At 35.2% G+C, this 57,032-nt stretch carries 66 protein-coding genes and 2 pseudogenes (2 of these 68 cut by a window edge); 56 read left to right on the top strand and 12 right to left on the bottom strand.

Going from position 1 to position 57,032, the window contains the following annotated elements; translation table 11 throughout:
- From C7S20_RS12820 to C7S20_RS12790, 7 genes are all read right to left on the bottom strand, one after another.
- Positions 1–794, bottom strand: the 5' portion of a protein-coding gene (locus tag C7S20_RS12820) for a coniferyl aldehyde dehydrogenase (RefSeq protein ID WP_159039932.1). 607 nt of this gene lie to the left of the window's left edge; only the first 794 of its 1,401 coding nucleotides appear in the window; its start codon is at positions 792–794; its stop codon lies off the left edge, out of view.
- 25 nt (positions 795–819) lie between these two features.
- A complete protein-coding gene (locus C7S20_RS12815) occupies positions 820–1,434 on the bottom strand; it encodes a class I SAM-dependent methyltransferase (RefSeq protein WP_107012838.1) in 615 nt (204 codons plus the stop codon).
- Positions 1,435–1,536: 102 nt separating this feature from the next.
- A complete protein-coding gene (locus C7S20_RS12810; protein WP_107012837.1) occupies positions 1,537–2,571 on the bottom strand; it encodes an MBL fold metallo-hydrolase in 1,035 nt (344 codons plus the stop codon).
- A 3-nt stretch (positions 2,572–2,574) separates the two neighbouring features.
- A complete protein-coding gene (locus C7S20_RS12805; protein ID WP_107012836.1) occupies positions 2,575–3,606 on the bottom strand; it encodes a cytochrome d ubiquinol oxidase subunit II in 1,032 nt (343 codons plus the stop codon).
- A 2-nt stretch (positions 3,607–3,608) separates the two neighbouring features.
- Positions 3,609–4,910 (bottom strand): cytochrome ubiquinol oxidase subunit I, encoded by a 1,302-nt coding sequence (locus C7S20_RS12800; protein ID WP_107014232.1) that lies wholly within the window; start codon positions 4,908–4,910, stop codon positions 3,609–3,611.
- 436 nt (positions 4,911–5,346) lie between these two features.
- Complete coding sequence (locus C7S20_RS12795; protein ID WP_107012835.1) at positions 5,347–6,150, bottom strand: sulfite exporter TauE/SafE family protein; 804 nt, start codon at positions 6,148–6,150, stop codon at positions 5,347–5,349.
- Positions 6,151–6,219: 69 nt separating this feature from the next.
- Positions 6,220–6,852 (bottom strand): Crp/Fnr family transcriptional regulator, encoded by a 633-nt coding sequence (locus C7S20_RS12790; RefSeq protein ID WP_107012834.1) that lies wholly within the window; start codon positions 6,850–6,852, stop codon positions 6,220–6,222.
- A 225-nt stretch (positions 6,853–7,077) separates the two neighbouring features.
- Between C7S20_RS12790 and C7S20_RS12785 the strand changes: the two genes are divergently transcribed.
- The 19 genes from C7S20_RS12785 (at position 7,078) to C7S20_RS12695 (ending at position 23,825) form a co-directional block, all read left to right on the top strand.
- Positions 7,078–8,022 carry an NAD-dependent epimerase/dehydratase family protein gene (locus C7S20_RS12785; RefSeq protein WP_107012833.1) on the top strand — a complete coding sequence of 315 codons (945 nt, stop codon included), beginning with the start codon at positions 7,078–7,080 and terminating at the stop codon, positions 8,020–8,022.
- Between the two features lie 183 nt (positions 8,023–8,205).
- Positions 8,206–9,366: a tyrosine-type recombinase/integrase gene (locus tag C7S20_RS12780; protein WP_107012832.1), complete on the top strand. Its 1,161-nt coding sequence runs from the start codon at positions 8,206–8,208 to the stop codon at positions 9,364–9,366.
- A 53-nt stretch (positions 9,367–9,419) separates the two neighbouring features.
- Positions 9,420–10,487: a HEPN domain-containing protein gene (locus tag C7S20_RS12775; RefSeq protein WP_159039931.1), complete on the top strand. Its 1,068-nt coding sequence runs from the start codon at positions 9,420–9,422 to the stop codon at positions 10,485–10,487.
- Between the two features lie 161 nt (positions 10,488–10,648).
- On the top strand, positions 10,649–11,536 hold the full coding sequence (locus C7S20_RS12770) for a hypothetical protein (protein ID WP_107012830.1): 888 nt from the start codon (positions 10,649–10,651) through the stop codon (positions 11,534–11,536).
- 193 nt (positions 11,537–11,729) lie between these two features.
- Entirely contained in the window at positions 11,730–11,912 is a 183-nt protein-coding gene (locus C7S20_RS12765) for a hypothetical protein (protein ID WP_107012829.1), read from the top strand.
- Positions 11,900–12,196: a type II toxin-antitoxin system RelE/ParE family toxin gene (locus C7S20_RS12760; protein WP_107012828.1), complete on the top strand. Its 297-nt coding sequence runs from the start codon at positions 11,900–11,902 to the stop codon at positions 12,194–12,196. The genes C7S20_RS12765 and C7S20_RS12760 overlap by 13 nt, the downstream gene beginning before the upstream one ends.
- Before the next feature lie 202 nt (positions 12,197–12,398).
- Positions 12,399–12,650 carry a type II toxin-antitoxin system ParD family antitoxin gene (locus C7S20_RS12755; protein WP_107012827.1) on the top strand — a complete coding sequence of 84 codons (252 nt, stop codon included), beginning with the start codon at positions 12,399–12,401 and terminating at the stop codon, positions 12,648–12,650.
- The gene (locus tag C7S20_RS12750) at positions 12,643–12,942 is read left to right on the top strand and encodes a type II toxin-antitoxin system RelE/ParE family toxin (RefSeq protein WP_107012826.1); all 300 of its coding nucleotides are present in this window, start codon (positions 12,643–12,645) and stop codon (positions 12,940–12,942) included. The genes C7S20_RS12755 and C7S20_RS12750 overlap by 8 nt, the downstream gene beginning before the upstream one ends.
- A 410-nt stretch (positions 12,943–13,352) precedes the next feature.
- Entirely contained in the window at positions 13,353–13,628 is a 276-nt protein-coding gene (locus tag C7S20_RS12745) for a hypothetical protein (protein ID WP_107012825.1), read from the top strand.
- Between the two features lie 44 nt (positions 13,629–13,672).
- On the top strand, positions 13,673–14,074 hold the full coding sequence (locus C7S20_RS12740) for a hypothetical protein (RefSeq protein ID WP_107012824.1): 402 nt from the start codon (positions 13,673–13,675) through the stop codon (positions 14,072–14,074).
- 159 nt (positions 14,075–14,233) lie between these two features.
- Positions 14,234–15,343 (top strand): DUF262 domain-containing protein, encoded by a 1,110-nt coding sequence (locus C7S20_RS12735; protein WP_107014231.1) that lies wholly within the window; start codon positions 14,234–14,236, stop codon positions 15,341–15,343.
- A complete protein-coding gene (locus C7S20_RS12730) occupies positions 15,343–16,032 on the top strand; it encodes an MAE_28990/MAE_18760 family HEPN-like nuclease (RefSeq protein WP_107012823.1) in 690 nt (229 codons plus the stop codon). Before C7S20_RS12735 ends, C7S20_RS12730 begins: the two co-directional genes overlap by 1 nt.
- Positions 16,033–16,138: 106 nt before the next feature.
- The gene (locus C7S20_RS12725; RefSeq protein WP_107012822.1) at positions 16,139–16,888 is read left to right on the top strand and encodes a hypothetical protein; all 750 of its coding nucleotides are present in this window, start codon (positions 16,139–16,141) and stop codon (positions 16,886–16,888) included.
- A gap of 158 nt (positions 16,889–17,046) precedes the next feature.
- Positions 17,047–18,954 (top strand): AAA family ATPase, encoded by a 1,908-nt coding sequence (locus C7S20_RS12720; protein ID WP_107012821.1) that lies wholly within the window; start codon positions 17,047–17,049, stop codon positions 18,952–18,954.
- Between the two features lie 655 nt (positions 18,955–19,609).
- A complete protein-coding gene (locus C7S20_RS12715) occupies positions 19,610–20,176 on the top strand; it encodes an AbiU2 domain-containing protein (RefSeq protein WP_107012820.1) in 567 nt (188 codons plus the stop codon).
- A 161-nt stretch (positions 20,177–20,337) separates the two neighbouring features.
- Entirely contained in the window at positions 20,338–20,874 is a 537-nt protein-coding gene (locus tag C7S20_RS12710; protein WP_159039930.1) for a hypothetical protein, read from the top strand.
- A 147-nt stretch (positions 20,875–21,021) separates the two neighbouring features.
- Positions 21,022–21,624 carry a hypothetical protein gene (locus C7S20_RS12705; protein WP_107012818.1) on the top strand — a complete coding sequence of 201 codons (603 nt, stop codon included), beginning with the start codon at positions 21,022–21,024 and terminating at the stop codon, positions 21,622–21,624.
- 172 nt (positions 21,625–21,796) lie between these two features.
- A complete protein-coding gene (locus C7S20_RS12700) occupies positions 21,797–22,840 on the top strand; it encodes a hypothetical protein (RefSeq protein ID WP_159039929.1) in 1,044 nt (347 codons plus the stop codon).
- A gap of 178 nt (positions 22,841–23,018) precedes the next feature.
- Positions 23,019–23,825, top strand: a complete 807-nt coding sequence (locus tag C7S20_RS12695) for a hypothetical protein (protein WP_107012816.1) — start codon at positions 23,019–23,021, stop codon at positions 23,823–23,825.
- Positions 23,826–23,988: 163 nt separating this feature from the next.
- Here C7S20_RS12695 and C7S20_RS19560 read toward each other — a convergent pair whose 3' ends face one another.
- On the bottom strand, positions 23,989–24,153 hold the full coding sequence (locus C7S20_RS19560) for a hypothetical protein (protein ID WP_159039928.1): 165 nt from the start codon (positions 24,151–24,153) through the stop codon (positions 23,989–23,991).
- Positions 24,154–24,864: 711 nt separating this feature from the next.
- On the opposite strand from C7S20_RS19560, the gene C7S20_RS12685 reads away from it, so the two are divergent.
- From C7S20_RS12685 to C7S20_RS19885, 3 genes are all read left to right on the top strand, one after another.
- On the top strand, positions 24,865–25,386 hold the full coding sequence (locus tag C7S20_RS12685) for a hypothetical protein (protein WP_107012814.1): 522 nt from the start codon (positions 24,865–24,867) through the stop codon (positions 25,384–25,386).
- Between the two features lie 168 nt (positions 25,387–25,554).
- On the top strand, positions 25,555–26,508 hold the full coding sequence (locus C7S20_RS12680; RefSeq protein WP_107012813.1) for a hypothetical protein: 954 nt from the start codon (positions 25,555–25,557) through the stop codon (positions 26,506–26,508).
- Between the two features lie 162 nt (positions 26,509–26,670).
- The gene (locus C7S20_RS19885; protein ID WP_257791334.1) at positions 26,671–26,793 is read left to right on the top strand and encodes a hypothetical protein; all 123 of its coding nucleotides are present in this window, start codon (positions 26,671–26,673) and stop codon (positions 26,791–26,793) included.
- 7 nt (positions 26,794–26,800) lie between these two features.
- On the opposite strand, the pseudogene C7S20_RS12675 reads toward C7S20_RS19885, so the two are convergent.
- A pseudogene (locus C7S20_RS12675) lies at positions 26,801–27,007 on the bottom strand (integrase core domain-containing protein); the annotation flags it as partial.
- A gap of 187 nt (positions 27,008–27,194) precedes the next feature.
- Here C7S20_RS12675 and istA point away from each other — a divergent pair.
- Together istA and istB are read left to right on the top strand one after the other, a co-directional pair.
- Positions 27,195–28,748 carry an IS21 family transposase gene (istA, locus tag C7S20_RS12670; protein WP_107012811.1) on the top strand — a complete coding sequence of 518 codons (1,554 nt, stop codon included), beginning with the start codon at positions 27,195–27,197 and terminating at the stop codon, positions 28,746–28,748.
- A gap of 20 nt (positions 28,749–28,768) precedes the next feature.
- On the top strand, positions 28,769–29,506 hold the full coding sequence (gene istB / locus C7S20_RS12665; RefSeq protein WP_107012810.1) for an IS21-like element helper ATPase IstB: 738 nt from the start codon (positions 28,769–28,771) through the stop codon (positions 29,504–29,506).
- A gap of 83 nt (positions 29,507–29,589) precedes the next feature.
- Here istB and C7S20_RS12660 read toward each other — a convergent pair.
- Positions 29,590–30,521 (bottom strand): annotated as a pseudogene (locus C7S20_RS12660) (IS3 family transposase); the annotation flags it as partial.
- Between the two features lie 156 nt (positions 30,522–30,677).
- Between C7S20_RS12660 and C7S20_RS12655 the strand changes: the two are divergent.
- The 8 genes from C7S20_RS12655 to C7S20_RS12615 all read left to right on the top strand — a co-directional run bounded on the left by C7S20_RS12655 (position 30,678) and on the right by C7S20_RS12615 (position 36,835).
- Positions 30,678–31,217 (top strand): hypothetical protein, encoded by a 540-nt coding sequence (locus tag C7S20_RS12655; protein ID WP_159039927.1) that lies wholly within the window; start codon positions 30,678–30,680, stop codon positions 31,215–31,217.
- Between the two features lie 156 nt (positions 31,218–31,373).
- Complete coding sequence (locus C7S20_RS12650; RefSeq protein WP_107012808.1) at positions 31,374–31,988, top strand: hypothetical protein; 615 nt, start codon at positions 31,374–31,376, stop codon at positions 31,986–31,988.
- Positions 31,989–32,164: 176 nt separating this feature from the next.
- On the top strand, positions 32,165–33,010 hold the full coding sequence (locus C7S20_RS12645; RefSeq protein WP_107012807.1) for a hypothetical protein: 846 nt from the start codon (positions 32,165–32,167) through the stop codon (positions 33,008–33,010).
- 1,233 nt (positions 33,011–34,243) lie between these two features.
- Complete coding sequence (locus tag C7S20_RS12635) at positions 34,244–34,540, top strand: type II toxin-antitoxin system HigB family toxin (RefSeq protein ID WP_107012805.1); 297 nt, start codon at positions 34,244–34,246, stop codon at positions 34,538–34,540.
- An 11-nt stretch (positions 34,541–34,551) separates the two neighbouring features.
- Positions 34,552–34,920 carry a helix-turn-helix domain-containing protein gene (locus C7S20_RS12630; protein WP_107012804.1) on the top strand — a complete coding sequence of 123 codons (369 nt, stop codon included), beginning with the start codon at positions 34,552–34,554 and terminating at the stop codon, positions 34,918–34,920.
- 206 nt (positions 34,921–35,126) lie between these two features.
- Positions 35,127–35,462 carry a nucleotidyltransferase family protein gene (locus tag C7S20_RS12625; RefSeq protein WP_107012803.1) on the top strand — a complete coding sequence of 112 codons (336 nt, stop codon included), beginning with the start codon at positions 35,127–35,129 and terminating at the stop codon, positions 35,460–35,462.
- Positions 35,431–35,766: a HepT-like ribonuclease domain-containing protein gene (locus C7S20_RS12620; RefSeq protein ID WP_107012802.1), complete on the top strand. Its 336-nt coding sequence runs from the start codon at positions 35,431–35,433 to the stop codon at positions 35,764–35,766. Before C7S20_RS12625 ends, C7S20_RS12620 begins: the two co-directional genes overlap by 32 nt.
- Positions 35,759–36,835 (top strand): hypothetical protein, encoded by a 1,077-nt coding sequence (locus C7S20_RS12615; RefSeq protein WP_107012801.1) that lies wholly within the window; start codon positions 35,759–35,761, stop codon positions 36,833–36,835. The genes C7S20_RS12620 and C7S20_RS12615 overlap by 8 nt, the downstream gene beginning before the upstream one ends.
- 1,058 nt (positions 36,836–37,893) lie before the next feature.
- Here the strand turns inward: C7S20_RS12615 and C7S20_RS12610 are convergent.
- The gene (locus C7S20_RS12610; protein WP_107010720.1) at positions 37,894–39,159 is read right to left on the bottom strand and encodes an IS256 family transposase; all 1,266 of its coding nucleotides are present in this window, start codon (positions 39,157–39,159) and stop codon (positions 37,894–37,896) included.
- A gap of 279 nt (positions 39,160–39,438) precedes the next feature.
- On the opposite strand from C7S20_RS12610, the gene C7S20_RS12605 reads away from it, so the two are divergent.
- From C7S20_RS12605 to C7S20_RS12540, 15 genes are all read left to right on the top strand, one after another.
- Complete coding sequence (locus C7S20_RS12605) at positions 39,439–39,882, top strand: hypothetical protein (protein ID WP_107012800.1); 444 nt, start codon at positions 39,439–39,441, stop codon at positions 39,880–39,882.
- 22 nt (positions 39,883–39,904) lie between these two features.
- Positions 39,905–40,141, top strand: coding sequence for a hypothetical protein (locus tag C7S20_RS12600; RefSeq protein WP_107012799.1), 237 nt, complete (start codon positions 39,905–39,907; stop codon positions 40,139–40,141).
- 165 nt (positions 40,142–40,306) lie between these two features.
- Positions 40,307–41,017: a GNAT family N-acetyltransferase gene (locus C7S20_RS12595; RefSeq protein ID WP_159039926.1), complete on the top strand. Its 711-nt coding sequence runs from the start codon at positions 40,307–40,309 to the stop codon at positions 41,015–41,017.
- A 702-nt stretch (positions 41,018–41,719) separates the two neighbouring features.
- Complete coding sequence (locus C7S20_RS12590) at positions 41,720–42,583, top strand: GIY-YIG nuclease family protein (RefSeq protein ID WP_107012797.1); 864 nt, start codon at positions 41,720–41,722, stop codon at positions 42,581–42,583.
- Between the two features lie 677 nt (positions 42,584–43,260).
- Positions 43,261–43,704, top strand: coding sequence for a hypothetical protein (locus C7S20_RS12585; protein WP_107012796.1), 444 nt, complete (start codon positions 43,261–43,263; stop codon positions 43,702–43,704).
- 175 nt (positions 43,705–43,879) lie between these two features.
- Positions 43,880–44,320: a hypothetical protein gene (locus tag C7S20_RS12580; RefSeq protein ID WP_107012795.1), complete on the top strand. Its 441-nt coding sequence runs from the start codon at positions 43,880–43,882 to the stop codon at positions 44,318–44,320.
- 212 nt (positions 44,321–44,532) lie between these two features.
- Entirely contained in the window at positions 44,533–44,772 is a 240-nt protein-coding gene (locus C7S20_RS12575; RefSeq protein WP_107012794.1) for a ribbon-helix-helix domain-containing protein, read from the top strand.
- On the top strand, positions 44,765–45,049 hold the full coding sequence (locus C7S20_RS12570; RefSeq protein WP_107012793.1) for a type II toxin-antitoxin system RelE/ParE family toxin: 285 nt from the start codon (positions 44,765–44,767) through the stop codon (positions 45,047–45,049). The genes C7S20_RS12575 and C7S20_RS12570 overlap by 8 nt, the downstream gene beginning before the upstream one ends.
- Positions 45,050–45,301: 252 nt before the next feature.
- A complete protein-coding gene (locus C7S20_RS12565; RefSeq protein ID WP_159039925.1) occupies positions 45,302–45,865 on the top strand; it encodes a hypothetical protein in 564 nt (187 codons plus the stop codon).
- Positions 45,866–46,021: 156 nt separating this feature from the next.
- Positions 46,022–46,459: a hypothetical protein gene (locus tag C7S20_RS12560; protein ID WP_159039924.1), complete on the top strand. Its 438-nt coding sequence runs from the start codon at positions 46,022–46,024 to the stop codon at positions 46,457–46,459.
- 234 nt (positions 46,460–46,693) lie between these two features.
- Positions 46,694–47,077, top strand: coding sequence for a hypothetical protein (locus C7S20_RS12555; RefSeq protein ID WP_107012790.1), 384 nt, complete (start codon positions 46,694–46,696; stop codon positions 47,075–47,077).
- Positions 47,078–47,079: 2 nt separating this feature from the next.
- A complete protein-coding gene (locus C7S20_RS12550; protein WP_107012789.1) occupies positions 47,080–47,985 on the top strand; it encodes an abortive infection family protein in 906 nt (301 codons plus the stop codon).
- A 215-nt stretch (positions 47,986–48,200) separates the two neighbouring features.
- Entirely contained in the window at positions 48,201–48,500 is a 300-nt protein-coding gene (locus C7S20_RS12545) for a nucleotidyltransferase family protein (protein WP_107012788.1), read from the top strand.
- The gene (locus C7S20_RS19780) at positions 48,493–48,654 is read left to right on the top strand and encodes a hypothetical protein (RefSeq protein WP_227009007.1); all 162 of its coding nucleotides are present in this window, start codon (positions 48,493–48,495) and stop codon (positions 48,652–48,654) included. The genes C7S20_RS12545 and C7S20_RS19780 overlap by 8 nt, the downstream gene beginning before the upstream one ends.
- Complete coding sequence (locus C7S20_RS12540; RefSeq protein WP_236994917.1) at positions 48,630–48,830, top strand: HepT-like ribonuclease domain-containing protein; 201 nt, start codon at positions 48,630–48,632, stop codon at positions 48,828–48,830. Before C7S20_RS19780 ends, C7S20_RS12540 begins: the two co-directional genes overlap by 25 nt.
- A 509-nt stretch (positions 48,831–49,339) precedes the next feature.
- On the opposite strand, the gene C7S20_RS12535 is transcribed toward C7S20_RS12540, so the two are convergent.
- A protein-coding gene (locus tag C7S20_RS12535) for an IS3 family transposase (protein WP_107012787.1) occupies positions 49,340–50,472 on the bottom strand; the annotation gives its coding sequence in 2 pieces (ribosomal slippage) (positions 49,340–50,211 and positions 50,211–50,472; 1,134 coding nt in all).
- A gap of 442 nt (positions 50,473–50,914) precedes the next feature.
- Here C7S20_RS12535 and C7S20_RS12530 point away from each other — a divergent pair.
- From C7S20_RS12530 to C7S20_RS12490, 9 genes are all read left to right on the top strand, one after another.
- Entirely contained in the window at positions 50,915–51,166 is a 252-nt protein-coding gene (locus C7S20_RS12530) for a type II toxin-antitoxin system ParD family antitoxin (protein ID WP_107012786.1), read from the top strand.
- Between the two features lie 41 nt (positions 51,167–51,207).
- Positions 51,208–51,459 (top strand): type II toxin-antitoxin system RelE/ParE family toxin, encoded by a 252-nt coding sequence (locus C7S20_RS12525; RefSeq protein WP_341476525.1) that lies wholly within the window; start codon positions 51,208–51,210, stop codon positions 51,457–51,459.
- Between the two features lie 217 nt (positions 51,460–51,676).
- On the top strand, positions 51,677–51,910 hold the full coding sequence (locus C7S20_RS12520) for a hypothetical protein (protein ID WP_107012785.1): 234 nt from the start codon (positions 51,677–51,679) through the stop codon (positions 51,908–51,910).
- Entirely contained in the window at positions 51,910–52,227 is a 318-nt protein-coding gene (locus tag C7S20_RS12515) for a type II toxin-antitoxin system RelE/ParE family toxin (protein ID WP_107012784.1), read from the top strand. Before C7S20_RS12520 ends, C7S20_RS12515 begins: the two co-directional genes overlap by 1 nt.
- 220 nt (positions 52,228–52,447) lie before the next feature.
- Positions 52,448–52,690 (top strand): hypothetical protein, encoded by a 243-nt coding sequence (locus C7S20_RS12510; protein WP_107012783.1) that lies wholly within the window; start codon positions 52,448–52,450, stop codon positions 52,688–52,690.
- On the top strand, positions 52,681–52,998 hold the full coding sequence (locus C7S20_RS12505; RefSeq protein WP_107012782.1) for a type II toxin-antitoxin system RelE/ParE family toxin: 318 nt from the start codon (positions 52,681–52,683) through the stop codon (positions 52,996–52,998). Before C7S20_RS12510 ends, C7S20_RS12505 begins: the two co-directional genes overlap by 10 nt.
- A gap of 386 nt (positions 52,999–53,384) precedes the next feature.
- Positions 53,385–54,695: a TolC family protein gene (locus C7S20_RS12500; RefSeq protein ID WP_107012781.1), complete on the top strand. Its 1,311-nt coding sequence runs from the start codon at positions 53,385–53,387 to the stop codon at positions 54,693–54,695.
- 21 nt (positions 54,696–54,716) lie between these two features.
- Positions 54,717–55,793, top strand: coding sequence for an efflux RND transporter periplasmic adaptor subunit (locus tag C7S20_RS12495; protein ID WP_107014230.1), 1,077 nt, complete (start codon positions 54,717–54,719; stop codon positions 55,791–55,793).
- A gap of 118 nt (positions 55,794–55,911) precedes the next feature.
- Positions 55,912–57,032, top strand: the beginning of a protein-coding gene (locus C7S20_RS12490) for an efflux RND transporter permease subunit (protein WP_107012780.1). 2,104 nt of this gene lie beyond the right edge of the window; the window shows 1,121 of its 3,225 coding nt (coding positions 1–1,121); it begins with the start codon at positions 55,912–55,914; its stop codon lies beyond the right edge, outside the window.

Below are 57,032 nucleotides of genomic sequence, written 5' to 3'. Positions count from 1 at the left end.
GTATTTTCAATCTCATCATTCAAACTATCTGGAGCGATAATATAATCTGGAGCGACACAGGTTTGTCCGCCATTGAAGAGCTTGCCATTAATAATTCTCTGCAGGGCAACTTTTAGCGGATAGGAAGGATGGATCACAGCCGGTGATTTCCCTCCCAGTTCCAGGGTTACCGGGGTAAGGTTGGGCGCCGCGGCCGCCATTATCTTCTTTCCGATATTCGAGGAGCCTGTAAAGAAAAGATGATCAAAAGGCAGGGAAGAAAAACCTTTTGCCATTTCGGCATCACCCGTAACGCAGTGGATGTATTCTTCAGGAAATGCTGAATTGATCATTTTTCGAATCACCTCAGCCGAAGCCGGAGCCATTTCAGAAGGTTTTATGATCGCGTGGTTTCCTGCGGCGATGGCATCGATTAAAGGTCCCAGAGTGAGCAGAATCTGGTAATTCCAGGCGCCCATGATTCCTACCGATCCCAGCGGCTGGTATTGGTAAAAGGCTTTTGCCGGAATCAAAAACCATGAAGATTTGACGCTCCTGGGTTTCATCCAGTTCTTAAGGTGACGCATGCTGTGCCTTATCTGATCCTGAAGCGGAAGGATTTCCAGTAACCGGGTTTCCTCCTCTGCCCTGCCGCCAAAATCCTTATTGATAGCCCTTATCAGAAGCGATTTATTTTCCTTCACAATATCAGAAAGGTTTTTAAGGCTTTCCATACGCTTCTCAAAAGAAGGCGGATCCTTCCGAAAAGCCGCTTTCTGTTTATTAAGAAGTTGAAGGAGTTCGCTTCTGTCCATTTTTAAGCAATTTTTATTGAATAAATTATTTTTTTCTGAAAACCCCAAAACTGAAATTCTGTTCGGCACCCCAGGGAGTTGTATGGTTAAGCTTCTGAAAACTGATCTTATCAAAATCCTTTTCGAAAAGCGCGCTCATTTCAGCTTCGGAATATCGGTGAACATTGATCCCGCTGCACTTTTCTGGTCCTTCATCAGAGAAGGTCCCCAGAATCACAAATCCGCCGCTTTTCAGGGAAGCTTTTAAATTTTCGAAATACTTGTTGATCTTTTCAGGTTCATTCAGAAAATGGAAAGCCGCGCGGTCATGCCATAATTCAAATTTATCTTCCTGCTTAAAATCTGTGACATCACTTACGATCCAGCTAACTTCATCCGCTTTCTTCCCCAGTCTTTTCTTCGCCCTTTCAATGGCTTTTTTAGAAATATCCAGCACACTCAAATCAGAATAACCAAGCTTCAGCAAATGGTCGCAAAGATGGCTGTCTCCACCCCCAATATCGATTACGGGAGCGTCATGTGATAAATTCAGGGTTTCGATAAGATTGAGCGAGGTTTCCGGTTTTTCCTGATACCAGCTGGTTTCCTCAAAATTCTTTGAAGAATATATCTTTTCCCAATGTGTTTTTAAATCTTCCATTTCAAAATATTTGAAAGTTCAGCAGTCTTTAATTAAATGATTTTATAACTGCATAAGTGAATTCGTGAACCGGTAAAATTTAAGAATTATAATAAGAAAAAATTATTTAATTTCTTCCCACCAGGTATATTGTGTAAACTTTTCATTAAGGCGATACATCTCTCCAATTTTTGGAATAACATACTTTTGTCCCATTTTTGAGCATGCACTGGTCACTCTTCTTACCGGTTCATCCCAGGGATGCGCTGACAGCACGAATTTCCCCCAATGGACCGGCATTAGAATCTTTGCGTTAAGATCCCTTGCCACCTGGGCGGTCTGTTCCGGCATCATATGTATTTGAGGCCAGTATTCATTATACTGACCGCATTCCAGCAACGCAAGGTCAAAATTTTCAAATTTTTCACCAATTTCTTTAAATGCTCTTGAATAACCCGAATCCCCTCCAAGATAAATTTTGAAACCATCTACTTCCAGAACAAAAGAAGACCAGAGCGTTTTAAAACGAGTTAATCCCCTGCCCGAAAAATGTCTCGAAGGTGTGGCGGTAATCTTTACATCTGTTGCTATTTCAGCAGATTGCCACCAGACGATTTCAGTAATTATTTCCGGGCGGTAACCCCAAAATTCAAGATGTGAGCCTACACCTAAAGAAGTGACCACTTTCTTCACCTTCGGTTTGAGTTCAACGATCGTTTGATAATCGAGGTGATCGTAATGATCATGGGTAAGGATGAGCAGATCGATCTCCGGCATATCATCGGGATTATATTCATCGGCTCCGTCAAAAGCCTTTCCGAAGAAAGAAAAAGGAGAAGCAAATCCGCTGAAAACCGGATCTACGAGAATATTCAAGTTTTTCGTTTTGATAAAATAGGAAGAATGGCCAAACCATACCACCGCGGGCTTTCCCGATTCAATTGCCGAGAGATTTGTTTTTTGGTGCGGTAATTCTTCGGAAGGTCTAACGCTGGAAGGACGGTTTTTCATCATCCTCAGCATTTTTACCATACTTACGCCATCAGGATTTATACTTGTTTCCTCTAAATTTTTAAATTCCCCGTCACGGTAAAGGGTTGTTTTTTGAATTCTCGCCTGTCTTTCGCCGGAAGGCAGCTTTCCAAATCTCTTGAGCATAATTTAATTTTTTGATTCTTCTTTTATGGAAAATTTTATCATATTAAAAGACTTCATTAAATGGAAAAGGCCGGGTAAAATAATTGCACCGCCAACAATAAGCGTTATTCCAAGAATATTTATCGAAGCTTCGGGTGCTATGCCCTGAAGCATATTCACATCGCCTTCGGCACTGATGATAAGGCTTGGGAAATGCGTGTTTACCGCGGCGAAGATCACGAGAAGTATCTGCGAGCCTGCGAGAATCCTTGCCAGCACCCGGCGTTCTTTCCTGATAGCTCTCCATAAAGGAATGAGCAGAACAGCCGATAGCAGGATCGCGGCTACGGAAAATGGATTTTCTACAAAATCTTTTACGAAGGCCATATCGGTTAGAAAACCATAAAGAAGCACCAGTCCGCCGAGGATCACCAGAACGATGGTGGCGATGGCCGATTTTCGGCTATAAATTTTTCGTGCCTCGCCTTCGGTTTCTCCAATCAGCAAAGTAGCTGCAAGAAAAGCACAAAGCGCGGCATAGAAAAAACCGGTTAGCAAAGTGAAAATATTCAGCCAGGGTAGCATGAAGATCTCTGCAAATCCATGTTGCGGACCGGGAGAAACAATGATCCTTCCGCTTACCAGAGCCCCAAAAGACATTCCGAGGAAAACAGGAGTAATAAGACTGGAAATACGAAACATGCGATTATACCAGATTTGGGATTCATCTACCACCGCATCGTAATGCCTGAAAATAAAAGCGACTCCGCGCATGGTAATTCCGAGTAAAATGAGCGTAATGGGTATATGCAGATAGGTAATGATAATATTAAAATACATTGGAAAAGCTATCCACAGGATCACGATCAGGATGATCAGCCAGATATGATTGGCTTCCCAAATAGGCCCCATCACCTTGTAAATAGTCTCGCGGTTAAGCTTTCGGTTTTCGGGAGAAGAAAACAACTCGACGATTCCCGCGCCAAAGTCGGCTCCTCCCAATAAAACGTACAGGAACAGTGAGAAAAATGTAAAAAATAAGACTACATACAACATGATCAACCAATTGAATTATTGAGCACTTTAATTTGGCGTTTCATGAGCCAGGTGACGGTAATCGCCAGACTCAGGTAAACAAGCACGTAGAGGTAGAAACTGTATTGAAGTCCCGGCATAGGGGTAACGGCTTCAGAAGTTCGCATCACCTCGTAAATGATCCAGGGCTGGCGACCTACTTCAGTCACTGTCCAGCCTGCTTCCAGGGCTAGGAATCCCAGGGGACTCAATATGGCAAAGAGCCACCAAAACCAACGATCATCGCGCCAGCTCTTTTTCTTCAGACTGATAAGAAACAGAATTCCCGACAGCATTAAAAGCGTTCCGATTCCCACCATGGTCTGAAAAGCGTAGTGCACGATGCTCACCGGCGGCAGTTCATCTTCCGGAAAAGCATTCAGTCCCTTAACTTCAGCATCAAAATCGCCAAAAGCCAGGAAGGATAATGCTCCCGGAATTTCAATTTTATGAGAAACAGATTTTTCCTCTTCATCCACAATTCCACCGATATATAGAGGAGCGCCCTTTTCGGTTTCATAATGCGCTTCCATGGCCGCCAGTTTCACCGGCTGCCGCTCGGCAACATCTTTGGCAGAAAGGTCCCCGCTTAAAGGCTGAAGGATTGCAGCGACCGCGCCAAAGAAAATAGAAATACGAAAAGCCTCCTTATGAAGTTCCGGTTTCTTATTCCGCCGGATCTGAAAGGCGTGAATTCCGGCCACCGCAAAACCCGTAGCGACAAAAGCTGCGAGGGTCATGTGCAGGGCCTGCGTAAACCAGGCTGCATTAAAAAAGGCTGCCACCGGATCGATATTGGTAAATTCACCATTCACCACGTCGAAACCTGATGGCGCATTCATCCACGCATTTGCCGAGACCACCAGAATCCCGGAAAGCACTCCGGAAATACCAATGATCACGCCCGTAAACCAGTGAAATTTTTCGGGAAGTTTATTCCAGCCATAGAGATAAAATCCAAGTGCAATGGCTTCCACAAAGAAGGCGGCGCCCTCAAGGGAAAAAGGCATCCCGATCACCGGGCCGGCATGCTTCATAAATTCAGGCCAAAGCAATCCAAGTTCAAAAGAAAGCGCTGTTCCCGATACCGCCCCGGTGACGAAAAAAATGGCCACTCCTTTTTGCCAGGCTTTGGTAAGTTGTAGATGAACCGGCTTTCGGGTTTTCAGCCATTTGTAGTGAGAAACGATCATAAAAAAAGGCATGACCATGCCTATACAAGCGAAAATAATATGAAAGCCCAGGGTAAAAGCCATTTGGAGCCTTGCATAGTCTATGTTTTCCATTCCCATAGCATTTTTCAGTTCATCAAAAATTGATGATGAATTTTTCGGCTCATAAATTTACGGAAAATCGAATGGGTTGCCTTGCTAAACACTTCATATTTCCCCGTTTTACTGAATATTTAACGCTTGCCCCTTCTTTCCGAAGCAACTAAAAAAAAGAAAAATATGAAACAGCGTATTGGAATAAAAAAACCGGGCAGTGAGATTTTTAACCATTCTAAGAATCATTTAACCCTTTGAATTTAGGAGATGATAACTTAAAAAGGATCATTTCACCGCAAATGCTTTGTTTTCCCTTTCCAGATCATCATCAAAGTCTCACTAACCCGGCAATTTTTATAGATATATATTTAGAAATTAATCCGGCAGGGGGGGATATCGCCGGCATCTTCAATTTACTACAATTTTAGCAGAAGAAGCTTATTTTCACTGTTTTTTAACCTGATATTTCGGTCCATATAATATAAATACCCATCACCAGCACAAACCATCCGAAGGCCTTTTTCAGTTTTTGCCCGTTAAAGAACCTGTTCAGATAAACTCCTAAAAAGATCCCGGCTATGGCAAGGGCCGTAAAAATCAGTAGAAATACCCAGTTAATATCCATATGACCCAGGTCGCCTAAAAAGCCAAGCAGTGAATTTATGGCGATAATAAGCAAGGAAGTTCCAACCGCTTTTTTCATGGGAAGGCCGGCCAGTAGTACTAAAATGGGAATTATTATGAACCCGCCACCGGCACCTACAAGTCCGGTTACCAGACCAGTTAAAATGCCTAACGGGGCCAGTAACCAGTAATTTCTTTCAGAGGGTTTTTGCGCTTTTTCAGTGATCTTTTTCTTATCAAGTATCATTGAAAAAGAAGCCATTATCATAAGCACCGCGAAAAATAACATGATGCCTATGTCTTTGGTCAAGGTAAAACCTGAAATACGAATGATTTTTTCAGGAATAGCCGGAACGATAAATTTACGGGTGCTGAAAACAGCAATTACCGCCGGTATAGCGAAAGCAAGCGCAGTTTTGAGGCCCACCTGCCCTTTCTGAAGGTTTTTCCCCGCGCCTACCAGGGCCGACGAACCGACCACAAAAAGCGAATATGCCGTAGCAGTAACCGGATTAACAGCTAAAAGATATACCAGCACGGGTACGGTTAAAATAGAACCGCCGCCGCCAATCAATCCCAACACCAAACCGATCATAAGCGCACCAACATATCCTAAAATTTGCATTATATCCATCCACTAATTTTAAACGGCACAAAAATACTTTTTGAAAAAGGCCATTGCAGTAACATGGGTTACATAGTTTTAAAGATCTTTAACCAAGATCTGGTTTCGTTGCAGGGAGATCTTACCCTGCATCTCGAGTTTTTTCAGAAGCCTTGAGATCACTACCCTGCTCGTGTGGAGATCATAGGCAATTTGCTGGTGCGTACTCTGGATTGCGGGATCGCCATTGATCTTTGCACGATCCTGCAGGTACCTCATTAGCCTTTCATCCATATTCATAAAAGCGATCGTATCTATGGTATCCAGCATTTCGCTAAGCCGGGAATGGTAGGATTCAAAGACAAAATTTCGCCAGCTTTTATATTTAGCCACCCATTCTTCCATTTTTTCAATAGGAATCATGACAAAAACCGTATCGGTTTCGGCCACTGCCCTGATCTCACTTTTAGTATCGCCCAGGCAGCAGGCGAGGGTCATGGCACAGGTGTCGCCCCTTTCAATAAAATACAACAAGAGTTCATCGCCGTTCTTATCTTCGCGCAAAATTTTAATGGCGCCGCTAATAAGCAAGGGGATACTTTTTACATAACTGCCTATTTCTATGATCTTCTCTCCCGCACGGGCTCTGCGCAGGCTACCGCTACCGGCAATTTCCTGGAGCAATTCGTCTTCAAATAAAAATCCGTATGCTTCCTTAAGTTCCTTGTACATATAAATAATTTGATGAATTAAAATTAGAAAGAATTTTCAAGAATAACTCCCACGGGGCTGGTAGGAATATCTGAAAACTCTTTACAGCAGTTTCAGAAGATTTTTTCCGACAGAAAATGAATGAATTTGTAGTTGTTGTACAACAATGGCAGAAATTTGATATTTTTACTATAAGATATTAATGATCAGTTTTTCTGAAACCAACAGCCAACCAAAACCAGCGATATGCAAACCATTCTCGGCTCTGGAGGGGCCATAGGCACTGAGCTTGCCAAAGCACTCGTCAACTATACCACCAATATCAGGCTGGTGAGCAGGCATCCCGAAAAAGTCAATGAAACCGACGAACTTTTTGAAGCCGACCTGGAAGATCCACAAGCTACTGATAAAGCCATTAAAAATTCAGAAATCGTTTACCTGTGCGTTGGTTTGCCATATAGTCTCCAGACCTGGAAAAAAAGCTGGCCGCGCATTATGAGCAATGTGATCACTTCCTGCATCAAACATAACTGTAAGCTGGTCTTTTTCGATAATATGTATATGTATGATAAGGATCACCTTAACGGAATGACGGAAGAAACCCCGGTAAACCCCTGCAGCCAGAAGGGAAAAGTTCGGGCAGAAATCGAGCAAATGCTGAAAGACAAAGCTAATGATGGATTGATCACGGCGATGATCGTGAGATCAGCCGATTTTTACGGTCCGTCAATTAAAGGAAGCAGCATACTTACCGAAACCGTTTTTAAACCTCTTAGCGAAGGAAAAAAAGCCAACTGGATGGGATCTACAAAATACAGGCATTCTTTTACTTATACCCCCGATGCGGGGAAAGCCACTGCCCTACTCGGGAATACTCCCGATGCCTATAATGAAATCTGGCATTTGCCTACGGCTCCCAATCCTTTTACAGGAAAAGAGTGGATTGAAAAGATCGCCAGAGCTATGGATAAAAAGCCGAGGTATATGGTCGCACCCAAATTTGTGATCAGGGTGATGGGAATTTTTAATCCGCTTATGGAAGAAATGCTTGAAATGATGTACCAGTATGACAGGGATTATGTTTTCAGCAGTAAAAAATTCGAAGATCGTTTCCATATCAAGCCTACACCCTATGAACAGGGAATAAAAGAGATCGTGGAGAAAGATTATTCAATCGGCGCGATGGTTTAGGATTTTTTCATTTTCAAAATTCAAGGAAATCGAGATCAATCATAATGAGATCACGGCTTTTAAATGTTACCGTCATTTAAGTAAATATCTATATTCCAATATTTACGGAAATTTTATTCCAGGCAACATTTTTTTCGACCTAACGAACTGTTTTTCAGTTATATTTGACTGAATTATCGCTATATGAAAAAAGTAAGTTTATTCCTGTTTCGGCATAAAAACAGGGAACAGATCGGCATCGATTTCAAATTCGACCTTCAAATAAAAGAAACTCTTAAGCAATTAGAGGCGGTGCGATGGACTAAAACCCACGGGTGTTTTTATGTTCCCGCGAATAGGAAAATCCTTCATGAACTATCAGAACATCTCCGCAAAAACCATATTATTATGAACCAGTCCCTGCTGGATTTTTCAAAAATTCCCGAAGAAAAGACAGTTGAGGTCAATAATGAAAAAATTGTGGGCTACCACAGGTACCTGAAGGGATTGCGACATAGTGAAAGTACCATTTGCACTTATATGTCTTTTACCGAAAAGTTCCTGAGATTCCACAATTTCAAAGAGGAATATTCTGAAACCGATGTAGCCCGATTTGTCGAGGCCGAAATTGCTGAAAAAAACTACTCTATTAGTACTCATAGGCAATGCATCAGCGCTCTGAAACATTATTTTGATCTTAGCGAAAATGCGGCTTTTGACACGACTCAGCTGAAAAGGCCCAAAAAAAGCAGTTATCTGCCCAGTGTTTTGAGCAAGGAAGAAATCCTGGATATTTTGCGGGTTACACGAAATTTAAAGCATCGCAGTGTGTTGGCGCTCATTTATTCTTCGGGTCTAAGAATTGGCGAGCTGATAAAACTTGAGCTAAAAGATATAGATGTTGACCGGCGGCAAATACAAATAAAACAGTCAAAAGGCAGGAAGGACCGTTATGTGATGCTAGCCGAAAGTTTTTTGCCACTTTTCTTTAATTATGTTCAAACCTATGAACCTAAGCGTTTTTTTGTGGAAGGGTACCAGGGAAGTCAATACTCTTCTTCGTCAATTCGTAGTTTTTTAAAAGAATCTTCAGCACGGGCGAAGATCAGGAAAAGAGTTACCCCACATACCTTAAGGCACAGTTTCGCTACACATATGCTGGAAAACGGAACAGATTTACGTTACATCCAGGCTTTACTGGGGCACGCAAAACCGGAAACCACGATGATCTACACCCATGTAACGCGTCATGACCTTACGAAAATTGAAAGCCCGTTAGACAGGAGTTTAAAAGATCTACTTGATAAAGGGGCTACGGATAATGGAAACCCAAACCTGCGTTTATCCCGAAACATTCTCGGATAATAATGTATATTTACGTGGATATAACGAGTTGGCAACCATTAAAATCAAAAGTCGTGAATCCAAAAAATTTTCAAAACCCACATAGTAAAGAAGTGATTGAAAACCTGAAGATTCCTGAAGGTACATTTTCATTTACATTTAGTGCAGATAAACTTTTCGAAAAGGATTTAGGAGGAATTATTTACGAAATAGTAGCTGGTGAAATATATTATAGACTTGAGAAAGACAATAATGTAAATTTAAAATATTACCGCTCTTCACCTGGTACAGGAACTAAAGTAGCGACAGTAAATATTTCAGATTTATCTTATTCCGAAGGCATAAGAATCTTTATGACCTGGAAGCCAGAAAACATAAGCTTACACATTACAAATACAACTGGTGATAAGAAAGTTTTGACGGGTGAAGGTGAAAATTCAAATAAAAAATTTAGAGTTGCACCAGATGGTGGAGTAATTCAAATTGGTGATGATAACGTTCAAACGATGGGGTTTGAAATGTATGTCGGAGGAAAACCATTTATTCAGCCGACAGCAAGAGATAATTGGCAAAGTAAAGTTGATGCAATAAATCTTCTATTCGATAGTAAGTCTAAAAGTGAAGAAAAAAGATGGGAATCCGTAATTACCAATATGGCCTTAGTAATTATGGTAACGGGTTTTGAAAGTTATTGTAAAACCAGATTTTTAGAGATGGAAAAGGAAGGAAAAACTTTAAATTTTTCTGATTTATTGAATTCATTTTCTACAAAACTTGAAAAAGAAAATAATATTGAAGAATATATAATTGAAAAAGCAAGAGAAAATAATGTATCTCCTTTAAAATATATTGTAGATAAGAAAAGAATTGATTTTCAAAATTTCAAAAGGTGCAATACAGCTTTTAAAAAAGGATATAATATTTCCTTTTTTGAAAATTTAAATATTCCAACTGAAAAAATTGATTTAATAAAAGAGGTAATAAAATACAGACATAGAATTGTGCATTACTCAATGTACGAAGCTTCATTTAATATGGAAGATCATAGTGCAGATCCAATTTTTGTACAAGTTCAATTTGGAAGAAAATGTCTTTCCGCATTTGAAGATTTTGTTATTGAACTTCACAACAAAACCTTTTAGAATTAACGGTTGCCAACAACGGTTCATCGCCAATAAGCGGTACCGTTAGAAAGAAAATAATTAACTTGACCAACAAACCAATAATAAGCCGACAAATCCGCGTTCCCTACTCCGCCAACTGGCGATAACCGAGACCGTTATATGCAATTTTTAAGAAAAATATGACAAATATTTACTGGCCTGTATACAAGAACATAGAGTCAGAATTGGCTAAATTAACCTATGATATACATATTGATGATAATCAAATAAATGTTTATTCCTCTAAAATTTCAGATCTGATTTTAAGGTCTGCAGCAGAAATAGAATCCATTGCCAAAGAACTTTATAAAAAGAATGGAGGAGTCAAAGAGAATAACATATTATTTGACAAAGACTGTATCAAGCATTTAAATCAAATATGGAAATTAGAAGATAAAGTTATTATTATAAGTTCTTCTTCTTGTTTCCAATCTCAAAAGATCATCAAACCATTTATAAAAAAAGAGAAAAATTTTAGAAATAAGTTAACCTATAGTTGGAATAATGCATATCAAAATTTAAAACATAATAGATATGAATCTTTACATTTTGGATCATTAAAATACTTATTTGATATTCTAGCAGCTCTATTCATTTTAAACTTATACTTTAAAGAAGAAGTTTTCGAAATAACACAAAATTCAAATGTTCCTGAAAATATGGGTTCAGAAATTTTTTCCATTAAAGTTCATAAATGGCGTAGTTATGATGCTCAAGGAGTGTATGGTAAAAATGAAGATTTTGATGAATGCATTTATTTAACAAAGAGAACGGACGAATCTCTCAAGAAAATGATTGAAGCCACTCAAGCAATGTTCAAAGAACAACAAGAAATGTTTTTAAAACATCCAAAAACTTTGGAATTTGTGAGAAGTGGTAAATTAAAAGATTATGAGGGTAATAATTTAATGTGGGACATTCTAGATGAGAATGAATATTGGAATATCATTAATATAACTTCAAAAAAACATATTCTAGATTCAAAAGATAGAGAAATGGAAGGTGTGCTTAACAAAAACTGCATATAACAACGGTTCATCGCCAATAAGCGGCACCGTTAGAAAGAAAATAATTAACTTGACCAACAAACCAATACTAAGCCGACAAATCCGCGTACCTTATTCCGCCAACTGGCGATAACCGAGACCGTTAGCTTGCATAAATTTTGTTAGCAGTAAAGAACATAAAATTGTATCTTTCCGATTATAAATAATTTGAGTTATGTTGACCAAAACAACTTTAAAACAACAGATTGAAAGTTTTCCAGAGCAATTTTCAATTGACCAACTGGTCGAACGTTTGATCTTAATTGAAAAAATTGAGAATGGAAATAAACAATCTGAAAAAGGAGAAATAATTTCTGAATCTGACTTAAATAATGAGATTGACAAATGGTTCGAATAAATTGGACTATTCAAGCAAAAAATGATCTACAAGATATTGCTGAATATATTTCAAAAGATTCCAAAAAGTATGCTAAACTTCAAGTTTTAAGAATAACAACTCGAACTAGAATATTAAAATCTCAAATCTATTCAGGGAAAATTACAGAAGAAATTAATCAACAAAATATTCGAGAACTGATTGAAGGAAATTACCGGATAATTTATAAAATAATTGATCCAGAAAGAATTGATATTCTTACTGTACATCATTCTGCTCGCGATTTATATAGGAGAAAGATCTGATAACTTACGCAAGCTAACAGCGCATAATCGCAATTGTGCCCATTTGAATTAAAACAATACGCTCATTCACCAGGAACGATACTACTAAACTGACAAATTCGTATATTCACTACCACAACGGACGATTATACGCAACCGTTAGGTATAATTTTTCAACTTGTGAAAGTTACCAATTTTGGGTATATTTGAAAAAAGATGAAAAATGAATAAAAACACGTCCATATCATTAGGTGATTACTTTGACCAATTTGTTAGAAGTAGAATAAATGAAGGCAGATACAAAAATGTTAGCGAAGTCATTCGCGCTGGATTAAGATTATTAGAAGAAGAAGAAAGTAAAGTTGCTGCATTGAAAAATGCAATTCAAGAAGGAATTGATAGTGGAATTGATTACAATTTCGATCCAAAAAAACATCTTGAATCTTTAAAATCAAATAAACGACTGAATGGCTAAATATTATTTAACCAAAAAGGCAGTCGCTGATTTAGCTAATATTTGGGATTATACACTAGAAAAATGGTCAGAACAACAAGCTGACATTTACTATCAAAATCTGATTGAAAGTTTTGAGGAAATAACTCAAAAACCATTCTTGGGAAAAAACTATGAAGGAATTACTTCTGGATTACTCGGATTAAGAGTAAAAAAACATATTATATTTTATCGCGAGATTTCTATAGATGAGATTGAAATCACAAGAATATTACACGGAAGTATGGATTTAAAAAGAAGGATTCGAGAATAAAAAACTACACCTAACAGCGGTTCATCGCAAATAACGGGTATTGCAGAAAATGTGTAATTTTAGAAACCAGGAAAGAAAATAGTTAATCTGACAAGTCCGCGTTCCTACTCCCGCAACTTGCGATAACCGCAAACCGTTGTAAAAAATTGCGCCGACCAGAAAACAGAAAGATCAAGTTGGAGCATAAAGTTCTCGTTTTCCTGTCAGGCGAAATTCGATAAATCTGAAAGCTCTTTGGTAAACTGAATGTTCGGAAAAAAGTCCAACTGAAAAATCCTGCTGAAATAGAATTTGAAAAAGAGTCTGTAAAAACAGAGATTTTCAAGATTTAGAAAAATGGATTAAAAATCCTCCAATTTCTACCTTTACTGAACAACAAAATTCCATTGAAAAGTTAGTTCAAAAAAAGTTTGGCTGAAAGATTCAGAAAAGAAGAAAAAGAGAATTTATTGCTGCTAAAATTGAAAGATTTTAACGGCCTTTTCAGCAACACTGGCCAATCAGTTCGTGCTCACTCGAATGAGGCGCAACTTATTACAACACCGGTTATCGCAAATAGCGGGTATTTCGATAAAATTCGATATTTTAGAGACCAATTAGAAAACGTTAAACTGACAAGTTCGCCTCCCTACTCCGCGCCACTTGCGTTAACCAAAACCGTTGGCAGCAATTATTTTTGTGTGTAGAATAAAGAACAAAAGGATTCAAAAAGAATAATTATAACTGAACTATGGAAAAATTTTTCTCTAAAACACGAATATTTTGGAAAATATCAAGATTCATATTTATTTTCTTATTTGGATATGCTTTATTAATAATCAATAAAGAATCAGATTTCGATTGGAAAAATGTTCTACTAACCATACTAATATCTATCGATTTAATCTTCCTATTAATAATCGGAATTTCTGATATTCTTAAAAAGAAATATCTAGAGGGAATAAAAATTTATACCGGAATTTTTTCAATTTTATATGCAGTTGGAATTTTTTATCTATTATTTCAAGAGTTGCTAAACTCAACTTTCGCTATGATATTAATTACTTTTTTAGTCGGTTTATGGTTAATTCTTTTTGGAGTACGCAAAATACTTTTCCTTAAAAAAGTAAGAAGTGTAAATGCTAACTTATAACAGCTGCCAACAACGGTTATCGCAAATGCCGGGTTTTAGAAAAAAGAACTAAATTAGTTTCCATAACAAACAAAATCGGTAAGCCGACAAATCCGCATCCATAACTCCGCGCCACTTGTCGTTAACCGGGACCGTTGGGTGCAAGCTTCAAACAAAATTATGAGTAAACAAGACACATTATTAAGAGAAATTGAAGATAAAAAAACAGAATTCAAAACTGATAGTTATCCAATGTCAATTGGTGAACTGATAAATCTTCACAAGAACGAAGAACTACTTATTAACCCGGATTTTCAAAGATATTTTCGTTGGAGTAACACACAAAAAACAAAACTTATTGAATCAATTTTGCTTGGTATTCCAATTCCATCAATCTTTGTTTTTCAACGGGAAGATGGAATATGGGAGGTCGTTGACGGATTGCAAAGGATATCAACACTCTTACAATTTATGAGTGAATTACCCGAAGTAGAAGATGTTCCTAAGAAAGGTAAACTAGTGTTAGAAGGAACTAAGTATTTGCCTCACTTGGAGGGTATGGTATGGGAAAAAGAAAATGATGAGGAAATTGAATTACCAAATCCTTTAAAGCTACAGATTAAACGTTCTAAATTGAATCTTTCCATAATACTCAGTGATTCTGGTCCAAATGCAAAATTTGATGTTTTTCAGAGATTGAACACTGGAGGATCTTTTGCCTCTGACCAAGAAGTTCGAAATAGTGTAATGATTATGATAAATAAGGAAACCTTTACCTGGTTTAAAAATTTATCAAATAACGAAGATTTTAAAAATACTATTTCCTTAAGCGAAAGATTATTCGATGAACAATATCCGATGGAGCTTGTACTTAGATTCATCGCTTTATCAGAATACAACTATACCACCAAGAAAGAATTAAGTGATTTCTTTGACGAAATTGTAGAACAAATATTGCGTGAGCCAAACTTTGAATACCAAAGATTAGAAGAGAAATTCAATCAAGTATTTAGTATAATAAACAATATTTTGGGAGAGGATGCTTTCAAAAGATATGACGGCAATAAATTCAAAGGAAAATTTTTAGAATCAGCATTTGAAGCAGTAACTATTGGTCTAGCATATAATATGGATGAATACAATTTTCCAGCAGACAATAATTTATTCAAGGAAAAAGTTGAAAGATTACATAGTGATGAAACTTTCCAAAGATATACTGGGTCAGGTTCGAATGCTCGCACTAGAATTCCAAAAATAATACCATTTACTAAAGATTATTTTCAAAAGTAATGGGTAAAAGTGTCTTGACATTTGATCAACTAACTGATAAAATTATTGCAGATTTTTCTTGGAGAAGAAAAGAGCTTACTTTACTGAAAAACAAAATTCCCGAGAGTAAAAACTCCCTACAAAATGCAATGATAAGAGCCACAATGCCTCTCTTATACGCACATTGGGAAGGTTTTGTCAAAATAAGTTTATCATACTATTTAGAATTTGTGGCAAATAAAGGTTTGAAGCACAAAGAACTAAAAAACCAGTTCGTAGCTCTATCTCTTCAAAAGAAATTAGGAAACTTGAAAGAGAATAGCATCGAAAGCAAAACACAAATAATAGATTTTATTTTTGACAGGGTTGATAAGCAATCCAACATTCCAACCAAAAATATTATCAATACTAAATCAAATTTGAAATATGATGTGTTAGAAGAAATTCTTTTCATAATGGATTTAAAAGATGCTCATTTTGAGAGTCAGAGAGATTTAGTAAATGATTTAGTTGACGAAAGAAATCATATCGCTCACGGAGAGCATAAATTAGTTGATTACCCAACATTTATAGAGTTCTTTGATGATATTATTGCTTTAATGGAACATTTAAAAAAGCAGATAGAAAATAGTGCAATTTTAGAATCTTTTAAAAAGCCAGCACCCAACAACGGCTCATCGCAAATAACGGGTTTAGTCGAAAAAGTGTAATTTTTATAAATCAGGCAAGATACCGATTAAACCGACAACTCCGCGTCCCAACTCCCGCAACTTGCGATAGCCGAGACCGTTGTGCATTATTTATTTGAATGTTTCTATGTCAGAAGAAAACAATAAAGATCAGGATCAAGTAAATTATTATTTAAATCAAATTAAAAAATATGGTTTAGGTAGCTACGAACTCGCAAAAGATGGAGAAAACGGATATGCGGAATCCGCAGAAACTTATGCCTGGTGGTTATTTCCTTCATTAATAAATTTCCATAGAATCATAAGAGATGAAGTGAATCTCAAACAAGCTATAAATATGTCAATAGTGATTCATTCTGCTCTAATTATTGAAGGATTTATTTATGAAGCAATAAAACAAGAAGCTGGTCTTGTAATGGATGATTCAGATTTAGATGGTAGAATTTATAACTTCTTCGACAAAAAACTCGATAAATCATCTTGGACGGATTTAAATGACTTTTTCAAACTTGTATTTAATGTGAGTTTAAAAAGTTTAACGGATTCAGATAATTGGAAATGTATCGTAATGCTTTTCTACTTTAGAAATATGTTAACTCATAGTAAGCCAATAAAATTCTCTGTAAAAGAAGAAGATGGTAAATTAAAAATGAGACACTTTGGGAACTATGAATTAATATATAACTACTTATTGGAGAAGAAACTGATTGAAAAAGTAAATTTTATTCAGTCTATGACAACAGAATTAATCAATTCAGAAATAGCAGACTTCTTCTGGGAAAATTGTCAAACATTTTTAGAAAATATCATTGAGAACAGTGAAAACATTAAAATGCTTCCAGTGTATGATAGTTACCATAATGCATTCGAGGAATAAACAATGCACAACATCGGTTAACGGCCAATACGCGGTATTCCAACAAAATCGATAACTTAGAACCCCAAACAACAAAATAATAAGCCGACAACTCCGCGTGCTATATTCCGCACACTGGCGTTAACCGTAACCGTTATAAGCCATTTTTATCAAAAAATATGCAACAAAAAATAAACCTTATTAAATCCATTGAAAGCGGATTATCCAGATTTAATAATCAACTAAACTTTTCAAAAAAGGTTGATTCTGATGCTGAAATAATAATTCTACATGAAGATTTAATTAAACATTATGAACTGTTAAAAAATTTACTCGAAAACGGTGATTTTTCAATAAATCACATCAACCAGTTTCAAAATGAGTTAAATACTATTTTACAGTACATACCGGTTCGTAGTGAAAATTATGAGTTCAACGATGTAGAAAAAGTTGCTTTAAACCGTCAAATCGAAACCGCTGCTAAAAATATTCAATCTCAATTTGAACTAATAAAATTCAATTTTGCCTTCTTTGAAACTTTAGGTTTTTTAAAAGAGAATATTGTTGCAATCGGTGCTAATGGAAGTGGAAAGACAACGTTATCAAATGAACTAAAAAAATATTTACCCAACAATGGTGTTGTTATTTCTGCTCAAAAAGTGTTGATCATTCCGACTTTTAGTGGAATTTCTAACTTTGTTCAAACAAATCAAAAATTAAAAAATACTCAGGTTGCTGATAAATCTCTCAGAACAACTTTTTCCACTGCTAATGATGGAAATGCATATAGTATACTAAAACAAATTGGAGGGGAATTCCAAATACTTCTAGATAACTTATTGGCGGAAAGAAGCGCTATTAGAAACAAGTTTTGTGATAATTTAAATGACGGAGGAAATAATACGACTGTTCCTGTAACTAAATTGGATAAAACCCTATTTATATGGAACTCGTTAATAGAACATCGAGAGATTAGTTGTAGTGATGGTATTAATATTACCTTATCTTCTCATGGTGTAAACTCATATCCTGCACATCAAATGAGTGATGGTGAAAAAGTAGCTCTTTACCATATAGCTCAAGTTCTTCAAGCGCCAGAATCTGGTTTTATAGTCGTAGACGAGCCTGAAATGTACCTACATAAAACCATTCTGAACAAACTATGGGATATTTTAGAGAAAGAGAGACAAGATTGCATTTTTGTTTATTTAACTCACGACCTTGATTTTGCAACACGAAGAACTACTGCTAAGAAAGTTTGGATAAAATCATTTAAACATCCTAACAGATGGGAAATTGAAAATATACCGTCTAATGCCTTACCAGAATCTCTTTTATTAGAATTATTAGGGAGCAGAAAAAATATACTATTCTGTGAAGGACAAAAAGGTAGTATTGATGAAAAAATTTATAATACATTATTTCCAAACTTTACAATTACTCCAGTTGAGAGCTGCTTCTCAGTTATAAACTACACAAAAGCGTTTAATAAAATTCAAAGTAGAACAGTCAAAGCCTACGGTATAATTGATTCGGATCATCATAGTTCCGATAGACTAGACAAACTTAAAGAGAAGGGTGTGTTTTCAATATCAGTTTCGGAAATTGAAAATCTCTTTTTTGAAAAGGAATTTTTAAAATTTTTAGCTAATCAAATATTGAAAGATGAGTCCGATGTTCAAAGAATTCAACAGGAAATAATAAAACAGTTTCAAAAAGATTTAGAACTTCAAATTTCAAATTATCTATCTACAAAGATTAACTATTACTATAAAGATTCAGACATGTCCAAGGGTAATACACTTGATGATGTAAGAGAAAACTATAATAAATTTTTAAGTGAGATTAAGATTCCAGAATGGTACAAACAAAGAAAGTTGGAGATGGAAGATTTAATCCAGCAAGAAAACTATGAAAAGATTATTTCAGTATATAATAACAAGGGATTAAAAAAAATAGCTAATAAAAACTTTAATATCTCGGACTTTATTGAAAGATCTATTAAAGCTATCCAATTTAATCCATCAGTTCACCAAATTCTATTGAAGAAATTCCCTGAGGAACTAGTGCAAAAAAACGGCTTATAACATCGGTTCACCGCAAATAACGGGTGTCTTCGAAAAAGTGTAATTTTAGAATTCAAGAAAGAAAAGAGGTAATCCGACAAATCCGCGTCCTTAATCCCGCAACTTGCGGTAACCGGGACCGTTACCAAGAATTGCGCCGACTGGAAATCAGAAAGATTAAGCTGGAGCAGAAAGTCCTCATTTTCCTGTCAGGCGAAATTCGATAAATCTGGAAGCTCTTTGGTAAACTGAATGTTCGGAAAAAAGTTCAACTGAAAAATCCTGCTGAAATAGAATTTTCAAAAAAGCCTTTAAAAACAGAGATTTTCAAGATTTAGAAAAATGGATTAAAAACCTCCAATTTCGACCCGTACTGAACAACAAAATTCCATTGAAAAGAGAGTTCAAAAAAAGGCTGGCTGAAAGATCCAGGAAAGAAAATATTCTGATTTTTAATCCGAACTGAAATTGTTGATTTTGAGCTGCCCTTTCCGCAACGCCGGCCAATCATTTCGTGTGCACTCGAACGTGGCGCAACTCTAGGTAACACTGGTTATCGCAAATAGCGGGTATTTCAATAAAATTCGATATTTTAGAGACCAATTAGAAAACGTTAAACTGACAAGTTCGCGTCCCTACTCCCGCACTTGCGTTAACCAAAACCGTTGTGCGCAATATGCCAGAAAACGAAGAAATAATAAAGAAATTATATCAGATTTGGTTGCATAGCAAGCAAAAGATAACTGAATTCAATATTGTCTTTTCAGATGATAAAGAAATAGAAAACTTACGTGAAGAAAATCTTCCTGATTTTTTCGATAATTTAAATGAGCTCTATTGGAATTACTTTTTTATTACAGTAGCTAAATTATTAGATAGCCATACACAAGGAAGAAACACAAATTTGACAATTTTTACTCTGCCTGAGATTCTTAAAAAAGAAAAGATTGAAGATTGGAAAAAAGTTCAAAACCAAGCAGAAAATTTAAAAGTAAAACATCAAGATATAATAGATCATAGAAGAAAAAATTTAGCTCATTTTGATTTTGACCATACTATCCAAAAGAAAAAACTATCAGGATCTACTCATATTGATGAAATAGATGATTTCTTTAACGAGATGCTGGAAATTATAAATACAACTAGGAAAAAACTTTCTTTAGAACCTTATAGTGGCGGATTTATGGTTCACGGTCGATTTAAAGGCTCTCGCGAGTTATTAAGAATTTTAAAAAGTCAATAAAAATAAAGCATACAGCGCACAACAACGCATATCGCAAATGGCGGGTTTTAAAGAAAAGAACTAAATTAGTTTCCATAACAAACAAAAACGGTAAGCCGACAAATCCGCTTTCATAACTCCGCGCCACTTGTCGTTATGCGAGACCGTTGTGTGCAATACTCATGAAAATATCTATAAACATAATTCTAATATTCATTTCAACTTTGAGCTTTTCCCAAAGGAATTTGGAACAAAATATTTTCAAAAAAGTCATTGATCATGAAATTGAAAAAGGAACAACAAGGATTTATATTGAATGCGAAAAATCTAAAACCGCTTTTGATTTAAAGGATTTCAAAGAAAATGTTCAACTAGAAATACCTGAAAATATTTTAAAGGAAATTGAACAAAATGGAGCAACAAGTAAGAATGAAAATTGGAATTCGAAATTTATAAGCAAATTAAATTATCCTCCTGATATATTAAAAAGCAAGAAGTGTTTGACTAAAAAGAACGTTGAATTATTATTTCAAAAAACAAATAAAAGACAAAATGTAATCTCAATTAGTAAACCCATTTTTGATGATAATTATGAAAACTGTATTGTTTCTGTAACCTTTTGGAAATTTACTGGAAGTGCTTATGGATATAAATGCTTTCTAACGAAGATTTATGGGATTTGGACAGTAGTAGTTGAATATGCACAATGGATGACTTAAAGTACTGCACACAACATCGCATATTCGCAATTGCGGCCATTCAGCTAAAAGAAAGATTATACAAACCAGGAATTATAAAACTAAATCGGACAAATCCGTATCTTCACTACCGCAACTGACGAATATACGGGACCGTTAGCCCCAATTATGAGAAAAATTTTTCTGCTAGTTATAGTATTACTACTCGGATGCAAGAATACAGAAAATGAGTTGCATAGTAAATTCCCGGATTATGAATTAAAAAAAATAAATTTCTTAGAAAAAGAATTTTATATTCCCGGTAATTACTTTGATGCCTCTAAGGATTCAATTTTTCAACAAAGATTAGCTACTACCGATACAATTGATAAACTATCATTAAACCACAGAAAATATTTACAATTGATAAATTCAGGTGTTCAATTTGAATATTTCGTAGATAAAGACAATCCTCAGAATTCCATAATTTTTATACTTGGTCAACATATCAGTTTAAATGAAAAGACTATGTATAAATATATAGATATGCTTAAAATGACTTCATTTAAAGATGATAAAGAAGACAGCACGGAGTATAAATTATTGGAAAAAGAATTCTATAAACCGATTTATGCAGATATTATTAAGGTGAAGTTTAAAAGAATAAAGAAAGGAAAAGAACTTTATTTGACACAATATTTAGTTACACAAGGATTAAAAACAATCACTATGATTGTAATGAATACAGAAAACAAAGATTTTGATCAGATTATAAAGAACTTTAAATCATAACTGTGGCTAACAACGGTTATCACAAATTGCAGGGTGCATTAGAAAGAAATTAATTAACTTGATCAACAAACCAGATCTAAAATGACAAGTACGTATCCCTACTCCTGCAACTTGTGTTAACCGGGACCGTTACCTGCAAGCGAATTAAAAATCGAGAAAAGAAGAAAACCGAATGATTAAGAATTACAAGCTATTAATTTTAATATTGACATTAGTTATTTCGGGCTGTAACAGAAACCAAAAATCTAAGAAACAAATATCGGAGAAAGCCAATTCTTCAATTGAAATTAAGGTAGACGATCGAATAGAACTATTCCGATTAGCTTATAATTTGGCAATAATGGATAGTATATCGCCGGATTTAAGACCTTGTAAAGACAAATTCTACTCCGAAAACTATTTACCTTATAAAAAATATTCCAATCATCCTTTTGTTCAAAAAATTGCCAAAGGAGATTTATGGAATGGAGATTTGCCAGTTTTAGCTTTAGCATTGAACAAGAATTTAAAACCAAAATCGAATTTAGATAAATCTCAATTAGAAAATCAATTTGGTTGGTATGGAAAAAATATTGATTCAGTTTCCAGGCTAATTTCAAATTTTAAAGAAACTATTAATTTTAGAAACGAATATGATATAAACTTCATCCCACTAAAAGATTCTATAAAGACTAATAAAATAACTCAGAAGCTGAATAACTTTTTTAGGGTTGAGAAACAACCAAATTTGATTATATATTTTGATCCTTTAAACAATATCACAAGCAGGTCAATTACATTTTTACCAGAAAATGATTCAATAAGAAAATACCTATTAGCTAATATTTGTGAAAAATCAGATTCGATAGATCTAAACAAATCTCTAACTCCAAAATGGAATAAAACAAATAGAAGAATTACTTTTCACGAGAACAGTCATTTGTATACTGAGGATTTATTTCACAGATATTACACTGATGAATTCGACGAAAAACTAAAAAGTGACAAGTTCAAAAATGAAAGAACAAATATTGATGAAATAATTGTTCGTGGAATTACTGCTAAAATAATTGCATTAAACTATGGTAAGAAAATAGGAGATTTTGAGTATGACCGACTTTGGCCAAAATCAAAGATAGTTTTCAAAGAACTTGACAATTATGTCAAAAACAAGAATATGACCTTTGAAGAAATTTATAAGGTAATAATTACCAAACTAGAAGAAAGCTATAGTTAAATCGCCAGCAGGTAACAACGCATATCGCAAATGGCGGGTTTAATAGAAAAGAACTAATTTAGTTTCCATAACAATCAAAACCGGTAAGCCGACAAATCCGCATCCAAAACTCCGCGCCACTTGTCGTTATGCGAAGCCGTTGCCTGCAATAATTATTGACGATCCGAAATTCTAACAAATGCATCTGACCCACATAAAATATAAGCCTACTAAGAAATATGAAAAGAAAATAGATATTCAAGAAGTTTCCAAGGATATTGAAAGCCCAACAGGAAGTAAAGAAATTCAAAAGCAATATTCAAAAACTGATAAGTTATCCGATGAATTAGGATTTGATATGTTTTTAGAATTTGACAACTCAGTTGTATTTGGATTTGATTTTTTACATAAAGGAAAAAAACTAATTCAATTAGAATTAAACCCTACCTCGATTTTCTATTCAAATGCTGTTATGTTTCATAGAAACTTAATTTTTAAAAGAGAAAATCTTTTTAAAAAATCGCCAACTTTCAGAAATTTAAGGAAAGAAATAGATGAAAAAGATTTTGCATTCTTTTTTCAGTTTGCAGCTAATTGTATAATTAATTTACAATCTGCCATAGAAAGCTTTGCGAATCGCCAAATCCCAGAAGATCACCCATTTTTAGATAAAAATGGAGATAAGTTTGAACCATCTGTTTTCCATAAGATAGATAAGGCTCTACCTGAAATAAAAGGAAAAAAATTCAAGAGTAAATTTAAAAGGGATAATTTAATAATTCGATTATTAATTGAACTCAGGAATGAAATTATTCACTTAAAACCTATTGAAGAAAACACAAACACTCAATATAAATCAACCTATAGAAAGCTCATAAAATTTGACTATACAAGAGCAATTTTAGCGGTAAAAAAAATGATCAATTTTTATGAGCCTGAGTTAATTGAAGAATGTCCTTGTGGAAAAGAATATTTCTATGATTTAGAGATCAGAGACAAAGAATAGAAATTAATTACAGCAGGCAACAACGCATATCGCAAATGGCGGGTTTTAGAAAAAAGAACTAAATTAGTTTCCATAATAAACTAAATTGGTAAGCCGACAAATCCGCATCCATAATTCCGCGCCACTTGTCGTTATGCGAGACCGTTGTAGGTAATAAGCCTACTTACGTTTGTTCTAATATTTCAATCTTGGTAATATGCCTAAACATATCATTCAAGTCTGTTAATTTCAATACTTCAACCACCTGGGAATGGTCTACCCAAGTTCCGTCAAGTAGTGGGTGTCCTGCATCTACCCATTGTTTGTAATGTACTAATGCTGTTATCATATTTTTTAAGTTTTATTTTTCAAATCCGTAGGCTTACATACCTACAACATTGCATATAATTCAGGCGGGTTTTTGTGTTTGCGTTTAGTCTTGGATTTTACAAAGCTTTTCTCCACTTCGGACACCTCCGTGCCTTTATTCCCGCCCGAAATCATATGCTTTGACGTTACCAAGAATTGCGCCAACCGGAATACAGAAAGATCAAGTTGGAGCAAAAAGTTTTAATTTTCCTGTCAGGCGAAATTCGATAAATCTGGAAGCGCTTTGGTAAACTGAATGTTCGGAAAAAAAGTTCAACTGAAAAATCCTGCTGAAATAGAATTTTCAAAAAAGCCTTTAAAAACAGAGATTTTCAAGATTTAGAAAAATGGATTAAAAACCTCCAATTTCGACCCTTACTGAACAACAAAATTCCATTGAAAAGAGAGTTCAAAAAAAGGCTGGCTGAAAAATCCAGGAAAGAAAATATTCTGATTTTTAATCCGAACTGAAATTGTTGATTTTGAGCTGCCCTTTCCGCAACGCCGGCCAATCATTTCGTGTGTACTCGAACGTGGCGCAACTCTAGGTAACACTGGTTATCGCAAATAGCGGGTATTTCAATAAAATTCGATATTTTAGAGACCAATTAGAAAACGTTAAACTGACAAGTTCGCGTCCCTACTCCCGCACTTGCGTTAACCAAAACCGTTGTAAACAATTCAGAAAGTTATGAGAAAAGAACAAATTTTAATTCTGATTTTAATTGGAATAATTTACTCTTGTGAAACAAACCTTAATCAAAATTCAGCTGAATATATACCGAAAGAGAAATGGAATAATCTTAATGACTTAAATGGTGAGTGGATAGAACTTGAAAGAGATAAAGAAGGTTATTTTTTATATGATCCCTGTGATGGACAAACTCCCGAGATAATAATCGATAATAAATCTATTCTTTTAAAACATCAAATCGATGAACCGACGAAATTTGAAATTTCTGAATACAATGTTACAAATGATAGTATTTTAATAAAAAGTCAAAATGAAAATTTAAAAGCGGAATTCATTTTTAAACTTATTAAACAAAAAAAGAATTTAATTTTATTTAAATGGAATTTCCCTAAATATAAAAATCAGGGAAAAAGAGTTATTACAAGATTGAAACTAGCAAAGAAATTAAGAGTAGTTAAAAATCCTTGCGATATTGAAAAAGTTCCTGAACAAGAATTTTTACCTGTAGAATTCAACTAGAACTGTTTACAACAGCGGTTCATCTCAAATTACGGGTTTTGCCGAAAAAGTGTAATTTTAGAAACCAGGAAAGAAAATAAATAATCCGACAAGTTCGCGTCCCTACTCCCGTAACTTGCGATAACCGCAAACCGTTGTAGGTAATTTTTAATCAAAATTTGAGCTTCTATGTATTATAATAAAAATCTTGTTCAGAATATTAATGATTGGTATATCAGAGTTCAAAATTCAACCTTAGATAATTTTCAATTTGATTTGAAATTTCTACTTAAAAACATTGAAGATAATGCTACAATAAAGGGTATTATAACTGAAGCTGAAAAAAAATATTTTCTAAATGAACAAGAACTAAAAAAACTAGATGACGATCTACAATTCCAGTTTTATGAAATTGGAACCGAGAGTTTAGAACATAGAGCTTCGATATGTTATCAGGTAACAAAATATCTAGCCAAAAAATATAATTTTAATATTCACCGACTAACCCATTTTTATTTTGGGAACTATCATGAAAATCAAAAAAGAATTTGTTCCGATCTAATTCTTCCATTTTTACAATTCATAGCAGATTCATTAGAAAATCATAATTCTATAGTATATCTATTGGAAAAATATAAGAAGCGAACAGAATGGTTTACCGCTGAAAAATTATTAAATCAATATACCTCTCAAAACAAGAATTATGAGGATTCACTAGAAGACGATTTGAGAATGTTTCTATTCGATCAGGGAATAGATTATCCGTTTTCAACTCCTAAGTCAAAATCGGGTAGAGCAGATATTGTAGGCAACATAAACACTTCAGATCCATTAATTATTGAAATTAAAATCTTTGATCGGCAAAAAAAATACGGAAAACATAGAATTAGCGAAGGTTTTACTCAAATTAGACAGTACACAGAAAATTATAACAAAACACAAGGATTTCTTGTAATATTTAATTTTGACAAAGCACAAATTAATTTGGATTTAAACGGTAATAAGGGTTTCTATCCTCCAATGTTAACTATCAACCATAAAAATTATTATTTCATAGTAATCGATGTAGCTGAAAGGAAATCAGCAAGTAAAATTGGGAAATCCGATATGATTTCGGTTACTCAAGAAGATTTGATCCAATAAAAACTACCTACAACATCGCATATTCGCAATTGCGGCCATTGAACTAAAACAAAATTCGTAGAAACCAAGAATTTAAAAAACTAAATCGGACAAATCCATATCTTCACAACCACAACTGACGAATATACGTATCCGTTGTGCATTATTTATTTGAATGTTTCTATGTCAGAAGAAAACAATAAAGATCAGGATCAAGTAAATTATTATTTAAATCAAATTAAAAAATATGGTTTAGGTAGCTACGAACTCGCAAAAGATGGAGAAAACGGATATGCGGAATTGTAAGCTTCCCCTAATTAGAACTGCTTGATGTTATAAAATTATTGTTTTTAGTTTTATTTGTAGTTTCTAATAGCGTATTAATTTTTGCATATTCTATTGGTGCCATTTTTCCTAATGCATCATGAGGCCTTTGATTGTTGTAATCATCCATCCAGACTTGGGTTTGTTCCCGTACCTGATCAAGATCATCAAAAATATATTTATTTAAAACTCCTCTTGGCTATTTCGGTTCGAATTGTGCCAGTCATTTCGGTCGGTTAGTGCCAGGTATTTCGGTTTGATTTGTGCCACTTCCGGTGTGGATTAAATCTGTAACGGTTCAAATTGTGCCACCCGTTTCGGTTCGTTTTGTGCCACTTTGAAAGATCAAGTAACTCCTATCTTGTCGCAAAATGTGAGAAGATATGGCCAATACACTTGATCCTATGGACCTGAAACAAATTATTACTTTACATCTTGACGGGTATAGCAACCGTAAAATAGGGATTACTCTTGGCATCTCCCGCAATACGGTGAACTCCTACATGAAGCTCTTCAAGGCATGTGACTACAGCTATGAAGAGCTCCTGCGCTTTGATGATCCCGCTCTGAAAGAACTCTTTCCCTCTCATTCCACCATCGACAACCAGCGTTACGATGAGCTGATGGTATATTTTGAGGGGGTCAATAAGGCCCGGAATCATCCTGGGTTTACCTTTCTCCATCACTATCAGGAGTATGCCCAAAGGGCCAGAGAACCCTATAGCTACACCCAATTCATGGAGCATTACCGCAGGAAGTACTCCAAGATCAAAGGATCTATGAAACTGGAGCACGAGGCCGGGAAAGAGATGTTCATCGACTTTACAGGCAAAAAGCTTCATGTGGTTAACAAGGAAACCGGAGAGTTAGTACCAATGGAGGTCTTTGTAGCTATATTGCCTAATAGCCAGTATACCTATGTGGAGGCTTGTGAGAGTCAGAAACGAGAAGATCTTATCTCCTGCTGCGCCAATGCTCTTCGCTTTTACGGTGGAGTTCCCCAGGCTATCGTCTCGGATAATTTAAAATCTGCAGTAACAAGAGCCAGTAAATACGAACCAGAAATAAACCGCAGCTTTAAAGACTTTGCAAGGCATTACAACTGTGTCATCAATCCTACCCGTAGTTATGCACCTCAGGATAAGGCCCTGGTGGAAAATGCTGTACACCTGGTTTACCAGCGGATCTACTATCCGATGCGTGAGATGACCTTCTTCTCCCTGGAAGAACTAAACCGAGAGATAAAGCGCTTGCTTGTGAACTACAACACGCTTTTGTTCCAGCGAAAGGAAGCCAGCCGCAGAGAACTTTTTCAATCCGTGGAACGGGAGTATCTAAAGCCTCTGCCGTCACAGCCATACGAAATGAAGGACTACAAAAGAGCCAAAGTCCAGAAGATGGGATACGTGTACTTCTCTCCGGATAAAAGTTACTACAGTGTTCCTTACCGCTATATCGGAAAAAGAACCTTGATCCATTACACAAGAACTACAGTAGAGGTGTATTACAATCATCAGCGGATAGCCCTTCACAAGCGGAATCCGGCAAAAGGCACCTACATTACCAATAAAGAACATCTGAGCAGCACCCATAAAGGATATACTGACTGGAGCCCGGAGTTCTTCGAAAACAAAGCTGCTCCTCATGGAGCTCATGTGCTGAGTTGTGTAAAAAAAATACTGGCAGCTACCGAATATCCGGAAATAGGATATAAGCGCGCTATGGGGCTGATCCAGCTCCACAAAGCTTATGGATCTAAAAGATTAGACAGCGCCTGTAAGAGGGCTCTGGCAGCAGATACATCATCCTATAAGCGGATCAAGAACATCCTGGAGAATAACATGGACAAAAACTCCCTGTTCCATCAGGACCTGGAAGAAAATCAAACCCATATCCCGGTACACCAGAATATAAGAGGCGCCTCAGCCTATCAGTAAAGAATCTTTAAATCAATATCATGAACAACAATCAGACTATCGAAAAATTAAAACAAATGCGCCTGGGTGCTATGGCCTCCCTGCACCTTCAGCACATCAAGGATAACCGCCTGGAGTCTCTCACTGCCGATGAATACCTGGCTCTCTTGACAGATCATGAGTGGGATCATCGTCAGAACAGAAAGATCGACCGGCTGCTGAGCCAGGCTAACTTCAGGCAAAAAGCAAACCTTACAGATGTGAATTACACCCAAAACCGAAACCTGGATAAGAACATGTTTACCCGTCTTGGAACCCTTGACTTTATGAACCGAAAGGAAAACATTATCCTTACCGGCGCTTCTGGAGTAGGGAAAAGTTACCTGGCTCAGGCTTTAGGTCATGAAGCTTGTATAATGGGGCACAGAACTATTTACTCCAACACTGCACGTCTGTTCAAAAAGCTTAAGCTCAGCAAAATGGATGGTACTTACCTTAAGGAGCTGAAAAAACTCCTCAAGGCAGATCTTCTTATTCTTGATGATTTTGGTCTGCAGGCCTTTGATAATCACGCCAGGGAAACTCTCATGGATATCATTGATGATCGATACAATAAAAGTTCAACCATCCTCTCATCCCAAATCCCCGTCTCCGCCTGGTACGACATTATTGGAGAAGGCACTATTGCAGATGCTATTTTAGACCGGATCGTCAACTCCTCACACCGCATAGATCTCAAAGGTGAGTCGTTGAGGAAAGGTGTTTTAAAAAACGAGTAGATTAAATTTTTATATAATTGCAGTATCTTTTAAAGTGGCACTGTTTGAACCGAAATAGGTGGCACGGTCACTCCGAAATAGCCACCTCTTCTATAAGTTCCATTGAATCGTTCAATAAAAGCATTCTGTGTAGGTTTTCCTGGCTGGATATACTGGAAATCAATTCCATGCATTTGACTCCATTCTGAAGCTATTTTAGCAATAAATTCAGGACCATTATCCATTCTTATCTTCTGAGGTTTGGTTCTTCGGTTAATTAAATGGTTTAACACCCAAATTACTCTATTACTAGGCAAGGAAAAATCAACTTCTATATGAAGTGCTTCCCGGTTGTAATCATCAATAATGGTAAAGGCTCTAAACCTTCTTTTATTATCCAGGACATCTGTTACAAAATCCATGCTCCAGGTATGATTGAGCATCTCTGGCACTTCTAGGGGTTCTTTTACTCTTGCTGGTAGTCTTTTTTTTACTTTACGCCTTAGGCTTAAACCAAGGTTCTTATATACACGATACACTCTTTTATGATTCCATGGCTTCCCTTCTTTACGCAATCGATCATAGGCCATCCAGAAGCCTTCCTCACTATATTTCTCTGCCTTTTCCTGTAAGGCTTCTTCTATAGGCTTATCATCTTTAGGCAGCGGAATATAATAAAACACACTCTTGCTCATCTTTAAAACACGGCACGCCCTGCTTATACCGTAATGAGCAAGTTCTTTAGCTATAGTTCTCTTACGGCAAGGCTTTAGAGCTTTTTTTCGATGATCTCTTTGGCCATCTCATGATCCAGAGAAAGGGTAGCATACATTTGCTTGAGCCGTCGGTTCTCTTCTTCGAGTTCCTTTAGGCGCTTTAGTTCTTTACCGTTCATACCACTATAACGCTCACGCCACTTGTAAAAAGCAGCTGTGCTGATTCCGTATTCACGGCTGATCTCAGCAGCGGTTTTACCGTTATCGAATTCTTTGAGAATCTTAGAGATCTTTTGAGGGGAAAATTTACTTTTTTTCATACTGTTTAAAATTAAGAATTATTCTACTTTTAAACAGTTCGGTTTTAAGGGAAGCTTACAGAATCCGCAGAAACTTATGCCTGGTGGTTATTTCCTTCATTAATAAATTTCCATAGAATCATAAGAGATGAAGTGAATCTCAAACAAGCTATAAATATGTCAATAGTGATTCATTCTGCTCTAATTATTGAAGGATTTATTTATGAAGCAATAAAACAAGAAGCTGGTCTTGTAATGGATGATTCAGATTTAGATGGTAGAATTTATAACTTCTTCGACAAAAAACTCGATAAATCATCTTGGACGGATTTAAATGACTTTTTCAAACTTGTATTTAATGTGAGTTTAAAAAGTTTAACGGATTCAGATAATTGGAAATGTATCGTAATGCTTTTCTACTTTAGAAATATGTTAACTCATAGTAAGCCAATAAAATTCTCTGTAAAAGAAGAAGATGGTAAATTAAAAATGAGACACTTTGGGAACTATGAATTAATATATAACTACTTATTGGAGAAGAAACTGATTGAAAAAGTAAATTTTATTCAGTCTATGACAACAGAATTAATCAATTCAGAAATAGCAGACTTCTTCTGGGAAAATTGTCAAACATTTTTAGAAAATATCATTGAGAACAGTGAAAACATTAAAATGCTTCCAGTGTATGATAGTTACCATAATGCATTCGAGGAATAAACAATGCACAACATCGGTTAACGGCCAATACGCGGTATTCCAACAAAATCGATAACTTAGAACCCCAAACAACAAAATAATAAGCCGACAACTCCGCGTGCTATATTCCGCACACTGGCGTTAACCGTAACCGTTGGCCACAATAAATCATTTGAGATGTTCACTTTCAAAGAAATAGATCAAAGAATAAAAAATTATGAAGAAGAATTAAAATGGGGATTTAATACTTTAAAAAATTATGACGATGAGTATTTAAAACCAGTTTTGCTCGAAAATGGTTATGATAAAATCAAGATAGAATTTTATTGTTTTGTAACATCTAGTTACATTGATTTATTATGCACATATCGGAACTTGAAACGATCAAAAACAAATTGGGAAAGAACATATAATATTAAGTTTGCATATCTGATTGTATATGAAACAATTAATACATACTATAAATATAAAGGTGAAGTTTTCAAATTAATTAAAAAAGAAGATCGAGAAAGATACAGAGGATTTTTCGATATGCTTAATAGAGAGCTTGCGGAATTTAAAGAAGATTATCAGTATGATAAATTAATGCCTAGAATTAGAAACGAATTTTCTGCTCATTATGACAAAAGCTTCATAGAGTACTATTCTAAATATGAACTTTTGGAGAATAAAGAATCCACAGAAATAATAAGAGATTTTCTATATTTTATAAATCCTTTACATTACTTCACTTTTAGTTGGTTAAAAGGTGAAATTGATGATTTCCTTTTCATTAATAGTTGGATGACGTGATTTAAAGTGGCCAACAACGTGTAACGCAAATGGCGGGTTTCCCAGAAAAGAACTAAATTAGTTTCCATAACAAACAAAACAGTAAGCCGACAAATCCGCGTCCCCTACTCCGCACCACTTGTCGTTACACGAGACCGTTGTGCGGCATATTTTACCAGGATTTCGTAATATTACATATGGATGAAATCGAAAAATATGTCAAAGGAATAATTGAGCAGAGGAATCATCAATCAATTGCTGATTTTGAAGGATATTCTCCGGTAGAAATGCAAGTTATTCTTTATGATCCCTTTTGCTCTGATAGCCCTATTCAAATTAGAAAAATGTCGGAGAAAGATTATGATCAAATTCCGTTATTAAATCAAATTAAGTTCCTTTATCAAATTATAAAAGATGAGGGAGAACTTCAATTGACAAAAAAAGGCTTTCTATCGACAAAAACAGTTCAAAAATTATATAATGAAGGATATCTCAAAGATGATTTTATTGAATTAGGTATTTCTAAACTTTACAAAGAGGAAAATGTAAACGTACTTACACTTACAAGGATAATAATAGAACTTTCTCAACTGGTTAAGAAAAGAAATAATAAACTCAGCAGAACCCAAAAAGGAGAAGAAATTATAAAAAGTGATCATTTACTTTTTAAACATATTTTGGAGATTTTCACATTAAAATTTAACTGGGCATATTTTGACTTATATGAAAATGAAGAAATTGGACAACTGGGATTTGGATTCAGTTTCGTTTTACTAAACAAATATGGTAAAGCTAAAAAATCACCAAACTTTTATGCCCAGAAATATTTAAAAGCTTTTGATTTTAATAAAGATCAAAACGATGGTTTTCCAGACAATCCGGAAAATGCATATACTGTAAGAACTTTTGAACGGTTTTTAGAATATTTTGGCTTTGTAGAATTAGAAGGAGACGGCTTCAAAAAACCAAAAATGGTTAAAAAAACTGCTCTATTTGATAAGGCAATAAAAATACGACCGCACAACAGCGCATATCGCAAATGACGGGTTTTCCAGAAAAGAACTAACTTAGTTTCCATAACAAAACAAAGCGTTAAGCCGACAAATCCGCATTCATAACTCCGCGCCACTTGTCGTTATGCGCAAACCGTTACCAAGAATTGCGCCGACTGGAAATCAGAAAGATTAAGCTGGAGCAGAAAGTTTTAATTTTCCTGTCAGGTGAAATTCGATAAATCTGAAAGCTCTTTGGTAAACTGAATGTTCGGAAAAAACTCCAACTGAAAAATTCTACTGAAATTGAATGATTTAAAAAGTCTTCTAAAACAAAGATTCCGGATCTGATAAAAGATCAAAAAAAACTCGAATTTCGATCCAATTGAACAAGGAGATTTCGTCAAAAAGAAAATCTGAAAAGGTCTGCCAGAAAGATCCAGGAAAGAAAATATTCTGATTTTTAATCCGAACTGAAATTGTTGATTTTGAACTGCCCTTTCCGCAACACTGGCAAATCTCTCGTGAATATCACAACGTGGCGCAACTTTATGTAACACCGGTTATCGCAAATAGCGGGTATCTCGATAAAATTCGATATTTTAGAGACCAATTAGAAAACGTTAAACTGACAAGTTCGCCTCCCTACTCCCGCACTTGCGTTAACCAAAACCGTTACCAAGAATTGCGCCGACTGGAAATCAGAAAGATTAAGCTGGAGCAGAAAGTTTTAATTTTCCTGTCAGGCGAAATTCGATAAATCTGAAAGCTCTTTGGTAAACTGAATGTTCGGAAAAAAGTTCAACTGAAAAACCCTGCTGAAATAGAATTTTCAAAAAAGCCTTTAAAAACAGGGATTTTCAAGATTTAGAAAAATGGATTAAAAACCTCCAATTTCGCCCCTTACTGAACAACAAAATTCCATTGAAAAGAGAGTTCAAAAAAAGGCTGGCTGAAAGATCCAGGAAAGAAAATATTCTGATTTTTAATCCGAACTGAAATTGTAGATTTTGAGCTGCCCTTTCCGCAACGCCGGCCAATCATTTCGTGTGCACTCGAACGTGGCGCAACTCTAGGTAACACTGGTTATCGCAAATAGCGGGTATTTCAATAAAATTCGATATTTTAGAGACCAATTAGAAAACGTTAAACTGACAAGTTCGCCTCCCTACTCCCGCACTTGCGTTAACCAAAACCGTTGTGATGCAATTTTTTTCATAAAGTTTTCTATTCAAAAGTTCTAAAATAGAGAACTTTAATTATCTTTGTTCTAGATTTACTAGAATGAAAAGAATAGTTTCAAAAAAGACATTAAGAGAATTCTGGGAAAAGCATTCTGATTCAGAACAGTATTTAAAAACCTGGTACGAAACAGCTAAAACTTCCGATTGGAATTCTCCGAATGATATTAAGAAAACTTATATAAATGCCAGCATTTTAAAAGATAGCAGAGTCGTTTTCAACATTAAAGGAAACTCATATAGATTAATCGTAAAATTTAATTACGACAGACAATGGGCGTTTATAAGATTTGTTGGAACACACGCAGAATATGATAAAATAGATGCTGACACAATTTAAAAACGAGAGTTATGAATATAAAACCTTTAAAAAACGAACAAGATTACGAGAAAGCTTTAGAAAGGCTTGAGGTAATATTTGATGCTCCAGCTAACTCACCAGAAGGAGACGAAGCAGAAATTCTTTCAATGCTAATTGATAACTACGAAAATGAATATTATCCAATTGAAGCTCCAGATCCGATTGAAGCAATAAAGATCAGGATGGAAGAAATGAATCTTAAACAAAAAGATTTAGTTGGAGTAATTGGTGGAAAAAGTAGAGTTTCAGAAATCCTGAATAAAAAGAAAAGATTAACTGTAGATATGATTAGAGAATTGGAAAGAATTCTACATATTTCTGCTTCTGTATTGGTAACTAATTACCAGTTATCGAAGTAAAAAAAACAGCACACAACACCGTGTAACGCAAATGGCGGGTATTTGGCTAAAATTCGATAATTTAGAGACCAATTAGAAACAACTAAGCCGACAAATCCACTCCCTACTCCGCGCCACTTGTCGTTACACAAGACCGTTGGCAACAAGCCGATTTCAACTCCAACAAGAATAATTTCACTCAAAAAGAAATTGATTATATTAGCTTTATGAAAATTAAAGATAGCATACAGGCTAAATTGGTTGATTTCACCTCATTATGTAAATTATATAATGTGAAAAATCTTTATGCTTTTGGTTCTTCTACAACAGACCAATTTGATGAAAATTCCAGCGATATAGATTTACTGATCGAAATAGAAGAAAATGATCCTTTAGAAAGAGGAGAAAAACTTCTAGCTATCTGGGACAAATTTGAAGAGTTCTTCCAAAGTAAAGTTGATTTGTTGACACAGTCTTCGCTTAGGAATCCAATCTTGAAAAAAAATATTGACGCTACTAAAATTTTGATTTATGACGGAGAAAGGCAAGAAGTATCTATCTGATATACTTATAGCAATCGACTTAATTGAAAATTTTATAGCAGACACTCCTGATTTTAATCTATATCAAAACGACTTAAAAACCCAAAGTGCGGTCGAAAGACAATTAGCAATAATTGGAGAAGCTCTAAATAAATTGAAACAAATAGAATCGAATTTATCAATCCAAAATGATAAACAGATTATTGGATTTAGAAATCGACTAGTTCACGCCTATGACAGTATTGATAATGCAATTGTTTGGGTGATTGTAAAAAGACATTTGTTAGAATTTAAAAAAGAGATTCAGATTTTATCGAATGATTGAGAAGGGCCAGTTGCCAACACCGGTTATCGCAAATAGCGGGTATTTCAATAAAATTCGATATTTTAGAGTCCAATTAGAAAACGTTAAACTGACAAGTTCGCCTCCCTACTCCCGCACTTGCGTTAACCAAAACCGTTGTGCGTTATACAAATTTGAACAAATAAGAATGATAATACCTGAAATAATTGCTCAAGCAGCAGAGAAAACTGCAAATAGTGAATGGTATTTCAATTTGGGAAATACAATTTTAGGTGCTGGAATAGGGTCAGGCGTTACAGTTTGGGCTCTCTATAGAACATTTAAACACGATAAGAAAAAAGAAGAAGAAAAAAGGATCCAATTTCAACAGGAAAAAATTAAATATCTTCAATCATTATTAAGGATTATACTTCAAAATTTAAAGATTCAGATTGAAAATTATAAAACCTTCGCTTTAGCTATAGAATCTGACCTGTTTAATCTTCCACTGTTAAGCGAGGTTACACTTAATGAATTAAAACGAATAGTTCATCAAATTGATCAAGAGGATTATTATCACTCATATTTAGGAGAATTTGGACACTCTAAAGAAATAGTAGATGAATTTAGAAATATAATTTCTCTACTAAATTATTATGATGGTAATATTCAAAATTATAAAACAAGTTTAGAAAAATCTTTCTCATTTGACTATGATAGAAAAATTGAGCTAAAGACTATTGTTGAAAACGCTATGGATAGAACTGCAGGACATTTGATAGAAAGTGAACTGCAAAATGAAAAGGAATTTCTAGAATTTATGAACAATTTAATGATTGAATTTCATAATAAAGCAACAAGTTCATCTGATCTAAAATTTTACTTTGAAAATTATGTGGAAAAAATGAAAAAAGGTCTAATTCACTTTATGAGAGATATTCCACAAGCACATCTTTTGATGATTGAAATGAAAAAAGCAACTTACATATACAACGATATTCAATTACAGAATAAAAATGTTTCGAATGATTTTATGGGACTTTATTCAGAAATGATGGATTATTACCCAAAACTTGAAAAAAATACTGAAAGAATAATGCAATATAACTAGAAGTACAACGCACAACATCGGTTATAGCAAATAGCGGGTTTTGCCGAAAAAGTGTAATTTAGAAAACCAAGAAACAAAAGGTTAAGCCGACAAATCCGCGTCCCTATTCCCGCTACTTGTCCATAACCGTAACCGTTACAAAAAATTGCGCCGACCGGAAAAAAAGAAAGATTAAGCTGGAGCAGAAAGTCCTCATTTTCCTGTCAGGCGAAATTCGATAAATCTTAATGCTCTTTGATAAAATTAATGTTCGGAAAAAAGTTCAACTGAAAAATCCTGCTGAAATAGAATTTTCAAAAAAAGCCTTTAAAAACAGAGATTTTCAAGATTTAGAAAAAATGGATTAAAAATCCTCCAATTTCTACCTTTACTGAACAACAAAATTCCGCTCAAAAGAACGTTCTTAAAAAAGTTCAATTGAAAGATCCAGGAAAGAAAATATTCTGATTTTTAATCCGAACTGAAATTGTTGATTTTGAACTGCCCTTTCCGCAACGCCGGCCAATCATTTCGTGTGCACTCGAACGTGGCGCAACTCTAGGTAACACTGGTTATCGCAAATAGCGGGTATTTCAATAAAATTCGATATTTTAGAGACCAATTAGAAAACGTTAAACTGACAAGTTCGCCTCCCTACTCCCGCACTTGCGTTAACCAAAACCGTTACAAACAAGAGCTCCTGAACGATTTTTAGAATTTTCAATAATAATTTCGGTAACTGAAAACTTAGAATTTCAAAGCTTAAAATTGACAAATTTTCCAGTAAAGAAGATAAAGATTTTGAGATCCTGGAAAGAATAAATATCCGAATCCTACAGATTAAAATCTGGAAAAAATAAAAGGCTTAAAAAGACAATTTTCAACAAAGAATTAAAAGGATTTAAAAAAGTATGAAAATTGAATTTCAGCAGAAAGTTTTTCAAAATCGCTCCTAATGAAATTTTGAACTGCTAAAGCTGATTTTTAAAACAAGATTTGAACAAAGAACAAACGGACTTCACTCAGTCGCAATAATTGGAAAAAAGAACGAAGATTTTTTTCCTATTCGGGTCTGTAAATTAAACTCTGTCTGATCTTTCAATTTCTCTTTTACTAATTCCAGAGGCACTGATATTTATGGTCAATGGTATCCTATTACCAAATTTAATATAAAATTGCTGAATGGTAAGACTCCAATTATGGAGAGGAGCTGTCCATTTCTTTTCGATATTCCTGGTAGCCAGATAAACCAGCTTTAGAAGGGACATATCATTAGTGAAGGCTCCCTTGGTCTTTGTAACCTTACGAATCTGGCGATGGAAGCCCTCAACGGCATTAGTGGTATAAATGATCTTTCTGATAGGCTCAGTGAACTGAAAATACTGTGAGAGTTCTTCCCAGTTGCGTTGCCAGCTCTCAATTACTACGGGATACTTCTGTCCCCATTTTTCTTCCAGGCCCAGCAGTTCATCTTCAGCTACTTCTTTATTTACAGCGCGATAGACCTTTTTAAGGTCCTTCATAAATTCCTTCTGGTCTTTAGAAGCGATATATTTAAGAGAGTTTCTTATTTGATGAACGATACAAAGTTGTACCTGCGTCTTTGGAAACACACTGAGAATAGCATTGGTAAAACCTTTGAGATTATCAGTACAGGCAATCAAGATGTCTTCCAGCCCACGGTTTTGTAAATCTGTCAACACCTGAAGCCAGAAGTTGGCACCTTCGCTCTCAGAAATATACATTCCCAGAACTTCTTTATATCCCTCTTTGTTGATGCCTAGAATGTTGTAGAGGGCCTTGTGTTCTATCTTTCCATCTACCTTCACTTTGTAATGCATGGCATCGAGCCATACAATGCAATAAAGGGAATCCAGGGGACGGCTCTGCCATGCTTTTACATCAGGAATGATCCTGTCAGTAATCTGGCTTAAAACCGTATGGGAGATGTCTGTGTCATACATTTCCTTAATGTGAGAAGAGATGTCACGATAGCTCATTCCAAGGCCGTAGAGGCCTATTATCTTCTCAGAGAGATTATCTGCTAAAATAGTCTGGCGTTTCTTTACCAGATCGGGTTCAAAACTGCTTTGACGATCCTGCGGGGTATCAATTTCAAAGGATCCATAGCCACTCTTTATCCTCTTTTTTCCTTTGCCATTGCGCTTATTGCCATTAGAGCGCTCTTGTTCATTAAGATGTGAATCCATTTCTGCTTCAAGAGCTTTTTCAATAAAACTCTTAAGCATAGGCGCAAAAGCACCGCCCTTACCGAAAAGACTCTTGCCCGACATAAACTGCTCCAGGGCCTTCTTCTCTAATTGTTGTTGTTCTTCTGTTGTCATAAGTCTGTCTGAATAAAATTAATTTAAAATTTCCTTCAGACAGAGTTTATTTTACACCCTCTCCTATTCAAAATTGTAAACTGAGCCCAGAACGCTCGTGATCACTCACACGTGTCGCTCCAGTTTGTAACAACGATTAACGCAAATGCCGGGTTTTGTAAAAAAGAACTAAATTAGTTTCCATAACAATCCAAAACGTTAAACCGACAAATCCGCTTTTATGATTCCGCGGCACTTGTCGTTAACCGAGACCGTTGTGCAAAATTTAAGAAGAAAAAATTGATTACAATAGGCAAGCTAATTATTCCCGAAAATGATGTTCTGAATTACCAAGAGGTTGAAAATTATTTTAATAATAATCAAAATATTCTTCAGGTCTCTAAAAATAAAGAAATTGATTTTTCAATTATTTCAAAACTCATAAATGATTCATTCCCTAAACCAAATATATATGGTATTTTCATAAAAGATTCCGAAGAAGTTGAATGGACTTTAAAATATATCGGTCAAAGAAAATCAAAGTATATAAAAGATAGATTGAGACAGCATCTGATTAAAAAACATAAAAGAACAGGAGCACAATTCGATAGAGTGAAAATTGAGTTGAAAGCTGGAAAAGAAATTGGGATAAAACTTTACTCTATAAAACCAGATGAATTGAGACAATTTTATGAACAAAAATTGCTGAATAATTTAGATTGTTTATGGAATTGCCAAAGATGAATACTAACAAATAAAAATATAAATGAGCGCATTAAATAATTTAATTAACAAAAGAGTAATAGCTACAATAGAAGGTGATGATAAGACTTATGACATTATAGGTACAGTTATAAATGTTGATGTAAATGATTATTATTTCTACGAAAAAGGAGAATCGATTTTCATAACAGTTACAATAAACCCGGAAAATGAATTACCAGAAGAAATAGATGTTGAAGAGCTTCAAAATATTCCATTGGAAAATATTCGAAAAGCATAACTTTCACGCTTAAACTTTGCACAACATCGGCTCATCGCAAATAACGGGTATTGTCAAACAAGTGTAATTTTATAAACTAAGAAAGAAAAGAATTAAACCGACAAATCTGCCTCCCAAATCCCGCAACTTGCGATAGCCGTAACCGTTGTGCTTAATGTTGAAATCGTGCTAAAAACAAACTTTAATCCTTCCGAAAAACATCTTGCTCATATAAAAAATTGGCTGATTGAAGAATGGAATGAAACAAACAGAGGATTTTATTGCAATTGGAATATAATTGAAAATGAGTATGCGAAAAATAATGTAGCAGTAATAACTGAGAATGATTTTGTAATCGGATTTGTAGTTTATAGAATTTATGAATTTCAAGCAGTAATTGATATTGCGGAAACCAAACCAACTGAAAGAAAAAAAGGAATTGCAAGAAAGCTAATTAATGACACCTTAGACTACTTTGGACAAAAAGGAGCCTTAGTTTGTGAATTATTTTGTTCGCCTGAAAATTCAGAGCCATTTTGGAAAAGAATCGGATTTGAAAATTTCCCTGATTTACCACATAATTCAAAAATCAGTATGTATAAACCTCTCGTTGAGACTTTAAAGCCAACTGAAAAAGCGGAAACTGCCACAAAAATTAGCTTGTGGAATTGTGAACCTTATCAAGCGGACAGAGAAAAAGCAAAATGGAATTGGGATTTGAATTTCATAGAGGACAAGAAAACTTTGACTAAACCTATTATTTTTCCAGTCTCAAGTGATTGGCAAGTGGAATTGACCAAAAACGGACAAAAAATAGTTTCGGGAAAAGTTAAAAGATTTCGGATTGATTTAGCAGAAAATGGTAGTTTTATGATTATCCGAAAATTAACCTTGTAAAAAAACACTAAGCACAACAACGGCTCATCGCAAATAACGGGTATTGTCGAAAAAGTGTAATTTTAGAAACCAAGAAAAAAAATATTCAATCCGACAAATTCGCGTCCTTACTCCCGCAACTTGCGATAGCCGGGACCGTTACCAAGAATTGCGCCGACTGGAAATCAGAAAGATTAAGCTGGAGCAGAAAGTCCTCATTTTCCTGTCAGGCGAAATTCGATAAATCTGAAAGCTCTTTGGTAAACTGAATGTTCGGAAAAAAGTTCAACTGAAAAATCCTGCTGAAATAGAATTTTCAAAAAAGCCTTTAAAAACAGAGATTTTCAAGATTTAGAAAAATGGATTAAAAACCTCCATTTCGACCTTCACTGAACAACAAAATTCCATTGAAAAGAGAGTTCAGAAAAAGTCTGGCTGAAAGATCCAGGAAAGAAAATATTCTGATTTTTAATCCGAACTGAAATTGTTGATTTTGAGCTGCCCTTTCCGCAACGCCGGCCAATCATTTCGTGTGCACTCGAACGTGGCGCAACTCTAGGTAACACTGGTTATCGCAAATAGCGGGTATTTCAATAAAATTCGATATTTTAGAGACCAATTAGAAACGTTAAACTGACAAGTTCGCCTCCCTACTCCGCGCCACTTGCGTTAACCAAAACCGTTGTGCAGCATTTAGTAGAAAAATACAACTAAAATACATTGATGAAAAACATTGGTAAAACAATAAAAATCTTCCTGGTAGATGGAGAACCAAATGGAAGAATGACATGCGAATTATCAAATTGGACAGGAAAAGCATTAAAAATTCCGAGAAAGAAAATAAAAGAGTCGTCTGATAGACCAGAGTTAGAAAACACAGGAATCTACATCTTATTCGGAAAATCTGATAAATCAGAAAATAAGGAATTAGCATATATCGGTGAAGCAGAAGGAATTTATAAAAGATTAAATCAACATTTATCGGCAAAAGATTTCTGGAATGAAGCTTTAGTTTTTGTAAGTAAGGATGAAAATTTAAATAAAGCTCACATTAAATATTTAGAAAGTAGATTACATGAAATTGCCATAAAAGTGAATCGGTATGATTTAGAAAATGGTAATATTCCACCGAGATCAACGATTTCAGAGTCTGATCAAGCAGAGATGGAACAATTTCTAGAAAACATTAAGCTTCTTGTCAATGCTTTAGGATTCAAAATATTTGAGGAATTAAGAAAAGATCAAACTATAGAAGAGCAAATCAAAAGTACATTTTACATAAATGCTGCTCGTGGTGCAAATGCAAAAGGACAAATGACAAATGAAGGATTTGTCGTTTTAAAAGATTCAGAGATTGCGACTTCAGTAACAAATTCATTCCCTAAAAATTGGATTAATGTACGAGAGAGTTTGATTGACGACGGAATAGTAACTCCGATTAATAATAAACTCATTTTCAAAGAAGATTATTTGTTTTCAAGTCCATCTGCGGCTGCCGCCGTGGTAATGGGAAGAAGTGCAAATGGATTAACCGAATGGAAATTAAACGACGGTAGAATTTTAAAAGCCGTGGAATCAGACAACTAAACGCAGCACAACATCGCATATTCGCAATTGCGGCCATTCAACTAAAAGAAAGCTTATAGAAATCAGGAACTAAAGACCTAAATCGGACAAATCCGTATCTTCACTACCACAACTGACGAATATACGTACCCGTTGCCCATAATGCCGCGGAAAAAACAAAATTTCAGATTTAATAACAAAAATTGAAGCGGACTAAAGAGCGTTTAAAATGTGATTTTTGGAACCTAAGAAAAATGCCACTTCATAGATTGCTTTAAATCGGATTGATTCGAATTTTAAAAAATACTTTTGAATAAAAAGAAAACTCTCATTTTATAACAATGTTTTTCGGATTTTCAACTCGACTGGATTAAAAAGGACTTTTGCTTTTGGAACTGAGAAAAATTGAATTTCAGATTGAACGATTCCAGCTCACTCAGCCGAAAAAAAAATTTACCACGAAAATGTCATTTTTGCCTGTACAGCAAAATCTGTTTTTCAATTAGACAAAAAGAAAAAACGGACAACAAAAAATGACTCACTCGGGCGAGCGGCACAATGGGCAACAATGTTTAACGAGCAAATTGCGGCTGACCTTCTAAAAATGACATTTTTGAGTACCTTTAAAAACTAAGTTTAACCGACAAATTCAAGTCTCCAAGTCCGCAACTTGCGTTAAACGAGACGTTGCCAGTAATATGAAAAAAGCTTCCTTAATAACATTAATTTTCATCTTCGGACTTTCTTCCTGTAAATCGGAGAAACAATATTCGGATTATAATGAAGATGATTTTTATGAAGTACAAGGAATTATAACTGCTGTTTACCGGACAAGTGATCCTTTGGACAATCCGACTGTAAAAAATGTCAGATTTACTTACTTTTTAGATCGACCGACTCCAAAAACCGGAATGGAAGAAAACCTGGATATGTTTGAAGCCCAAAACGGATATCCTTTAATAGTTCTTGTTCATAAAGATGATGAAAATATCAGTTTTTACGGCAGAGTCGGAATTCTTGATAATTTAAGCCCTGAGGAAGAAAAAATCCTGCGTGCTCATATAAAAGATGAAATGGAAAAATTACAGACTGCTGTTCCTGAACCTCTTTACCAAAAGGCAAAATCAGTAGAAGAAAATTAAAAAAATACTACTGGCAACAACGATTAACAAAAATGGCTTTTTAGAGAGATAATTTTTTACATTTATTTTCATAAGAAAAAAACCCGTTACGCCGGAAAGTGAAGTCTTCCCTACACGCCACTTTCGTTAACCGGGAACGTTGCAGCCAATGCCAACAAAAATCTAACTAAAGATTATGGGATTATTTAAATTATTATTCGGATCAAATCAGCGAACTCCTAATAGGAAAAATAATCTTTCTAAAAATCATCCAAAAAATTATTCCGAATTAAAACAGAAAACCCAAGAGCTGAAAGCTCAGAATAAGAAATGGGAAACCGATTCGAAAAAAATGATTTCCCTGAGAAACAGGGGTTCTGAATTGGAAAAGAAAAAGCAACTGAAAGAAGCTATTGATGTATACCTGGAATCCATTAAATTCGGAGAAGAAGAAACTAATAAACTGCACCTTTATAATTATGCTCACGATATTGATAGAGTGATAATTTTATATTCAAAGACTAAACAATTTGAACTTTTAGAAGAATTTTTAAAAAGAAATATTGAAAAATATCCTGAATATAATAAAATTGAAAAGTGGCAAGAAAGGCTGACTAAATTAGAAAAGAAAAAGTAAAGGCACTGGCAGCAACAACGCATACCGCAAATGGCGGGTTTCATAGAAAAGAACTAAATTAGTTTCCATAACAAACAAATAGTTAAACCGACAAATCCGCATCCAAAACTCCGCGCCACTTGTCGTTATGCGAGACCGTTGGCAACAATATTTTCACAAAAAGCTTGCTAGTGATTCATTTTTGGTGCAATTTTACATCAAATTAAAATATTATGGCAAGACAAAGTATTTCATTTACAAAACCAAATGACGAGTGGTTAAAATCTCAAATTGAGAATGAAGAGTATTCAAGCAAAAGTGAATTGGTTAATGATCTGATAAGACAAGCAAGAAATCAGCAAGTTCAAATTGATTGGATTAGAAGTAAAATAGAAAAAGCTGAAAAAAGCGGATTTACAAATGATAGTAAAGAACAGATTTTAGCAAAATCAAAGTCTTTACTTAATGAGTAAATATAGATTAAGTAACGTCGCTAAAGAAGACTTAATTCGGATTCATCAATTTGGAGTAAAAAGATTTGGAGTAGCTCAAGCAGATAAATATTTCGAAACATTTTTTGAATATTTCGATCTCATCGCCGAGCAACCTTTCACTTTTGAAGCAGTTGACTTTATAAAACCTGGATATCGAAGATGCGTGTGCGGATCTGATAGCATTTATTATCGAGTAGAAAACAATATTGTCGAAATTATGACAATTATCGGCAAACAAGATTTAACCAATATCTAATCAAAATTCAGTAAGAAAATACGGTTGCCAACACCGCATATCGCAAATAGCGGGTTTTAGAAAAAAGAATTAAATTAGTTTCCATAACAATCAAAACCGGTAAGCCGACAAATCCGCATCCCTACTCCGCGCCACTTGTCGTTATGCGGGACCGTTAGGCACCATATTTTAATGAATATTCAAGTCCTATTTTTACTGAAATTTGGTAGTAAGAAAAACATAGAAAACCTCTTGAAAAAAGGTGAAATCTATATGAATACTATTAATTGGTTTCAAAACTCAGATAAAAAAGCTGTAGGTGATATTTACGAAGGTGTTTATGAAATTGAAAATTTAAAAGGTAAGCTAACCTTAAAAGTCCCAAATAATCCAATCACGCTTGAAAAAGCTTCTTTACAACTTAGAAAACATCTAGAAGGTCATATTGGAAATATTTATTCTACTTATGCAATTTCAAATTTGTTATTAAAAAGAAAGAAAGTTCATAAGGTAGATCCCAGAATGAAAAATTTTGGTTCGCATTGTCTGATAATAAAAGATGTAAAGGGATTTACGAATGCAATTTTTAATAAATTAGATGAATTGGGGATTTCCTATACACATAATATCGTACAATACAGGAAATTAAACGGTAAGAAGCATCAAGTTTCATTATTTGAAAAAACCCATATTCTTAGTTATCAAAAAGAACATAGAATTATAGCCTGGACGAAAACAAATTCTCCTTTAAAATTTGAGATTGGTTCAATTGAAAAATATGCTGAAATACATACAACCGAAAAAATTATAGAAACTCTTAAGGTAGATAGATTATAAAATACGTTGCCTAACAACGGTTCACCGCAAATAACGGGTAGTTAGCCGAAAATGGTTATTTTAGAGACCAATTATTAAAACCACTAAGCCGACAAATCCACGTCCTTACTCCCGCAACTTGCGGTAACCGGGACCGTTGGCAACAAGCAAAGAAAAATGGTACTAAAACCAAAAATAGGCTTTGACAATATAAAATTTGGAATGAATCAGAAAGATGTTATTTCAATTTTAGGAAAACCTGACAGAAAATATTTAGAAGAAGATACCGATGATAATGAATTAGTTTTAGAATGGAAAAGTTTAATGCTACGCCTAACATTCTATCGAGATGAAAACAATCGTTTTGGATATTTAAGAACAAGAAATAAAAATTTCTCTTTTGAAAGTAAAGCAATCATTAATCAGCCAATAGAAATTGTAAAAAAAGAAGTATTTAAAAATGCAGAATATTGGGAAATAGATGAATATAATTTTATGAGAGTTTATTTTAATGAAGAAAATTGGATTGCATTAAATTGTGAATATGATTTAGTTTTAGAAATAGAAATGGGAGTACCATTTAGAAATGATTCAGATTATAACTGGCCAAAATGAAAAGGAAAATTATTTTAGATATATTTTCAAATAATTCTTAAGAATAATGTTCGGTAACTAATTGCCAGTTGCCAACAACGCATACCGCAAATGGCGGGTTTTCCAGAAAAGAACTAACTTAGATTCTATAACAAACAAAACCGGTAAGCCGACAAATCCGCATCCATAACTCCGCGCCACTTGTCGTTATGCGAGTCCGTTGTAGCCAATTTTTAAAGAAATTTTTATAACTAAATGGATTATTTTACACTTACCAAACACTTATCAAAACGATTAGGAATTAACCAGGAAATATTTCAATTAGAATTTCCTTATCCTGCTGATAGAGACTTCAAAAAAATTCACTCAGAGGAGGTCAAAAATCATCATTATTTAAGCAAATACGAATATTGGGCAAATACTAAAGAAAATTGGAGGAGTATAAAATTATTCTTTCCTCCGGCAATAAAGCGTGAAGTAATTCAAATACTAAACGAGTATTTAAAAGAAAACGGTGAAGAATTAATTGACGTAGAAAACATTCCTGAAAAATTTAGTCGTGATCAAGATGATTTCAACCTAATTTTAGGTCAAAATCAAGATTATCTTATCCTAGAAATTGCACTTAAAGAAGATTAATTTTGGCCAATAAAATCTCAGAAATAACAAGAAGAAATATTTTTGATTTCATTCAGGTAGAAAATTTCTGGTGGTCAGGAAGGCTTGAGGAAATTGATTTCTTGTCTAGAATTTACAATTTAGAAGAAATGGAATCTTATGACAGCAGATTCGAAAATGCTGCGGGAGATATTTGGCAACATCGCATAAATAACAATGATTGGGAAGATAATTGGATTTTCTACGATGACAGATTCAACCTCATGAAATGTGATGATTCAAGGTTCTTAAATTTCCTATGTGAAATGATACATCCAATTGTGAGAGCTGATAAATCAGAGGTAAGCAAACTGTTACAAATATTTAATGATAATCTCCAGGATGATAATTTTGAATTAGTTGAAAAGACCAAAATTTCTGGCAGGCCAATTTTCGTCGGTAGGATGAAAATAACAGGAAAAGAATCCTTAGCTAGAAAAACAGAAAATATTCGAAAAATTCTAAATGCTGAATATGTAACCCAGCAAATCAATTTGATGGAAACTTCGATTGAAAATTCTCCACACATAGCAATTGGACTAGCAAAAGAATTAATTGAGACTTGTTGTAAATCTATTTTTGAAGAGAGAAAAATAAAATACGAGAAGAGTTGGGATCTTCCAAAATTGATGAAAGAGACAACCAAACTTTTAAAATTAACCCCTGAAGATATTTCAGATGAAGTAAAAGCGGCAAAATCAATAAAACAAATATTAGGTAGTTTGTCATCAGTTGTACAAGGAATAGGAGAAATAAGAAATGAATATGGTAGTGGTCACGGAAAAGATGGTAAATTTAAAGGTTTACAACCACGGCACGCTAAATTAGCCGTAGGTGCTGCTTCAACACTAGCCATTTATTTGTTAGAAACCCACGAGCTAAGAAAATAAAAACTGGCTACAACACCGCTTCATCGCAAATAACGGGTATTGTAGAAAAAGTGTAATTTTAGAAGCCAAGAAACTAAATGGTTAATCCGACAAATCCGCGTCCCTATTCCCGCCACTTGCGATAACCGCAAACCGTTGTACGCAACCCACCTACAAAATTCAACTTCTAATTTTAAATTTTTCAATAGCATTGAAAAAGTTTGTATTTTCGATATATGAAAATAATTGAAAAAAATAAAGATAAAATTAAGGCTTTATGTACTCAACATAAAGTTTCAAGATTATTTGTGTTTGGTTCTGTACTTACTGATAAATTTAAAAAATCAAGTGACGTTGATTTTGTAGTAGATTTTGACGGAGTAGATTTATATGACTACGCAGACAATTATTTTGATTTAAAAACTTCCCTAGAAAATTTATTAAAAAGACAAGTTGATTTGCTTGAAGAAAAAGCAATTAAAAACCCATATTTAAGAAGATCAATAGATGCTTCAAAACAAATAATTTATGGATGAAGAAATAAAAACTTGGCTTTACGATATTTTACAATCTATTAATGAGATTGAGAGTTATTACCAGGGCAGACCGAAAATTTTCGAGGAATACGTAGCGACATTAGAACAAAAAGAGCAACCGAACGTGATTTGGAAATTATCGGAGAAGCTGTAAATAGAATTCTAAAAAAGAATAAAAATTTTCAACTTGAGAATGCTCAAAAGATTATTGGTACCAGGAACAGAATTATTCACGGATATGATATGGTTTCTGATGAACTAATTTGGAGTATTGTTATAAACAACCTCCCAAAGTTAAAACAAGAAGTAGAAAATAAATTATCTGAGTAAAGCGGGCAGCGTACAACAGCGGTTCATCTCAAATTCCGGGTATTATAGAAAAAGTGTAATTTTAGAAACCAGGAATGAAAAGTGTTAATCCGACAAGTCCGAATCCCTACTCCCGCAACTTGCGATAACCGCAAACCGTTACAAAAAATTGCGCCGACCGGAAAACAGAAAGATCAAGTTGGAGCAGAAAGTCCTCATTTTCCTGTCAGGTGAAATTCCATAAATCTGAAAGCTCTTTGGTAAACTGAATGTTCGGAAAAAAGTTCAACTGAAAAATCCTGCTGAAATAGAATTTTCAAAAAAGCCTTTAAATACAGAGATTTTCAAGATTTAGAAAAATGGATTAAAAATCCTCCAATTTCTACCTTTACTGAACAACAAAATTCCGCTCAAAAGAACGTTCTTAAAAAAGTTCAATTGAAAGATCCAGGAAAGAAGAAAAATGGATTTTATTGCTGCTAAAATTCAAAAATTTCAAATGCCCTTTCCGCAACACTTGTAAGCTTCCCCTAATTAGAACTGCTTGATGTTATAAAATTATTGTTTTTAGTTTTATTTGTAGTTTCTAATAGCGTATTAATTTTTGCATATTCTATTGGTGCCATTTTTCCTAATGCATCATGAGGCCTTTGATTGTTGTAATCATCCATCCAGACTTGGGTTTGTTCCCGTACCTGATCAAGATCATCAAAAATATATTTATTTAAAACTCCTCTTCTATAAGTTCCATTGAATCGTTCAATAAAAGCATTCTGTGTAGGTTTTCCTGGCTGGATATACTGGAAATCAATTCCATGCATTTGACTCCATTCTGAAGCTATTTTAGCAATAAATTCAGGACCATTATCCATTCTTATCTTCTGAGGTTTGGTTCTTCGGTTAATTAAATGGTTTAACACCCAAATTACTCTATTACTAGGCAAGGAAAAATCAACTTCTATATGAAGTGCTTCCCGGTTGTAATCATCAATAATGGTAAAGGCTCTAAACCTTCTTTTATTATCCAGGACATCTGTTACAAAATCCATGCTCCAGGTATGATTGAGCATCTCTGGCACTTCTAGGGGTTCTTTTACTCTTGCTGGTAGTCTTTTTTTTACTTTACGCCTTAGGCTTAAACCAAGGTTCTTATATACACGATACACTCTTTTATGATTCCATGGCTTCCCTTCTTTACGCAATCGATCATAGGCCATCCAGAAGCCTTCCTCACTATATTTCTCTGCCTTTTCCTGTAAGGCTTCTTCTATAGGCTTATCATCTTTAGGCAGCGGAATATAATAAAACACACTCTTGCTCATCTTTAAAACACGGCACGCCCTGCTTATACCGTAATGAGCAAGTTCTTTAGCTATAGTTCTCTTACGGCAAGGCTTTAGAGCTTTTTTTCGATGATCTCTTTGGCCATCTCATGATCCAGAGAAAGGGTAGCATACATTTGCTTGAGCCGTCGGTTCTCTTCTTCGAGTTCCTTTAGGCGCTTTAGTTCTTTACCGTTCATACCACTATAACGCTCACGCCACTTGTAAAAAGCAGCTGTGCTGATTCCGTATTCACGGCTGATCTCAGCAGCGGTTTTACCGTTATCGAATTCTTTGAGAATCTTAGAGATCTTTTGAGGGGAAAATTTACTTTTTTTCATACTGTTTAAAATTAAGAATTATTCTACTTTTAAACAGTTCGGTTTTAAGGGAAGCTTACATTTAGATTTTCAATTGAGAAGTTGAAGTCGTTGGGATCAAAAAGGCGGACTTTGACTTTTAAACAGATTTTTAATTACAAAAAACACCCTGAAAATGAACTGCCCGATGCAATAATCGGATTTCTGATTCTCGGGCTCACGCTGACTCTCATTTTAATCTGATTCTGGTTTAAACCCTAAAGAGAAAAACATTGCACAACAATGTATAAAAACAATGCTATCTTAGAGTCGAATCGAAAGTCTGTGCGTACTTGCTGCGTCTGATTTTCCTGCGGAAAATCAACGCCGGCAATCGCCGCACTGTTTTTATACGAGACGTTAGGTGTAATTTTTCAACTTGTGAAAGTTACCAATTTTGGGTATATTTGAAAAAAGATGAAAAATGAATAAAAACACGTCCATATCATTAGGTGATTACTTTGACCAATTTGTTAGAAGTAGAATAAATGAAGGCAGATACAAAAATGTTAGCGAAGTCATTCGCGCTGGATTAAGATTATTAGAAGAAGAAGAAAGTAAAATTGCTGCATTGAAAAATGCAATTCAAGAAGGAATTGATAGTGGAATTGATTACAATTTTGATCCAAAAAAACATCTTGAATCTTTAAAATCAAATAAACGACTGAATGGCTAAATACTATTTAACCAAAAAAGGCAGTCGCTGATTTAGCTAATATTTGGGATTATACACTAGAAAAATGGTCAGAACAACAAGCTGACATGTATTATCAAAATCTGATTGAAAGTTTTGAGGAAATAACTCAAAAATCATTCTTGGGAAAAAACTATGAAGGAATTACTTCTGGATTACTCGGATTAAGAGTAAAAAAACATATTATATTTTATCGCGAGATTTCTATAGATGAGATTGAAATCACAAGAATATTACACGGAAGTATGGATTTAAAAAGAAGGATTCGAGAATAAAAAACTACACCTAACAACGGCTCATCGCAAATAATGGGTTTAGTCGAAAAAGTGTAATTTTAGAAACCAGGAAAGAAAACTAATAAACCGACAACTCCGCTTCCCTACTCCGCCAACTTGCGGTAACCGAAACCGTTGGCAACAAGCTGGTCAAAAAGTCACAACATTCTTCTAGGATTAATTGAGAATTCGTATTTTTGATCAAAAGCTGATCGCTATGGATTTACAATCAAGAAAAATAGAATTTGTACAAGAGTTTTTAAAACTTCAAAGTGAAGAAGCTGTTTCTCGTTTGGAAAAACTATTAAAGAAAGAGAAGAAAAATGTCATTGGAAAAGACTTCAAACCTATGACAAAAGAGGAACTAAATCAAAGAATTGACCAATCAGAAAAAGATTTTAAAAATAATCGTTTCAAGAAGACTTCGGAATTATTATCTAAATATAAATAATGAAATTAGAAATAATTTGGTCAAAATTTGCAGAAAAGCAACTTGATGAGATTTTTGAATATTATTTAGAAAATGCTAGTCCCAGGGTTGCGAAGAAATTACTTAAAAATTTACTAGAAGAGCCAAATAGATTAATGGACAATCCAAAAATTGGACAAATTGAGGAACTTCTAAAAGAAAGAAAAATATCTTACAGATATTTGATTTTTAAAAACTATAAAATTATTTATTCTGTTCATCCAGAGGATGGTTTTATCAAAATTGCTGATGTTTTTGATACACGGCAAAATCCAACAAAAATAGAAAGGTCGAAGTAAACCAGCCAGTTGCCAACAGCGGTTATCGCAAATGCCGGGTTCTACAAAAAAGAATTAAATTAGTTTCCATAACAAACCAGAGCGTTAAGCCGACAGATTTGCTTTTATAACTCCGTGGCACTTGTCGTTAACCGCAAACCGTTGGCAACAAGCTCCAGAAAACTCCGATTAAGAATAAAAGGATTAAATTAGAATTCGTATTTTTGATAAAAAGCTGAAAATGGATATAGAAGCCAGAAAAATAGAATTCATTCAGGAATTTTTAAAACTTCAAAGTGAGGAAGCAATTACCAGACTTGAAAAAGTTTTAAAGAAAGAGAAAAAATTATCCGGGAATAGAGAGATTCAGCCAATGAGTAAAAAAGAGTTCAATAAACGAATCGATAAATCAATGAAAGATTCGAAAGAAGGAAAATTAACTGAGGTTAATGATTTAATGGCTGAAATTGAAAAATGGAGGTAAAAATTTATTGGACCGACTTCGCAAAAAACGAAGTTCGAGAAAATTTCAAATATTTAAAAGAGAATGCTAGCCTTAGAGTTGCTAGAAAAGAAACTCAGAAAATAGTCAAAGAAACTCGCCGACTAAAAAAACAACCAGAAATTGGACAAATAGAAGAATTATTGTCTGAAAGGAAACAAGAATTTCGCTATTTAGTTCATCAAAGTTACAAGATTATATATTGGATAAATAAAGAGAAAAATCAGGTTGAAATTGTAGATATTTTTGATACTCAACAGCATCCAATAAAAATAAAAAGATCAAAATAGCAGCCAGTTGGCAACATCGGTTAAGGCAAATAGCCGGTAAAGTGTGAAAATTGTTATTTTAGAGACCAATTAACTTAATCGGTAAGCCGACAAATCCATATTCCCTACTCCCGCAACTTGTGTTAACCTAGACCGTTAGCCAGCATTAATATCGTGAGACCTGAGTTCAATAAATTAACGCAACAAATCATAACTTTTACATTTGTTGAATGTAACTTAAAAAACATCGGAGTTTATCTCATAAAGAATTTCAAGCTTCCCATATTGTAAACCTTCAGCAAATTTTAGTAGAAACTTTGTAACAAAGGTTACATGGCTTGGTAACAAAGGTTACTGTGTACGGCGCTTTCTGAATCTATTTTTGCCCAAAATTAATTCGGAAAAGTATGAGACACATAAACCCCTTTCTGGTAATTCCGGCACTTCTTTTTACCTGGTTCTTTCAGGCTCAGCAGGTACTTCCTGTAAAAAAAGAACAGGTATTGGAGCAGGTGATGGAAAAAAACAGAAAATTAAATATCACAAAACAGGAATTTCTGGCAGCAAAAGCCGATTATCACCAAACCAATGCTGTATTTCTCCCCAATATAAGTGTCTCGCATACCGCGATGACCACCACCAATCCGCTTATGGCTTTTGGATTTAAACTTAATCAGGAAAGTATCGTACAAAGCGATTTTAATCCTGATTTGCTTAATAATCCCGATCGCGTAAATAATTTTGCTACAAAAATTGAAGTAGAGCAACCGCTCTTAAATTTCGATGCAATTACCCAGCGCAGTGCCGCAAAAAAGAAAATGCAGGCCACAGAACTTCAGTCGCTGCGCACAGAAGATGCCATTAAAATGGAAGTGGAAAAAGCATACATGCAGCTACAACTCGCATATAAAGCGGTTGATGTGCTGGAAAATGCCTTAAAAGCCGCCCGGGAGAACTTAAAACTCGCTGAAAACAGCTTCAAACAGGGATATCTTCAAAAATCAGATGTACTGGCGGTAAGAGTTAGAGTTGGCGAGGTTGAAAACAAACTTCAGTATGCCAAAAGCAATGTGAATAACGCTTCTGATTACCTGTCTTTTTTAATGGACGGGAAGCAGGGAATATTGCTAAAACCTACAGATACCCTTTCGATAACCACTCTTCCCGAAGAAGCTCCCGAGCTTTCAGAAAACAGGGCCGATATACAGGCAATGTACCTGGCTGTCCAGGCGAGAGAAAAAATGCATCTATCAGATAAACTTTCTTTTCTTCCACGACTGAATGCTTTTGGGAGCTATGAACTCTATGATAATGATCTATTCCAGGGAAGTGCTAACGGATATATAGCCGGTGTTTCGCTGAGCTGGGATATCCTCAAAGGAACCAAAAGATTCGGTGAGATGGCAAAAAGTAAGGCAGAAGCCGAAAAATCTAGGCTGGAATACGAACAGTATGTGGACCAAAGCAAAATGGAAATAGCCAGGGCAAAAAGGGCCTTAAAAGATGCTGAAAACCAGTTAAATCTTACCAGCCTTGCTCTGGAACAGTCGAGGGAATCATTGCGCATAAGAAGAAACCGGTTTGAGCAGGGGCTTGAAAAAACTACTGAACTCCTGATGAGTGAAAGCATGGTATCACAGAAAGAGCTTGAATTCTACCAAACCGTTTACGAATATAATTATGCACTGGAATATCTGAAATTTTTAAGAAAAAGCTAAAAAACAACCAAAATGAACACCATGAAAAAAATAATATACTTTTTAATAGTTGCTTTAATCTCGGGTATTAGCCTGAGTTGTGGGAATGAAACCCATACAAGCGAAGTTAAAAGCGACCCTATAAAAGTAAGGCTCAGCACACCAGATACCGTAAAGGACACCTTTCTCACTGCCAGCGGAAAAATTGAAGCCGTGGAGAATGCAAAACTGAGTACCCGCATGATGGGGTACATCCATAAAATTTACGTGAATATTGGTGACAGGGTTAAGAAAGGGGAACTATTGGTTTCTATTAATAATACTGACCTGCAGGCGAAACTTGCCCAGGTCAATGCAAGGATCACTGAGGCCGAGGCCGCATTTAAGAATGCGAAAAAGGATTATGAACGTTACCAGGCTCTATTTGAAGAAAATTCGGCTTCCCAAAAAGAAATGGACGATATGTCTGCAAATTATGAGATGGCCAAAGCAAGGCTGGAAGCGGCAAGGCAAATGAAAAACGAGATCCAGTCTCAGTTTACCTATGCAAACATCCGGGCTCCTTTTAGTGGGGTGATCACCAACAAATTTGTTGAAGAAGGAGCTATGGCCAATCCCGGAATGCCTCTCCTTGCCATGGAAGCTCCCGGTAAATTCGAGATGAAGGCTATGATCCCTGAAGCCGATATTTCCCAGATTAAACCGGAAACTGACGTACTGGTTCTGATTAAAACTCTTGACAAGACTGTACAGGGCAAGGTAACCGAAGTAGGAAGCTCAGCGAGCAATACCGGTGGCCAGTATCCGGTGAAAATAAGCCTGGAAGAGACTACTGAAGGCTTACGTTCCGGAATGTACGCTACTGTTCAGTTTCCTGTGGAAAGTCCGGAGCAGAAAAATAAAATTGTATTCGTCCCAAAAAACGTCCTTACCTATCGCGGTGATCTTACGGGATTATATACGGTTAGTTCTGAAGGAACCGCCATTTTGAGGTGGATACGCCCCGGCAGGACTATTGGCGACCAGGTAGAAATACTTTCAGGTCTTGAACCAGAAGAACCATATATCACTTCTTCAAATGGTAAAATTACCAATGGTAGTCCTGTGGTTATTGAATAAATAAAAAAATGCGTGAGGGATTGAGGCAGTCCGCCGTGCGGCGCCGAAAGCCCGACCGAAGTGCCACATTGTGGCACAAGGGCACGCCCAAAATATTAAGACACTAAAAAATACTTAAATGAAAGAAGGATTAGCAGGTAAGATTGCAAAAGGCTTTATAGATTCTAAGCTAACGGTGCTTCTCATGATCGTTTTCATGGTGATTGGAGTTTACAGTTCATTCCTGATCCCCCGTGAAGAGGAACCGCAGATAGATGTGCCAATGGCCGATATCTTTGTAGGATATCCCGGCGCAAGTCCGACTGAAGTTGAATCGCGGGCTATAAAACCGCTTGAAAAGATCATTTCCAATATCAAAGGTGTGGAATATGTTTACTCTACTTCTATGGAAGAACAGGGGATGCTTATTGTCCAGTTCTTTGTAGGCCAGGATATTGAACGTTCGTATGTAAAGCTTTATAACGAGCTGATGAAAAATATGGACAAAATGCCACCGGGAATGACTCAGCCTCTAGTTAAAACCCGCGCTATTGATGATGTTCCGGTACTGGGAATTACACTTTGGAGTAAAAATTATGACGGTTACCAGTTAAGGCAGATTGCCAATGAGCTGAATCAGGAAATAGAAAAAGTTCCCGATGTCGCTGTAACTCACAAAATTGGAGGTAGAAGCCGCCAGGTCCGGGTCGTGCTGGATAAGGAAAAAATGGCAGCCCGAAATGTGGATTTTCTGGGTATAGCTGAAAAAATAAAGGCTAACAACCAGCAGATGTCTTCGGGAAGTTTCAACCGCAACGATCAGGAATTCCTGGTGAGTACCGGAACCTTTCTCGAATCGGCTGAAGATGTGAAGAATCTCATAATAGGGGTTCAGGATCAGCAACCGGTTTACCTGAAACAGGTGGCTACTGTTTTTGATGGGCCGGAGATTCCAAAGGAATATGTAAGTTTTGGATACGGAGCGGCATCAGAAAAATCATCAAAATTTTCTTCAGAATATCCTGCGGTGACCATTTCGGTTGCTAAAAGAAAGGGCGCCGATGCCATGAATGTTTCCGACGTGATCCTTGAAAAAGTCGATCACCTTAAGAAAAATCTGATCCCCGATGACGTGCATGTGGAAGTTACCCGAAACTATGGTGAGACCGCATCGCATAAGGTATCAGAATTATTGATGCACCTCATCGGAGCGATCATAGCGGTTACCCTTGTAGTTATGCTGGCCATGGGATGGCGCGG

Origin of the sequence: Christiangramia fulva (assembly GCF_003024155.1) — a bacterium.
In the GTDB taxonomy this organism is placed as follows: Bacteria; Bacteroidota; Bacteroidia; order Flavobacteriales; family Flavobacteriaceae; genus Christiangramia; species Christiangramia fulva.
This window is presented reverse-complemented; position numbering and strand designations above follow the sequence as displayed.

Excerpts from the sequence above, each read along its gene's own strand:
- C7S20_RS12815 (WP_107012838.1), bottom strand. The coding sequence starts at position 1,434 with ATGGAAGATTTAAAAACACATTGGGAAAAGATATATTCTTCAAAGAAT.
- C7S20_RS12810 (WP_107012837.1), bottom strand. The coding sequence starts at position 2,571 with ATGCTCAAGAGATTTGGAAAGCTGCCTTCCGGCGAAAGACAGGCGAGA.
- C7S20_RS12805 (WP_107012836.1), bottom strand. The coding sequence starts at position 3,606 with ATGTTGTATGTAGTCTTATTTTTTACATTTTTCTCACTGTTCCTGTAC.
- C7S20_RS12800 (WP_107014232.1), bottom strand. The coding sequence starts at position 4,910 with ATGGAAAACATAGACTATGCAAGGCTCCAAATGGCTTTTACCCTGGGC.
- C7S20_RS12795 (WP_107012835.1), bottom strand. The coding sequence starts at position 6,150 with ATGGATATAATGCAAATTTTAGGATATGTTGGTGCGCTTATGATCGGT.
- C7S20_RS12790 (WP_107012834.1), bottom strand. The coding sequence starts at position 6,852 with ATGTACAAGGAACTTAAGGAAGCATACGGATTTTTATTTGAAGACGAA.
- C7S20_RS12785 (WP_107012833.1), top strand. The coding sequence starts at position 7,078 with ATGCAAACCATTCTCGGCTCTGGAGGGGCCATAGGCACTGAGCTTGCC.
- C7S20_RS12780 (WP_107012832.1), top strand. The coding sequence starts at position 8,206 with ATGAAAAAAGTAAGTTTATTCCTGTTTCGGCATAAAAACAGGGAACAG.
- C7S20_RS12770 (WP_107012830.1), top strand. The coding sequence starts at position 10,649 with ATGACAAATATTTACTGGCCTGTATACAAGAACATAGAGTCAGAATTG.
- C7S20_RS12765 (WP_107012829.1), top strand. The coding sequence starts at position 11,730 with ATGTTGACCAAAACAACTTTAAAACAACAGATTGAAAGTTTTCCAGAG.
- C7S20_RS12760 (WP_107012828.1), top strand. The coding sequence starts at position 11,900 with ATGGTTCGAATAAATTGGACTATTCAAGCAAAAAATGATCTACAAGAT.
- C7S20_RS12755 (WP_107012827.1), top strand. The coding sequence starts at position 12,399 with ATGAATAAAAACACGTCCATATCATTAGGTGATTACTTTGACCAATTT.
- C7S20_RS12750 (WP_107012826.1), top strand. The coding sequence starts at position 12,643 with ATGGCTAAATATTATTTAACCAAAAAGGCAGTCGCTGATTTAGCTAAT.
- C7S20_RS12740 (WP_107012824.1), top strand. The coding sequence starts at position 13,673 with ATGGAAAAATTTTTCTCTAAAACACGAATATTTTGGAAAATATCAAGA.
- C7S20_RS12735 (WP_107014231.1), top strand. The coding sequence starts at position 14,234 with ATGAGTAAACAAGACACATTATTAAGAGAAATTGAAGATAAAAAAACA.
- C7S20_RS12730 (WP_107012823.1), top strand. The coding sequence starts at position 15,343 with ATGGGTAAAAGTGTCTTGACATTTGATCAACTAACTGATAAAATTATT.
- C7S20_RS12725 (WP_107012822.1), top strand. The coding sequence starts at position 16,139 with ATGTCAGAAGAAAACAATAAAGATCAGGATCAAGTAAATTATTATTTA.
- C7S20_RS12720 (WP_107012821.1), top strand. The coding sequence starts at position 17,047 with ATGCAACAAAAAATAAACCTTATTAAATCCATTGAAAGCGGATTATCC.
- C7S20_RS12715 (WP_107012820.1), top strand. The coding sequence starts at position 19,610 with ATGCCAGAAAACGAAGAAATAATAAAGAAATTATATCAGATTTGGTTG.
- C7S20_RS12710 (WP_159039930.1), top strand. The coding sequence starts at position 20,338 with ATGAAAATATCTATAAACATAATTCTAATATTCATTTCAACTTTGAGC.
- C7S20_RS12705 (WP_107012818.1), top strand. The coding sequence starts at position 21,022 with ATGAGAAAAATTTTTCTGCTAGTTATAGTATTACTACTCGGATGCAAG.
- C7S20_RS12700 (WP_159039929.1), top strand. The coding sequence starts at position 21,797 with ATGATTAAGAATTACAAGCTATTAATTTTAATATTGACATTAGTTATT.
- C7S20_RS12695 (WP_107012816.1), top strand. The coding sequence starts at position 23,019 with ATGCATCTGACCCACATAAAATATAAGCCTACTAAGAAATATGAAAAG.
- C7S20_RS19560 (WP_159039928.1), bottom strand. The coding sequence starts at position 24,153 with ATGATAACAGCATTAGTACATTACAAACAATGGGTAGATGCAGGACAC.
- C7S20_RS12685 (WP_107012814.1), top strand. The coding sequence starts at position 24,865 with ATGAGAAAAGAACAAATTTTAATTCTGATTTTAATTGGAATAATTTAC.
- C7S20_RS12680 (WP_107012813.1), top strand. The coding sequence starts at position 25,555 with ATGTATTATAATAAAAATCTTGTTCAGAATATTAATGATTGGTATATC.
- C7S20_RS19885 (WP_257791334.1), top strand. The coding sequence starts at position 26,671 with ATGTCAGAAGAAAACAATAAAGATCAGGATCAAGTAAATTATTATTTA.
- istA (WP_107012811.1), top strand. The coding sequence starts at position 27,195 with ATGGCCAATACACTTGATCCTATGGACCTGAAACAAATTATTACTTTA.
- istB (WP_107012810.1), top strand. The coding sequence starts at position 28,769 with ATGAACAACAATCAGACTATCGAAAAATTAAAACAAATGCGCCTGGGT.
- C7S20_RS12655 (WP_159039927.1), top strand. The coding sequence starts at position 30,678 with ATGTCAATAGTGATTCATTCTGCTCTAATTATTGAAGGATTTATTTAT.
- C7S20_RS12650 (WP_107012808.1), top strand. The coding sequence starts at position 31,374 with ATGTTCACTTTCAAAGAAATAGATCAAAGAATAAAAAATTATGAAGAA.
- C7S20_RS12645 (WP_107012807.1), top strand. The coding sequence starts at position 32,165 with ATGGATGAAATCGAAAAATATGTCAAAGGAATAATTGAGCAGAGGAAT.
- C7S20_RS12635 (WP_107012805.1), top strand. The coding sequence starts at position 34,244 with ATGAAAAGAATAGTTTCAAAAAAGACATTAAGAGAATTCTGGGAAAAG.
- C7S20_RS12630 (WP_107012804.1), top strand. The coding sequence starts at position 34,552 with ATGAATATAAAACCTTTAAAAAACGAACAAGATTACGAGAAAGCTTTA.
- C7S20_RS12625 (WP_107012803.1), top strand. The coding sequence starts at position 35,127 with ATGAAAATTAAAGATAGCATACAGGCTAAATTGGTTGATTTCACCTCA.
- C7S20_RS12620 (WP_107012802.1), top strand. The coding sequence starts at position 35,431 with ATGACGGAGAAAGGCAAGAAGTATCTATCTGATATACTTATAGCAATC.
- C7S20_RS12615 (WP_107012801.1), top strand. The coding sequence starts at position 35,759 with ATGATTGAGAAGGGCCAGTTGCCAACACCGGTTATCGCAAATAGCGGG.
- C7S20_RS12610 (WP_107010720.1), bottom strand. The coding sequence starts at position 39,159 with ATGACAACAGAAGAACAACAACAATTAGAGAAGAAGGCCCTGGAGCAG.
- C7S20_RS12600 (WP_107012799.1), top strand. The coding sequence starts at position 39,905 with ATGAGCGCATTAAATAATTTAATTAACAAAAGAGTAATAGCTACAATA.
- C7S20_RS12590 (WP_107012797.1), top strand. The coding sequence starts at position 41,720 with ATGAAAAACATTGGTAAAACAATAAAAATCTTCCTGGTAGATGGAGAA.
- C7S20_RS12585 (WP_107012796.1), top strand. The coding sequence starts at position 43,261 with ATGAAAAAAGCTTCCTTAATAACATTAATTTTCATCTTCGGACTTTCT.
- C7S20_RS12580 (WP_107012795.1), top strand. The coding sequence starts at position 43,880 with ATGGGATTATTTAAATTATTATTCGGATCAAATCAGCGAACTCCTAAT.
- C7S20_RS12575 (WP_107012794.1), top strand. The coding sequence starts at position 44,533 with ATGGCAAGACAAAGTATTTCATTTACAAAACCAAATGACGAGTGGTTA.
- C7S20_RS12570 (WP_107012793.1), top strand. The coding sequence starts at position 44,765 with ATGAGTAAATATAGATTAAGTAACGTCGCTAAAGAAGACTTAATTCGG.
- C7S20_RS12565 (WP_159039925.1), top strand. The coding sequence starts at position 45,302 with ATGAATACTATTAATTGGTTTCAAAACTCAGATAAAAAAGCTGTAGGT.
- C7S20_RS12560 (WP_159039924.1), top strand. The coding sequence starts at position 46,022 with ATGGTACTAAAACCAAAAATAGGCTTTGACAATATAAAATTTGGAATG.
- C7S20_RS12555 (WP_107012790.1), top strand. The coding sequence starts at position 46,694 with ATGGATTATTTTACACTTACCAAACACTTATCAAAACGATTAGGAATT.
- C7S20_RS12545 (WP_107012788.1), top strand. The coding sequence starts at position 48,201 with ATGAAAATAATTGAAAAAAATAAAGATAAAATTAAGGCTTTATGTACT.
- C7S20_RS19780 (WP_227009007.1), top strand. The coding sequence starts at position 48,493 with ATGGATGAAGAAATAAAAACTTGGCTTTACGATATTTTACAATCTATT.
- C7S20_RS12530 (WP_107012786.1), top strand. The coding sequence starts at position 50,915 with ATGAATAAAAACACGTCCATATCATTAGGTGATTACTTTGACCAATTT.
- C7S20_RS12520 (WP_107012785.1), top strand. The coding sequence starts at position 51,677 with ATGGATTTACAATCAAGAAAAATAGAATTTGTACAAGAGTTTTTAAAA.
- C7S20_RS12515 (WP_107012784.1), top strand. The coding sequence starts at position 51,910 with ATGAAATTAGAAATAATTTGGTCAAAATTTGCAGAAAAGCAACTTGAT.
- C7S20_RS12510 (WP_107012783.1), top strand. The coding sequence starts at position 52,448 with ATGGATATAGAAGCCAGAAAAATAGAATTCATTCAGGAATTTTTAAAA.
- C7S20_RS12505 (WP_107012782.1), top strand. The coding sequence starts at position 52,681 with ATGGAGGTAAAAATTTATTGGACCGACTTCGCAAAAAACGAAGTTCGA.
- C7S20_RS12500 (WP_107012781.1), top strand. The coding sequence starts at position 53,385 with ATGAGACACATAAACCCCTTTCTGGTAATTCCGGCACTTCTTTTTACC.
- C7S20_RS12495 (WP_107014230.1), top strand. The coding sequence starts at position 54,717 with ATGAAAAAAATAATATACTTTTTAATAGTTGCTTTAATCTCGGGTATT.